A 56,951-nucleotide genomic window follows, 5' to 3' on the forward strand; every position below is an offset into this window, starting at 1 on the left:
AAACTGACGATTACGTTCATCGCAACGCCTGGAGCAGCATGGGTGTTGCCGCCCTCGCCGGGTTTGCCATTGGCTTCCTGGCCGGCCGTCGCTAACTTCCTTCACTGTCGGCCCCGTAGCGGCCGGCAGCCGAGTGTCGGCTGAATGAAACGGCCCCGCAATGCAGTTCATGCATCACGGGGCCGTTTCTGATTCGGTAGTCGATACCGCATGCCTGGTAGACGCAGGACAGCCTCTCAGGCTCAGGTCTGGTCCACTCCCAGACGACCGCCTCTTGCCCAATCTTCCTGCTCGGTTTCCTGAAAGAATATCTGCACCGAGTCGGGCGACTGACCGTATGCCTGCACGAAAGCATCGGTGATTCGCTCGGCAAGCTCGCGCTTCTGCTCGACGCTACGGGGGAACTGCTGGATTGTCACAATGGGCATGAAGGACTCCTTCAGGATGAGAAATCGGCACGTTCGATCTGTTCGGCCAAGGCTTCGCGCAAATGGCGTAACGAATCCACATCGCTGCTGTCAGGCCAGAGCCACACTCGTCGCCCCGAAAGATCGATAGCGGAGAGCAGCGGACCCAGCCGAATCAGGCGACACGTCTTCGTTTGCCAGGTACGGGCATCGACCGAGCTTTCCCAGACCGGTCGTTCCCGTTCGTATGCGCAGCGCAGGTACAGCTTCTGCGGCGCCTCGAGATGCTGGCGATACCCCGCCACAATGGCCACCATCGCAATGATGGCAGCAATCCGATAATCGACCCACCAGCTCGCATAGAGTGCCAGTCCCCCTCCCAGCAGGAGTTGAAAGCCCAGCGATAGCCTAGAGCGCTTGATGACGACTGCGGTCAGTGGTTTCGGCATGTTCGACGATCATCTGGACGAGGCGACGCATCTCCGGATCCTGCGGCCATTCGCGACGCATCAGCCAGGTAAAGAGATCCTGGTCTTCCTGGGCCAGCAGCTCACGATAGAGCTCCTTATCCCCGGCGGGCAGTCCGTCGTAGCAGGCCTCGAGAAACGGCATCAGCAGCAGGTCCAGCTCCCACATGCCGCGTCGGGAATGCCAGTAAAGCCGTCGACGCGTGACATCTTCGTTGTCTGACATGGACTATCCTCGATCCCGTGTACTGAATGAATGTGTCGCGCTGCATTATACCCAAGGGAATCCCCCACCACTATTCGGGAACGCGCGGTGACCGGCTAATGCGTTGTTTTCTCGAAAGTTGCGAAGTATGCTGAGACGACAATAACAGACGTCGGACGCCCATTGTGCGGTCTCCCACCGCCAGGCCGAGGCCTTACGGAGAATGTCGATGACCAAGTCTGAATTGATCGAGCAGATTGCCGCCCGCCGGTCGGAACTGTCGGCGAAGGAGGTCGAAGCCGCGGTGCGTGTCATCCTTGACGACATCACCAACGCCCTGGCAGAGGGCGGGCGCGTCGAAATTCGCGGATTCGGCAGTTTTTCCCTGCATTTTCGCGAGCCCCGCACCGGACGCAACCCAAAGACCGGCGACCCCGTCGATCTCGACGGAAAGTACGTCCCGCATTTCAAACCGGGAAAGGAACTACGCGAACAGGTCAATGCCAGCCGCGCGCTCGGCTATTGATCTTCCCAGTCACTGCAGCCGGCGCAGAGTCGGCGGCTGCCACCGCAATATGTAACGACGGCATGAGCCGTCGGCGGTGCGTCACCAGGAAAACCTATGCGCTGGCTCAAAGGCGTCATTCTCGCCATCATCTTGATCGTCGTGTTGCTGCTGGGCATTCTTTTTGCCGTCAATAACCAGCAGCCGCTGCCTCTGGATCTGATCTGGGTACAGCTGCCCCCGGCTTCGCTGTCGTTGTGGCTTCTGGTCGCTCTCGCCTGCGGCGTCATCCTCGGCATGCTCGCCATGACCGGCATGTATCTGCGGCTGCGAACCCTGCTGACTCGTGCACAACGTCACAACCAGCAACAACGCAAGGAACTCGATCGTCTCCGGACGCAGGAGTTCAAGGAAAGCCCCTGAATGAGCGATGTTCTGCTACTGGCGTTGCTGGTGGCAGCCATCGCCATCGGCTGGTTTCTGGGGCGATGGGAGTCCGGCCGGTTCCGGTCTCGTCCACAGCCGCCGCGCGGTTCGTTGCCGAGGGACTACTTCGTCGGCCTGAACTACCTGCTCAACGAGCAGCCCGATCGCGCGATAGAGACTTTCACCCAGGCCCTGGAAGTCAATAGCGACACGGTCGAAACGCACATCGCGCTAGGCAACCTCTACCGCTCACGGGGAGAAGCCGATCGGGCGGTGCGCATCCATCAGAATCTTCTCGCCCGCCCTGCCCTGACGCCCTCTCAGAGCGGGCAGGTACAGCTCGAACTCTCCCGCGACTTTCTCAATCTCGGCCTGCTGGACAGGGCGGAACGGCTGTTGCTGGCCCTGCAAAAAAGCCATGTCGACGACTCGCAGAAGCTCGCCGCCAAACGCCTGCTGGTCGATCTGTTCGAGCGAGAAAAGGAGTGGGCACAAGCTCTGGAGACCGCCCAGCCACAGCTGGTGCGCCAGGATGCCGATATCCGTCGAGCCGCCGCGCACTGGCATTGCGAACTGGCGAGCCAGCATCGCAACAACAGCAGCCCATCCTTGGCACGCAAGGCGTTGAAGCAGGCTCTGGGTATCGATGACCGCTGCGTTCGGGCCAACTGGATGCTGGGCCAGCTCGAATGGGACATCGGCCAGTATCGTGATGCAGCGCGGTTCTGGCAGCGCGTCCCCGAACAGGACGCCAGCTTCACCGCCATCGTGCTTGAGCCGTTGCGGGATACGTATCGCCTGCTCGACGACGACAACGGCTGGTGGCAGTTTCTGGAAAGGCAATTGCAGCACAACCCGCAGACCACGGTAGTCATGATGGCGGCGGACACACTGAGACAACGACAAGGCGCCGATATCGCCTGCGCCTTCGTCAGCGATCAGTTGCGCGAGCATCCCAGTCTGCGCGGGATCGACTACCTGATGGACCTCTATCTGGACGATAGCGATCCTGAAGAGCGCGATCGCCTAGAGCTACTCAAGCAACACACCCGCCAGTTGCTGAGCATCCGGCCTCGGCACCGCTGCCAACGCTGTGGTTTCGGTACCGAGCAATTGCATTGGCAGTGCCCACGCTGCCGCAGTTGGGGTACCACCAAACCGGTCACCGGTCTGGAAGGCGAGTAATCATATTACTGCCGGGAGAGTGAACACTCGATCTCCGCCAATGCCGACATCGGTTCTGCCGCCTGGGTGATTGCTCGACCGATGACCAGATGCGTACTGCCGGCAGCCATTGCGGCTTCCGGCGTCATCACGCGTCGCTGATCCCCCTGATCGGCCGTCGCTGGACGGATCCCCGGCGTCACCTTGAGGAACGCCTCGCCACAGAGTTCCGTCAGCCTCGCGCTTTCACGAGCCGAGCAGACAACGCCATCCAGCCCGCTCTCCTGTGTCAGCCTGGCCAGCCGTTCGACTTGGGCCAGAGCGTCGCCCGACACGCCTATCTCCTGCAACTCGTCGTCCGACATGCTGGTCAGCACGGTAACCGCGATGAGGTGGGTTTTCAGCCCTCGCTGCACCAGCCGCTCGGCACTCGCCTCCATCATTCTACGGCCACCGGAGGCATGGACGTTGACCATCCACACCCCCAGATCCGCCGCCGCCTCGACAGCGCCCGCCACGGTATTGGGAATATCGTGAAACTTGAGATCGAGAAAGACCTCGAACCCCCGTTGATGCATAGCCTCGACGGCCGCCGGCCCCGCCCGGGTGAACAGCTCCTTGCCAATCTTGACGCGGCAACGGGCCGGGTCAAGCGCGTCGACCAAGGGCAACGCTTGCGACAAATCGGAATAGTCGAGCGCAATGATGAGCGGCGAGTTCGGGGAAGGCATGAATCGTCTCCGGCATTCGAGTTCGAGCGGAGTATACCGAATGGAAGGCATCTGCGGGGCAGAAGCGAACCGAAGCGCCGCCTGGTACCGTCATGTAGCCATTGTCTTACAATAATCTGCGATATTTACCCATTAATTCCCGAGAACAGCCGTCGATACACAGAGTGAGGGCCGGCCAGAAGCATGACCGGCCTTCATTCATCTTCCTGTTCCGATCAAGGAAATCGATATGAAGACTTTGATTCACGCAGCACTCTTCTCGCTTCTCAGCTTCAGCGCCCTTCCCGCACTGGCGCAGGACGCCCCGGTCAATATCAACGAAGCGTCGGCAGAAGAACTGGCCACCCTCCCCGGCATCGGCGAAGTCAAGGCACAAGCCATCGTCGATGACCGGGAGGCCAACGGCGATTACAAGAGCCTCGAGGACCTGACTCGCGTCGACGGCATCGGTGAAACAACCGTCAGCAACCTGGCCGAAGAAGCGACGCTGTAATCAGCTCCGGGGTCGCCGACGGCCCCGGAACGTCAGTACTTGTAATCCTGTCGATCGTCTCCATCTTGGCTGAACAGGCAGCGTCAACGACGGAGACACCATGCCCCTGCTATTCCTACTGGCGCTTTTCGCTATTGCGGATTTCGCCTTGCTGTTCACCATTGGCGCCAAGATCGGTCTGCTGGCAAGTCTGGCATGGATCATCGTGAGTGCCGCCTTCGGTATTCATCTCATTCGCCGCGAGAGCCTGCTTACGCTTCAGAGAGCTCGTGAACGCATGGCCGCGGGCGAAATTCCCTCTGACGAACTGATGGCCGGCGCCTCGTTCCTGCTCGCCGGCATCCTGTTGATAGCGCCCGGTTTTCTTTCGGACATCGTGGGCCTACTATGCCTACTCCCCGGCAGCAGCCAGTTAATGCGCCGGTGGTCCGGACGCGGCACGCGACATGCTGGTGGAAGCGGACAGAAGATGCCCGGCGACTGGGACGTTCGCCGACACAAACCCGAGAGCGCTTCCCACCATGAGCAAGCTCCACATGGGAGCACGCCGATCGAAGGGGAGTATCTGGGCAAGGATCGCTGATCCGATCGTCTGCCACACAGACGACACCAGGCGAGAAAATTTTTGGCCCGCCCCTTGAAACCGACCGGCAAGGCCCAATCAAGGCAACAGCGATAGCTTTAGGCCATCAGGCCCATTAACCGGAAGGCTAAGCCTTCACCCCTTGAGCCTCGCTCATGTGGGAACGTGCATTTGCAACATGCAACCATCAGGAGAACGTGAGCAATGAAAATCCGTCCCTTGCACGATCGCGTCATCGTACGTCGCAAAGAAGAAGAGCAGAAAACTGCTGGCGGCATCGTGCTTCCGGGCAGTGCCCAGGAAAAGCCGACCCGCGGTGAAGTCTTGGCCGTGGGCAACGGTCGCATCCTCGAAAGCGGCGAAGTCCGCGCACTGGACGTCAAAGTTGGCGATACCGTGATTTTCAAGGAAGGTTTCGGCGTCGAGAAGCAGAAGGTCGACGGTGAAGAAGTCCTGATCATGAGCGAAAGCGACATTCTGGCCGTCGTCGAAGGCTAATCGTCGCATCGCTCGACGCTTCATTACGATTTCACGTATTACATATTTCACGTATTACATTAGGAAGATCGAACAATGGCAGCTAAACAAGTCAAGTTCTCTGATGATGCTCGCAAGCGCATGGCGCGTGGCGTCAACGTTCTCGCTGATGCCGTCAAGGCCACGCTGGGCCCGAAAGGCCGCAATGTCGTTCTGGAAAAATCCTTCGGCTCACCGACCGTGACCAAGGACGGCGTTTCTGTCGCCAAGGAAATCGAACTGAAGGACAAGTTCGAAAACATGGGCGCACAGATGGTCAAGGAAGTCGCTTCCAAGACCTCCGACGCTGCCGGTGATGGCACCACCACCGCAACCGTCCTGGCACAGGCCATCGTCAACGAAGGCCTGAAGGGCGTTGCTGCCGGCATGAACCCGATGGATCTGAAGCGCGGCATCGACAAGGCTGTCGTCGAGGCCGTCAAGCACATCCAGTCGCTCTCCGTACCGTGCACCGACTCCAAGGCTATCGCTCAGGTCGGCACGATCTCCGCCAACGGTGATGCTCGCATCGGCGAGATCATCGCGGAAGCGATGGAAAAAGTCGGCAAGGAAGGCGTCATCACCGTCGACGAAGGTCGCGGCTTCGAAGACGAGCTGGAAGTCGTCGAAGGCATGCAGTTCGATCGCGGCTACCTGTCTCCCTACTTCGTGACCAACCAGGACACGATGGCGGTCGAGCTCGAAGATCCGTACCTGCTGCTGGTCGACAAGAAGGTTTCCAACATTCGCGAGCTGCTGCCGGTGCTGGAAGCCGTCGCGAAGGCAGGCAAGCCGCTGGCCATCATCGCTGAAGATATCGAAGGCGAAGCGCTGGCAACACTGGTCGTCAACAACATGCGCGGCATCGTCAAGGTCGCTGCGGCCAAGGCGCCCGGCTTCGGCGATCGTCGCAAGGCCATGCTGCAGGACATCGCCATCCTGACCGGTGGCACCGTGATTTCCGAAGAAGTCGGTCTGAGCCTCGAGCAGGCCAACCTCGACCACCTGGGCAGCGCCAAGCGCATCACCATGTCCAAGGAAAACACCACCATCATCGATGGTGCTGGCGTCGAGTCCGACATCGAAGCCCGTGTCGCCCAGATTCGTGCCCAGATCGAAGAAACCTCTTCCGATTACGATCGCGAAAAGTTGCAAGAGCGTGTTGCCAAGCTGGCAGGCGGCGTTGCGGTCATCCGTGTCGGTGCTGCTACCGAGTTCGAGATGAAAGAGAAGAAGGCTCGCGTCGAAGACGCGCTGCACTCGACTCGTGCCGCTGTCGAAGAAGGTGTCGTGCCTGGTGGCGGTACCGCCATGGTTCGCGTCCTGACGCTGATCCAGGGTCTGACCGGCGACAACGAAGACCAGACTCACGGTATCGCCATTGCGCTGCGCGCCATGGAAGCGCCGCTGCGCCAGATCGTGACCAACGCTGGCGAAGAAGCTTCCGTCGTCGTCAATCGCGTCAAGGATGGCGAAGGCAACTTCGGCTACAACGCACAGACCGGCGAGTACGGCGACCTGTTCGAAATGGGCGTTCTCGATCCGGCCAAGGTCACGCGTACCGCACTGCAGTCCGCAGCTTCCGTCGCTGGCCTGATGATCACCACCGAAGCCATGGTGGCCGAAGATCCGGAAGACGCACCGGCAGGTGGCGGCGCACCGGACATGGGCGGTATGGGTGGCATGGGCGGCATGATGTAAATCATCGCCCCGCCATCACCTGATTTTTCAGACTGTTGAAAGGTTCAGGTATCATGGAAAGCCCCGCCATTGGCGGGGCTTTTTTTGTTCTCGAGCCAAGCGTTCGAGGCTACATGATCGTGCCTTTTCTCGCCCTTTTGCCTGCAGGAGTTTTCGCGCATGCTGAATCGCATCCGCATCGTTCTCGTCCAGACTTATCATCCTGGCAATATCGGTGCCAGCGCGCGCGCCATGAAGACCATGGGTTTGAGCGATCTGGTACTGGTCGCACCCCGCCAGTTTCCGGACGAGGAAGCCACTCGGCTCGCCGCTGGCGCTACCGACCTCCTCGACAGCTGTCGCGTCGTCGGTTCTCTCTCCGAGGCCGTCGGTGATTGCGTCCAGGTCATCGGCGCCAGCGCCCGCCTGCGCAGCCTGCCACTGCCCTGCTATCACGCCCCGGATCGAATGGCCGCCGAACTCTGGCAGCGACTGCCGGAAGGGCCGGTCGCCATCGTTTTCGGGCGGGAGCGCTACGGATTGACCAACGAGGAAATCGGCCACTGCACTCACCAGTTGAACATCCCCGCCAATCCGGACTATGGCGTGCTAAACCTCTCCCAGGCGGTACAGATCGTCGCTTACGAGACGTTCCGACAATCCCGAACCGCAGAGGCGGCACACCAGGCCCCCAAAGCCAATGGTCCCTACCCGACGGTGGAACAGCTGGAATACTTCTACGATCACCTGCATCGCGCCCTGGATAGCGCCGGGTTTCTGACCCAGCCTCATGCCAGGACCGAAGCGCATCTGCGCGCTCTGTTTACTCGCGCCGAGCCCAGCCGCAAGGAGTTGTCGATTCTCCGTGGGGTACTCAATGCCCTGGAAAGCCGTAACCAATCCGAATGAAACCCGGCGACAAAGTTCTTTGACAGCCACATCGCCCAGATAGAGAATGGGAATCAATCTCATCAAAATGGCGATGCAGACAATGAACTCCGAACGTTCTCAGCTTTACTACACCTGCGTCTTTCTACAGGTTTCATTCCAGGCCATCAGCCAATCCGTGATGGTCAGGACCGACACCAGCCGATGCTGGCTGGATGCACAGACGCTCGAGATGCTGCTGAACGAACTCGGACGCTGTCGCCAAAACGCCTCTCCGTTCAGAGAGATTCATTCGCTTCTGGATCAGGCAACCTACCACTGCGGGCTATTGATGACGCAATGTCCTGGCGCGCTCGATCGGCACCTTTGCCGCCACCACCTCGAGGCTGTCAGCGCACCACTCGGCCAGGCTGCTCGGCTGTTGGCCGCTTCTTCCCCTCCCCACTCCCCTGATTCCCTTCAGAAAGCTTCTCCGACTCGCCGCTTCAGAGACTGGTTTGGGCGCTGAGATCGTTCAGAATGAGAGAATCCGCCCCTTTCTCTTGCGTATGGCGATACCCGAGCAACAGGGATGTCCTATACGAAAGGGCCGAAGGCCGCCCATAAAAAAACAGCGCCCGGAGGCGCTGTTTTTCATGAGAGAGAACGGATTCGGAGAATCAGTCCTGGCCCATCTGCTGCTTGATCAGATCACCGATGGTAGTCGGGCCGTTCGGCTCAGCTTCCTGATCCCGCTTGCCACCAGTACTGCGACGCGGCTCGACCTGATCCTTCGCCTTGATGGACAGGTTGATGACGCGGCTCTTGCGATCGACGTTGACGATCTTGGCTTCGACGCTGTCGCCTTCGTTCAGCACGTTGCGAGCGTCTTCGACGCGGTCAGCGCTGATCTCGGAAGCCTTGAGCACGGCCACGACGTCAGTCGCCAGCTCGACATGGGCTTCCTTGGCGTCGACTTCGACGATGCGGCCCGTGACGATGGAGCCCTTGTCGTTGACGGCCAGGAACTCGGAGACCGGGTCGGACTCGAGCTGCTTGATGCCCAGCGAGATGCGCTCGCGCTCCGGATCGATCGAGAGGATGACCGCTTCCGCTTCATCGCCCTTCTTGAACTGACGAACGGCTTCTTCGCCGGTCTCGCTCCAGGAGATATCGGAGAGGTGAACCAGGCCGTCGATGCCGCCTTCCAGACCGATGAAGATACCGAAGTCGGTGATCGACTTGATGGTACCGGCAACGCGGTCGCCCTTGTTGTAACGAGCGCTGAAGTCTTCCCACGGGTTGGTGGTGCACTGCTTGATACCCAGGGAAATACGGCGACGCTCTTCGTCGATGTCCAGAACCATGACTTCGACTTCGTCACCGACCTGAACCACCTTGGACGGATGGATGTTCTTGTTGGTCCAGTCCATTTCGGAAACGTGAACCAGACCTTCGACACCCTCTTCCAGCTCGGCAAAGCAGCCGTAGTCGGTCAGATTGGTGACGCGGGCGTTGACTTTCATGCCTTCCGGATAGCGGTCGACGATGTTGACCCACGGATCTTCGCCCAGCTGCTTCAGACCCAGCGATACGCGGTTACGCTCGCGGTCGAACTTCAGCACCTTGACATTGATCTCGTCGCCAACGGCCACGATTTCGCTCGGATGCTTGATACGCTTCCAGGCCATGTCGGTGATGTGCAGCAGGCCGTCAACGCCACCGAGATCCACGAACGCGCCGTAGTCGGTCAGGTTCTTGACGATACCATTGATCTGCTGGCCTTCCTGCAGGGTGGCAAGCAGTGCTTCACGCTCGGCACTGTTCTCGGCTTCGAGAACGGCACGGCGGGAAACGACGACGTTGTTGCGCTTCGGATCGAGCTTGATGACCTTGAAGTCCAGCTCTTTGTGCTCCAGGTGCGCGGTATCGCGAACCGGACGCACGTCGACCAGTGAACCCGGCAGGAAGGCACGGATGGAGGCGACATCGACGGTGAAACCGCCCTTGACCTTACCGTTGATCACGCCCTTGACGATCTCGTCCTTCTCGAAGGCCGCTTCCAGTTCCTTCCACGCTTCGGCACGCTTGGCCTTCTCGCGTGACAGGCGGGTCTCACCGAAGCCATCTTCCACGGCTTCCAGCGCGACCTTGACTTCATCACCGATCGCGATGGTCATTTCACCATTGTCGTCGCGGAACTGCGCGACGGGGATCTGCCCTTCGGACTTCAACCCGGCGTTGACGGTGATCCAGTCGCCTTCGATGTCAACCACGGTTGCCATGACGATGGCACCGGGTTCCATGTTGATGTCCTGGAGAGACTGTTCAAACAACTCAGCAAAGCTTTCGCTCATGTGATTCCTACGTGATCAACGTTGATGACGGTCATACCGTCTTCCTCCGTACCACCAGCGAGCACGGGCCTTATCGACATATCCCTGGGGATGTTGGCGCTGGTTCGACCTGCAACGACTTGTCAGTCGGATCATTGCACGTCATGACATCTTGCCAGGGTCCCCGGTAGCGGAAGTGCGTCGTCGGCTTTTGCCACGAACCGGCAGTCAGACCAGAAAAGGCGCTAGACCAGGTTTCGTTCGGCGAGCAGCGTCTCGATACGCTCCACGACTTCCGGTATATCCAGCTGCGTCGTGTCCAGCTCTACCGCATCTGCGGCGGGTTTGAGCGGGGCCACGGCGCGCTGCATATCACGCGCGTCGCGCGCTTTGATTTCTTCCAAAAGGGTCGAGAGTCTAGCATCTTCACCCGCCTGCTGCAATTGCAGCAGGCGCCGCCTGGCACGCTCCTCGGCGGAGGCGGTGAGATAGATCTTGAGCGGCGCATCGGGAAAGACCACCGTCCCCATATCGCGGCCATCGGCCACCAGCCCCGGTGCCTGATGAAAATCGCGCTGACGCTGCAGCAACGCATTACGTACCGGCGGTAGCGCCGCGACCTGGGAGGCGGCGTTGCCGACTCCCTCGCTGCGAATCGCCGTGGTCACGTCGTCACCTTCCAGCAGGATCTGCATCGCGCCATTCTCGACCGCGAACACCACATCGAGATTCTGGGCCTGCTCGGAGAGCGCCTGCGCATCATCGACAGCGATCCCATGGCGCAATGCCGACAGCGCCGTCAAACGATAGAGCGCCCCGCTGTCCAGTAGATGCCATCCCATGTGCTCGGCGATCATCCGGCTGATCGTGCCCTTCCCGGCACCCCCCGGACCGTCGATGGTCAGAACCGGTGCCAGCTGGGTCATGTCGATGCCTCCGTCAGTTCCAGCCCCACCTTGTTGGCCAGCGCGACGAAACCCGGAAAGGATGTCGCTACGTTGGCACAATCATCGATCACTACCGGCTCGCTGGCGCGCAAGGCGGCGACGGTGAAAGCCATGGCGATACGGTGATCGCCCAGGCTATCCACCTGTCCGCCACCGTAGCTGGCACCATCGCCAGCCCGGCCGACGACATCGATGCCGTCTTCGTAGACCGTCGTGTCGACGCCGAGAACGGTAAGGCCGTCGGCCATCGCCTGGATCCGGTCGGACTCCTTGACGCGAAGCTCTTCGGCGCCACGCAGCCGCGTCGTGCCCTCGGCGTTGGCCGCCGCGACGAACAGCGCCGGAAACTCGTCGATTGCCAGCGGCACCTGATCGAGCGGGATATCGATACCCTTCAGCGGTGCGTAGCGGATGTGCAGGTCGGCGACCGGCTCGCCACCGACCTCGCGCGGATTCTCCAACCGCAGATCGGCGCCCATCGCCTTGAGGATGTTGATCACGCCGATACGCGTCGGATTGACCCCGACATGCTCGAGCAAGAGATCCGATCCCGGCGTAATGGCCGCTGCTACCAGGAAGAAGGTCGCCGAGGAAATATCCGACGGCACATCGATGGGCGCACTGGTCAGCTCGCCTCCGCCCTGCAGCGTCGCCAGGTCGCCGTCGCGGACGACCTTGTAGCCGAAGCCATTGAGCATGCGTTCGGTATGGTCACGCGTCGGCGCCGGCTCGCGCACGCGCGTTTCGCCCTCGGCATAGAGACCCGCCAGCAGCAGGCAGGATTTGACCTGCGCGCTGGCCATCGGCATGTCGTAATGGATGCCTTTCAGCGGCTGCCCACCGTGGATCCGGAGCGGGGGACGCCCCCCTTCCGCGGTATCGATCTTCGCCCCCATCAGGCGCAGCGGATCGGCCACCCGGGCCATCGGCCGCTTGGTCAACGAGGCATCGCCGGTCAGCTCGGTATCGAAGGCCTGGCCGGCCAGCAGACCGGCAAACAGACGCATGGCGGTACCGGAGTTGCCTACGTAGATCGGCCCGGCCGGCTTTTTCAGCCCGTGCAGACCCACGCCATGGATTGTCACTCTACCCTGATGCGGACCTTCGATGGCGACACCCATGTCGCGGAAGGCTTGCAGCGTTGCCAGGCTATCCTCGCCCTCGAGAAAACCCTTGACCTCGGTGACGCCACTGGCCAGTGCGCCGAGCATGATCGAGCGGTGAGAGATAGACTTGTCGCCGGGAACGCGAATCCGGCCATTGACCGAACCGCCGGGCGACACCCGGTACTGAACCTGTCGTGCTTCCATGGTCTGATAACTCGTCTGATTCAACAGCGTTTCAAAATAGTGTCTGGCGTGACTGGCACGGTCGAACGTACCCAGCATGGCGTCGCTGTCGCCCTGCTCCACCGCCGTTCGCAGCCGGGAGAGCCCGGCCTCGAAATCGTCCAGCGCCGCCAGCAACGCACTGCGATTGGCGGTGAAGATATCGCGCCACATGACCGGATCACTGCCGGCAATACGGGTAAAGTCGCGGAACCCGCCGGCGGCATAGCGAAAGATCTCCAGCCGTTCGTCCTGCCGTGCCAGCGTATCGACCAGCGAAAACGCCAACAGGTGCGGCAGGTGGCTGGTTCTCGCCAGGACCTGATCGTGCCGGTCCACCGGCATTTCCAGCACGTCGGCACCGCAGCGTTGCCACAGCGCACGCACCGCAGCAACGGCTGTCGGCGCCGTGCCAGCCTCCGGTGTCAGGATGACCTTGTGATGACGATAGAGCGCCGGATTGGCTGCGACCACGCCACTTTTCTCGGAGCCGGCGATGGGATGCCCGGGAACGAAATTGGCAGGCAGATAGCCGAAGGTCTCCCGCGCGGCATCGCAGACACGACGCTTGGTACTGCCGACATCGGTCAGGATCTGCTCGTCGACCAGCGGCACCAGTTGCGCGAACACCTGCCCCATGGCCAGCACCGGTACCGCCAGAACGATGATGTCGCTCCGAGCGACCAGTGGTGCCAGTTCGTTACCGCCTTCGTCGATCACCCCCAGTTCGAGCCCAGTCGTGATCTCGTCCCGATCCCGGTCACAAGCCAGGATGCGCCCGGCATAGCCGTTGGCCTTGAGCGCCGCGGCCAGCGAACCGCCGATCATGCCCAGCCCCACGATCAGCAGCGTCGCCTCTCCTGTTGGCGTATCTCCGGCCCGCACCTTACAGCACACCCACCGGGTAGGAGCCCAGCACTTTCATGTCCTGGGCGCAGTTGCGTACTTCATCCAGCACACGGGCGATCTCGGGCTGATCGACATGCCCCTTGAAGTCGATAAAGAATACGTAATTCCAGGCCCCGGTGCGGGACGGCCGTGTTTCCAGCCGTGTCATGTCGACACGGTGGCGATGGAACGGCTCGAGCAGATCGTGCAACGCGCCCGGCTCGTTACGCATGGCGACCACGATGGAAGTCTTGTCGGTGCCGGACGGCGGGACCGACTCATTGCCGATGATCAGGAATCGCGTGGAGTTGTCCGGCCGGTCTTCGATCTTCTCGGCGACGTGATCGAGCCCGTAGAGCTGGGCGGCCATATCGCCCGCGATGGCGGCACTGTGCCACTCGGTCTTGACCAGCCGCGCCGCTTCGGCATTCGACGATACCGCGACACGCTCGGCATGCGGGTAATGCGCATCCAGCCACTTGCGGCACTGGGCAAAGGATTGCGGATGCGAGTAGATGCGCGAGATCTTGTCCTGGCGCGTAATGCTCGATATCAACAGGTGATGATGGATACGCAACACGACCTCGCCGCTGATATGCAGACCGGAATCCATGAACGAATCCAGCGTGTTGTTGACCACGCCCTCGGTGGAGTTCTCCACCGGCACCACGCCATAGTTGACCGCGCCCGCCTCGACCTCGCGGAACACTTCGTCGATCGCGGCCATCGGCAGGCTGATCGCGCTATGCCCGAAATGCTTGAGCGCCGCCTGCTGGGTAAAGGTCCCCTCCGGGCCGAGATAAGCCACCTTGATCGGCTTCTCCAGCGCCAGGCAGGCCGACATGATCTCGCGGAACAGGCGTGCCATTTCCTCGCTGTGCAGTGGCCCGGGATTGCTTTCCATCACCCGGCGCAGGACCTGAGCCTCGCGCTCCGGCCGATAGAACACGGCGTCCGGATCATCCGCCGTCTTGACGTGGGCGACCTGCTGGGCGCAATCGGCGCGCTCGCTGATCAGCCGCAGCAGTTCGCTGTCGATGGTATCGATACGTTGCCGCAGGGCTGCAAGGTCCAGCGGCGAATTCGAGGAGTCACTCATGACCGTATCCTGAAGGAGGTGGGTGACGCCCCGCTTAACCGCGGCGGCGCTCGAAATCCTGCATGAACGTGGTCAGCGCCTGCACGTCGGCTTCGCTGACCGCATTGTAGAGGCTCGCACGCATGCCGCCGACGCTGCGGTGCCCCTTGAGATTCAGCAACCCTTCCGACTCGGCCTCACTGAGAAAGACCGAATTCAGCGACTCGTCCGCCAGCGTGAACGGCACGTTCATGATCGAGCGGTTGGTCGGGTCGATCGGGTTGGCATAGAAATCGCTGTTATCGATCATCGAATAGAGCGCCTCGCACTTGCGGCGGTTGATCGCCTCCATCTCGGCCAGGCCACCGATATCCTGCTTGAGCCAGTGAAATACCAGGCCGGCCAGATACCAGGCGTAGGTGGGCGGCGTGTTGATCATCGAGTCGTTTTCGGCGTAGACCTTCCACCCCAGCAGCGACGGCGTCTGCGGCAGAGCGCGCTCGAGCAGGTCGTCGCGGACGATAACCACGGTGATACCGGCAGGGCCGATGTTCTTCTGCGCGCCGGCATAGATGACGCCATAGCGGCTCACATCCAGCGGCGCCGACAGGATCGACGACGACATGTCGCACACCAACGGCACGGAAACCTCTGGCGTGTAGTCGTATGCCAACCCGCCGATGGTCTCGTTGTGACAGTAGTGCAGGTAGGCGGCATCGCTCGAGAGCGAAATGTCATCCGGGCGCGGCACGTGGACGTAACCGTTGTTGCGCGTCGACCCGGCGATATGGGAAGCGGCGAGGTGATCCGCCTCCTTGATCGCCTTGGACGACCAGATGCCGGTATCCAGATAGTTGGGCGTACCGCCCTGCCCGAGCAGGTTGAGCGGCACGCAGGCAAACTGCATGGTGGCGCCGCCCTGCATGAACAGCACGCGGTAGTTGTCAGGAATCGCCAGCAGATCGCGCAGGTCCTGCTCGGCCTGAGCAGCGACTGCTTCGAACGTCGGGCTGCGATGACTCATTTCCATCACCGATAGCCCCTGGCCCCGATAGTCGAGCAACTCTTCGCGGGCGCGTTCCAGAACGGCGGTCGGCATCGCCGCCGGGCCAGCACAGAAATTATGCAGACGTGTCATCGTCAAGGTTTCCCGATTCAAGCCTAAAAGCCACTTACACCACTACTCAGAAACACGCCCCGGAGACGCTCTCGGGGCACCAGCTGCCTACTCGCGTTCGTCACCGGGCTCGGCAGCGTCCGCATCGGCAGGCGGCGTCTCTTCCGCCAGATCCACGGCGACCTCGTCTTCCGCCAACTCCTCCTCGCTCGGTTCGTCTACGCGAACCGTCTTCACCAGACGCTCGTCGTCGCCGGTGCGAATCAGAGTGACACCCTGGGTGTTACGCGAGCTGATCGAGACTTCGGAGACACGGGTACGCACCAGCGTGCCTCGATCGGTGATCAGCATCATTTCGTCGCTGCTGCGAACCTGCATCGCCGCGACCAGCGCACCGTTGCGGGCCGTGGCCTGCATCGCGATCACGCCCTGACCGCCGCGTCCACGGATCGGGAACTCCTCGAGCCGGGTGCGCTTGCCATAGCCGTTTTCCGAAGCCGTCAGGATATAGATCTGCTCGTCATTGACGCTGCCGCCTTCACCGTCATTGGCGTCGGCCTCGTTATCCGCATCCGCATCGATGGTCTGGCTCTGCGGAATGATCAGACTGATCACCTCGGCCCCATCGAGCAGGCGCATGCCGCGCACGCCGCGAGCGGTACGGCCCATCGGACGAACATTGCCCTCTTCGAAGCGGATCGCCTTGCCATTGGAGGACAAGAGCATGACATGATCCGAACCGGAGGTGATCGCCGCACCGACCAGACGATCGCCCTCGTCGAGATCCAGCGCAATCAGGCCCACGCTACGCGGCCGGGAGAACTGATCCAGCGTTGTCCGCTTGACCGTGCCGCTGGCGGTGGCAAAGAAGATGTAGCTGTCCGGGTTGTATTCGCGCACCGGCAGGATCGCGCTGATCGACTCGCCGGCATCCAGCGGCAGCAGGTTGACCAGCGGCTTGCCACGCGATCCGCGGCTGGCATTGGGCATTTCGTAGGTCTTGAGCCAGTACACCTTGCCGCGACTGGAGAACAGCAGCATGGTGTCGTGCGTCGAGGCCACCACCAGATGCTCGATGACGTCTTCGTCCTTCATGCTGGTGGCCGACTTGCCGCGTCCGCCCCGCTTCTGTGCCTGATAATCGGAGATCGGCTGCGTCTTGGCATAACCGCCGCGGGACAGCGTGACCACCATGTCTTCCTCGGCGATCAGATCTTCCATGGATAGGTCGAGACGGCTGGTATGAATCTCGGTCCGGCGCGCGTCACCGTACTGGTCGCGGATCGCCTCCAGTTCCTCGCGGATCACCTCGAGCAGGCGATCCGGCGACGCCAGGATATGATTGAGTTCAGCGATGCGCTCGAGAATGCTCAGGTACTCGTCGAGCAGCTTCTCCGTTTCCAGACCGGTAAGGCGATGCAGACGCAGTTCGAGGATCGCCTGGGCCTGTGCCGGAGAGAGCCGATACATGGCACTGTCGTCACTCAGGCCATAGCCCTCTTCGAGATCTTCCGGCTTGCAGGAAGTCGCGCCGGCGCGCTCGAGCATGCCGGTGACCTGCCCCGGCTGCCAGTCGCGGGCAAGCAGTTTTTCCTTCGCTTCGGCGGCGTTCGGCGAGGCCTTGATCAGTTCGATCACCTCGTCGATATTGGAGATCGCGACGGTCAGGCCTTCGAGCAGATGCCCGCGTTCACGAGCCTTGCGGAGTTCGAACAGCGTGCGGCGAGTAACGACTTCACGCCGGTGCCGGACAAAGGCCTCGAGCAGTTGCTTGAGGTTCAGTGTCTTGGGCTGGCCGTCGTCGAGGGCGACGATATTGATCCCGAATACGTTCTCGAGCTGCGTGTGCGCGAACAGGTTGTTGACGACAACATCGCCGGATTCGCCACGCTTGATCTCGATCACCACGCGCAGCCCTTCCTTGTCGGACTCGTCGCGCAGCTCGGCGATACCCTCGATCCGCTTTTCCTTGACCAGCTCGGCGATCTTCTCGATCAGCCGCGCCTTGTTGACCTGGTAGGGAAGCTCGGTGATGACGATGTGGTCACGACCGCTCTTCTTGTCGAACTCGACGGTATGTTTGGCGCGCACGTAGATGCGTCCACGACCGGTCCGATACGCCTCGAGAATACCGGCACGGCCGTTGATGATACCGGCGGTGGGGAAATCGGGGCCGGGGATATACTCCATCAGGTCGTCAACCGTCAGCGTGTAATCCTCGATCAGCGCCAGACAACCGTTGATCACTTCCACCATGTTGTGCGGTGGAATATTGGTCGCCATGCCGACGGCGATACCGGAAGCACCGTTGATCAGCAGGTTCGGCACCTTGGTCGGCAGCACCTCGGGGATTCGCTCAGTGCCGTCGTAGTTGTCGACCCAGTCGACGGTGTCCTTCTCGAGATCGGCGAGCAGTTCATGCGACAGGCGCGACATGCGAACTTCGGTGTAACGCATTGCCGCCGCGTTATCGCCGTCGATGGACCCGAAGTTGCCCTGGCCGTCGATCAATACGTGGCGCATCGAGAAATGCTGCGCCATGCGCACGATGGTGTCATAGACCGCGCTGTCGCCGTGGGGATGATATTTACCGATCACATCGCCGACCACGCGCGCCGACTTCTTGTATGGCTTGTTCCAGTCGTTGCCGAGCTCGTGCATCGCGTAAAGCACACGACGGTGGACCGGCTTCAAGCCATCGCGGACGTCGGGCAGCGCGCGCCCGATGATGACGCTCATCGCGTAGTCCAGATAGGACTGCTTGAGTTCGTCCTCGATGTTGACTGGCAGAATTTCTCTGGCGATATCACCCATGGGTCGTCAAATCCTTTGCACCGCTGCCACACCCGGAGTCCGGCCGTGGCAGCGTTAATAAAGCCCTGGCTAGGCGGCCAAGTGGCTCAGCCACACAATCACGGGATCATACCATTTCAGGGGCTTCAAAGGCAGGCGTTGACGCGCTTGAACCCGGTTTTCTACTTCGTTTCGGCCATATCGACGACCAAGGGTCCCAATCGCTCCGTCCATTCCCCTTCCATCGGAATCACCTGGCCGCTTTGCTGGTCCAGCAACACGAAAGTCAGCGTCGCCGATGCGACCAGCTCACCGCTGCCGACATGGGTAATGCGATGCCCGACTACCCCGCTGCGCCCGCCAAGACGGGTCAGGCAGGTCTCGACCTCGAGATCGTCGCTCATGACGGCCGCGCGCCGGTAATCAATATTGAGATTGACCGCGACCAGCGCCACGCCTTTGGCCAAGCCTTCGGCAAACTCCGGGTGCGCGTCGACATAGGCCCAGCGCCCCTCCTCCAGAAACTCCAGATACCGGGCGTGATTGACGTGGCCGTAGCCATCGAGATGAAAGCCGCGAACGCGCACGGCAGTCACGGTAGTGCGTGAATCCATGGAATCTCTCCTGTTGATGCAAAGTCTTGTCGGTAGCCCGTAGCTCGTAGCTCGTAGCTCGTAGCTCGTAGCTCGTAGCTCGTAGCTCGTAGCTCGTAGCTCGTAGCTCGTAGCTCGTAGCTCGTAGCTCGTAGCTCGAAAACATACGCCCGTTTGAAACAGACGCGCAAATATCGACGCGCAACCTTGGTGGTAACACCTGGGTCGTTTCGCCATAATATGCCTCCTTTCAAACGGATCGGGCGCATGTGGTTCAAGCATTGTCATCTGTATCGCTGCCATGACACCGAGGTTCTCTCCGTCGAGGATCTGGAAACCGCGCTGGCAGAATTTGCGTTTCGCCCCGTCTCCCCGCGTGAAGCACGCCGGGTTGGCTGGAGCGCACCGGCCGGCCGCCGCAGCGAACAACGCGTACACGAAATTCAGGGGCATCGACTGCTGTCGATGCTGCGCCAGGAGCGTCTGCTGCCGGCCGCGGTCGTCAATGACGAAGTCAACGAGCGTAGCGAGGCACGCGAGCAGGCCGAAGGGCAGCCACTCTCGCGCCGGGAGCGCCAACTGCTCAAGGAGCAGGTGATGGAGGAACTGCTGCCGCAGGCCTTCACCCGCACACAGCGAGTGGAACTGTGGTGGGACACCCGCAAGCAGCTGATCGGCATCAACGCCTCCAGCCGCAAGCGTGCCGAGGAGGTGCTGGACCTGCTGCGCCAGACGCTCGGCTCGTTGAAGGTGACACCGCTGGCGACGAAAACGCCGCCCTCTCGCGGCATGACCCAGTGGTTGAGCGACCCCGCCAGTCGCCCCGCCAGCCTGCTGCTCGGCGATCAGGTCGAGCTGCGCGCCGCCGAGGACGAAGGCGTACTGCGTGCGCGCCAGGTCGATCTCGACAGCGAAGAGATCCAGTCGCTGCTCGAGAACGGGCGCCAGGCGAGCCAGCTCAGCCTGGGCAGCGAGGGCCAGCTCCGCGTGATGCTGCATGACGACCTGGCACTCAAGTCACTGCAGTTCGACGATGCCCTGCTGGACGAAGCCAGCCAGAGCGACGACGGCGACGACCCGATCGTCAGCCTGGAGACCGATTTCGCCTTGATGTCCCAAACCTTGGCTACCTTCGTCACCCAACTGATCGAATGGCTGGGTGGCGAAGCCGACCCGGCAGCCCCGACACCATGACGCTCCGTTTCGATACCGACAAAGGCGCAGCCCCCTCCCAGGGCACCGCGGCCGGCAATTCGCATGGCAACCCGCACAGCGCCGAAGCGGCCATCGATCTCGATCGCTTTGCCGATATCCGCCCCTATCACGACGAAGAGGTAGCGGCGGTACTGGCCCGGCTGGCGCACGACAGCGAACTGCTGGATGCGATCACCCGGTACCGGCTGCCACGGCTGTCGCGCTTCGCCCCGCCGCTGGCGCGCAAGCTGGCCAGCTTCCGGATCCAGCGCGAGGTCCGCAACGTCTCGACGGTGCGCGACTTCCAGTTGCGCATCGCCGAATACATGGCGCACATGATCGCCAGCACCACCCGAGGATTCGAAGTCAAAGGTCTGGATCGACTGTCGTCGGATCAGGCCTATCTGTTCATCGGCAACCATCGCGATATCGCCCTCGACCCGGCCTTCGTCAACTACGCGCTCTATACGGAAGGGCATGACACCGTCCGTATCGCCATTGGCGACAACCTGCTGCAGAAGCCGTTCGTGACCGACCTGATGCGGCTCAACAAGAGCTTCATCGTGCCGCGCTCGGTCAAGGGCAAACGGGCGATGCTGGCAGCGTATCAGTCACTATCCGGTTATATCCGTCTCTCGATCACCGACGACAATCACTCGGTCTGGCTGGCCCAGCGGGAAGGCCGGGCCAAGGATGGCGTCGACCGCACCGACAGCGCCATCGTCAAGATGCTGTCCATGGCACGGCGCCTGGAAGAAGGCGACAGCGATATCGGCGCCGCCGTGCGCGAGCTCAAGATCGTGCCGGTCTCGATCAGCTACGAGTACGACCCCTGCGCCATCAACAAGGCCCGCGAGCTGCATGCCAAGGAGACCGACGGCGCCTACAAGAAGGTGGAATTCGAGGACATCCTCTCCATCGTCGCCGGGATCACCGGCGACAAGGGACGCGTCAAGCTGGTGTTCGGCACGCCGCTCTCGGCGGATTTCGACAACGCCGATGACGTCGCCGCAGAGATCGACCGTCAGGTGCTGGAAAACTACCCGATCTTCCCCAGCCATCGGCTCGCGCTGGCCGAAACCGGACTGGCTCCGGATCTGGTCGACCTTTCCGGCGTGACAGCGGGCGATCGCGAGCGTTTCCAGGCGCAGCTATCCCAAGTGCCGGACGAACTCCGTCACTGGTGGCTGATGCAGTACGCCAACCCCATTCTGAACCGCGCCGGCCGAGCCCACGGCCGGGAAGCCCAGTCCTGACACCCGCATACCGTTGACCCAACCGCCATCGCTCCTTGCGATGGCGGTTTTTCCCGATGCCTCGCCCCTTCTCCGCGCCCGCTACCCTGCCTTTCTCTTCTATCGAATCGAATCGAACCAAACCGAATCGAAGCAAACCAAACCAAATCGAGCTGAGCCGCATCGCCCCAAACCGAACCGAATCGAGCCCGGCTCGGCCGAAAACAGCCCCCTCTGACCTGACTTTATCGCTATCCATCGATCCCGTGCTGGCGTGATCGCAGGAAGTTTCTTAAAATACGCTTAAATTTAGCCCGCTAATTAGCATATTTATCGTTTCCAGCCATGAATGCTCCTCTCGATTCCGCCACTCCCTCCCCGGCCGAGGCCAGAACGCTCGATGCCGCCAGCGCGCTCCCGGAAACCCAGCCGCCACATCCGGCACCGGCAAAGCCATCTCCCGAGATCCTGACGCCCCCGCTGATCACGCCAAGGACATTGCAACGCGGCGAAGGCCTGCTCAAGGCCGATGTCGTTCTCAAGACCCACGCGGGCCAGCCCGTGATCTGCAAGGACTACAGCCGATATGCCGGCAGCTGGCAGGCAATCCCTGCGCGCCTGCTGCTGCGTCACGAGGCTCGCATACTGGAGCGCCTGCGCCACTGGCCTCACGCACCCAAGGTGGTCGGCCAGATCGGCAAGCTCGCGTTATTGCTGGAGTACGTGCCCGGCGAGATGCTGAGCGAAGCGGCAGATCCCACGAGCCCGATCTACTTCGCCCAGCTGATGGCCGTGCTGACCTCCCTGCACCGCAGCTCGATCGTGCATAACGACATCCGGGGCTCCAACATCATCGTGAGCCGGGGTCGCGTGGTGCTGATCGATTTTGCCTCGGCGATCTATCTGCCCGGCGGACGACTGCTGCGCTTTCTGCTCCGCCCCCTGCGGCGCAGCGACCTCGCCGGCGGGCTCAAGCTCAAGGCCCGGCTGACCGGCGAAGCGCTCACGCCGGAGGAGGCCCGTCTGCGTCGCAAACCGGCCTGGATAAGAGGCCTCCAGCACACCTGGAAGCGCCACCTGCTACCCCGGCTCAAGCGCCAGTCGCAAGCGCAGCGCTACGATGAAACACGGTGAGGCCATCTTATCGTTGATACTCGGCGTCTCCCGGCTCACTTGCGCCAGAAGAACGGCATCAGCAGCACCAGCACGGTGAGGATTTCCAGACGCCCCATCAGCATGCCCAGGCAAAGCAACCATTTGGCGGCAGCCGGCAGGCTGGCGAAATTGCCGGCCGGGCCAATGGTATTGCCCAACCCTGGACCGACGTTGTTGAGCGCCGTGGCCGCGCCGGTGATCGCCGTGACCATGTCCAGCCCCAGCGCCGCCAGTGCCAGGGAAAGCACCGCCACGGTGAGAAAGAAGAAGAACGAAAAGGCAATGACGGCGCGCACCACCTCGTCGTTGAGCCGCCGGCCGTTGTAGCGCTGGGCGAACACGCCGCTCGGATGGACCAGATAGCGCAGCTGATTGACCAGCAGCAGACCGCCGATCTGGAAGCGGAATATCTTCATGCCACCGCTGGTCGAACCGCTACAACCGCCAATGAAGGTGATGAAGAAGAACGTGGTGACCGCCAGCGGCCCCCATAGCGAATAGTCCTCGCTGGCGTAGCCGGTGGTCGTCACCACCGAAATCACATTGAAAGCGACTGCCGTCAGCGCCTCGAAGGGCGCTTCGGAAAACGCCAGGACCCGATAGGTCGTCAGCGCCATGATCACGACGACCAGCAACCCGACCAGCCCTCGCACCTGCTGGTCCTGCCACAGCGCGCCACGACTATCGCGCAGCAGCCGGATGTAGAGCACGAACGGCAAGGCTCCGGCCAGCATGAACGCACAGCCCAGCCACAGGATCAGCGGCTGGTCATGATAGATACCGAACGAGGCGTCATAGTTGGCAAAGCCGCCAGTGGAGACCGAACTCATCGCATGGACGATGGCATCCAGCGTGCCCATGCCCGCCAGCCGGTAGCTCAGGATCGCTGCCAACGTGAAGCCTAGATAGATGAACGTCGAGGCCTTGGCAATCCCCCAGCCCGAGGCAGCACCTTGTCCGACCAGTCCGAAGACTCGGTCTGGAACAGCCGCATGCCGCCGACCTTCAGAAACGGCAGGATCGCGATCGCCATCACGATGATGCCGATACCGCCCAGCCACTGCATCAGCCCGCGCCACAACTTGAGCCCATCGGACAGATTCTCGATACCGACGAGCACGGTGGAACCCGTCGTGGTGATCGCCGAGACCGACTCGAACACCGCATCGGTGAACGACAGCTGCGGCGCACCCAGCACCAGCGGCAGGCTGGCGAAGGCGCTGATCGCCGCCCAGCTCGACGTGGTCAGGATGAACATGTGGCGCGTCTTCAACTCCACCGGCGTACGCCAGGTCCACGCCAGCAGCGATAGCGACACCACCAGCGCGAGCGCCATCGACTCGAGAAACGCCCACAGGTCCGGATCGTTCTCGAGCCCCAGCAGCACCACCGGTGGCACCATGAACAGCAATAGCACGGTCAACAGCAGCGCCAGAATCTTGAAAATTGGCTTGGCGTCTTGCAAGACTTCCTCCCGGTCTCCGTCACGCGAGTTCGACTGACGCTATCCGACCGCACCGCAGCCGAGTCCAACCCTATTGCATTCCCTATTGTCATTCGGCCAACGGCATCCCCGCCGAACGAACCGGAGCGATGATAGGCCATCCCGCCGTTCAAGACACGACTCGGCCTGCATTTCGCATCCGCCGTTCTCGCCCGGCCCATGAACCATGGTTCATCGACCGCACCGACTCTGGCCGCGCAGCGAGATGTGCTATGGTGGCGCCATCGCAACGCAGGCGCGCCGGCCCGTCGTTGAAAGCTACGACGAACATTCATCTCGGCGACGAGTCGACGCCGAGACAGGCCGAATATTACAAGCTAGTCACTGGAGGAAAGCCCCCATGAGTTCCGCCTCGGAAATGCAGAAGACCCGCGTCATTCAGGAACTTCGCGCCTTCATCAAGAAACTGCTGCAGGAGCCCGGTATTCTCGAGAATTCGCTGGCCATCGCCAAGCGCCACTCCGACGGCAGCAACGACGCCCAGGCCTGGGCGACCATCGCCAACGAGATTTCGGATACCACCAGCGTGCATATTCCGGAAGACCCGGCCGAGCACTCGGACGCGGATCGGCTGTTTCTGGAGGTGTTAAGGGAAGTGGTTGGGGAAGAGAAGGCGCTTTATTAGAGCTGGAAGCTGGAAGCTGGAAGACGAAAGAGAGAAGAAGACAGAGGGAAGAAGGAAGAGTCGAAAGGGCCGGCGAATGCCGGCCCGATATTACTTTATGCGTCAGCTTGAGAAGTCAGTACGGCAGGAAGAGGGCAGATATTCAAAAATGGTCGTATCGTCCGTACCACACTCCCATGTCAGGTTTCCGTCCGCATCACTCGTCGCCTGGAGAATCACATTTTTGCCTGCCAAAGTGGAGTTGATCGTCTGCCCGTCATCGATATCCCCTCCACTATTCAGGAGGTAAGTCAACGTGGCAGTCGCGGGGGTCGATGTATCTCCACTGCCGGAGGCAGCCGTCGAATCATACTCAACGCCCGTTATATAATTTCCTCTTTCCTCATCCACCACACCGGATGTTGACTGTGAATCCGGGAATTTCCCTTGAGATACGAAGTACTCGGACACAGCGGTTTTATCCGGCCCCATCATGGTAATGACTTCGGACATCTTGGCCCTGGCGGTATAGTTCTGATACTGCGGGATCGCGACGGCGGCGAGGATGCCGATGATCGCGACGACGATCATGAGTTCGATCAGGGTGAAGCCGCCCTGCCGGTGTGAAACGGGTTTGTGTTGCTGTTGCATCGTGGTTCCCTGCCTTGCCGATATTGAAGCCGTTGTTGAGCCGGTTGACGTGATGTCTTCCATCGTGCCGCCGGTCGTTTCTCTCTTTATGCTCATGCTATCGTTACGCTCACGCTGTTTTTACGTTCACGCTATCGTTACATTCGTTCTATCCTTGCATTCCTTTCGCTTGCTTTTCGCTTGCTTCCCGAGCGCTACGTCGGGTGTTCGGACGGTGCCGAAGCCTGTCGAACCCTGCCGAACCGCTCGCAAGCTCACGCCTGCAAAGATACACAAATTTACCATGGATGACATTCGACTGCTTTATCGGCAGATTGCCAAGAATACTTAAAGAAAAAAAGGCGTCAGCCGATAACGGATTCGTCGATCGAACCATTCGTGCCGGTGAACGCGGGGCTTCCGGGGCCGCTCCCCCGCCATCCGTTCGCCAGCCAGCTAGCCGGGGCTCTCATCTCCATGTCGGATGTCACCACATCGCGTACGCAAAGCAGTCTTGCCCAGCGCTTCATCGAACACGGCCTGATCAGCGCGGAGGCGTGCGAGCAGGCGATCCGCGACGCGGCGGAGAAGCAGTTGACGCTGCTGGAGCTGGTGGTCCGTGAAGGCAGGGTCGATCCCCGCGAAGCCGGCGTGCTGGCAGCGCGCGAGTATGGCCTGCCGTTCATGGATCTGGAGCATGTCGACTGGGACAAGCTGCCGATCATCGAGCCGGTGGCGGACAAGGTCATCCGCCGCTTTCAGGTGCTGCCGCTGGCCCGCGACGATCGCCGCCTCACCGTGGCGATCGCCTTCCCGGCCACGCTGGCACAGCTGGATGAGCTGCAGTTCACCACCGGGCTTGCGATCGAGGGTGTCCTGGTGCCGTTCGATCAACTGGAGCGGGCGCTGGCCAAGCGTTACCAGCGCCATGAAACCTCCGGCATGCTGGAAGCGCTGGGGGAAGCCAGCGAGGCGCTGACGCTGGACACCAGCGAGGCCGACCTGGCCAGCGAAGCGGCCGCGCTCGACCAGATCGGGGAAGACGACGAGCCCGTGGTGCGCTTCGTCAACAAGATCCTGCACGACGCGATCCAGCGCGGCGCCTCCGATATCCACTTCGAGCCCTACGAGTCGAGCTACCGGATTCGCTTTCGCATCGACGGGCTGCTGCTCGAGATCGCGCGACCGCCGCTGAGCTTGCGCACCCGCCTCGCCGCCCGGCTCAAGGTCATGGCGCGACTGGATATCTCGGAGCGCCGCCTGCCCCAGGACGGCTCGATGAAGATTCGGCTCGATAGTGAGCGTGCCATCGATTTCCGCGTCAACACGCTGCCCACCGTGTTCGGCGAGAAAATCGTCCTGCGACTGCTGGATGCCCGAACGGCCAGCTTCGGCATCGATGCGCTGGGCTTCACCCCGGAGCAGCGTCAACTGTTCGAGGCCGCGCTGGCCGAGCCCCAGGGAATGATTCTGGCCACCGGCCCCACCGGTAGCGGCAAGACGGTAACGCTCTATACCGGCATCAATCTGCTCAATACCGAGGAGCGCAATATCTCGACCGCGGAAGATCCGGTGGAACTCAAGGTGCCCGGCGTCAACCAGGTCAACGTGCAGCCACGCATCGGCCTCGACTTCGCCAGCGCGCTGCGCGCCTTTCTGCGCCAGGATCCGGACGTGGTGATGGTCGGCGAAATCCGGGATCTGGAGACCGCCGAAATCGCGGTCAAGGCAGCCCAGACCGGCCACCTGGTGCTATCGACGCTGCATACCAACTCCGCCGCCGAAACCCTGACCCGCCTGCGCAACATGGGCGTTGCCAGCTTCAATATCGCCAGTTCGGTCTCGCTGATCATTGCCCAGCGGCTGGCGCGCATGCTCTGCCCGCGCTGCAAGGCACCGGCGGAGATTCCCGAGGACGTGCTGCGCCACGAAGGCGTCTCGCCGGAGAGACTGGCAAGCGCCACTCTCTACCGCGCCGTGGGCTGCGATCGATGCACGCTGGGCTACAAGGGGCGCATCGGGATCTACGAGGTGGTGCCGGTGGACGATGCCATGAGCCGGCTGATCATGGCCGACAGTCACGCGCTGGAACTGGCCCGCGCGGCACGCGATGCCGGCTTCCCGGGGCTGCGCCAGAGCGGTATCGACAAGGTACTCCAAGGCGTGACCAGCCTCGAGGAGATCAACCGCGTGACGATCGACTGACGGCGGCCCATCCGTTTTCGCCCGGACTCTGGCACAATCCGTGGTTCGCGGTTCGGGCTAATCTTCGATCTCACTCACGCTCGGCGCCTCGTCGAGTCATTGTCAGGAAAGCGATCATGGCGACCAGCCGGAAGTCAGCCAAGTCACTGAAGTCATCCAAGCCGCCTCGGCGGGTAGTCATGCACCGCTGGCAGTGGCGCGGCAAGAACCTGCGTGGCGAAGTCGTCTCCGGGGAACTCGTCGCCAGCGAGATCGACGAGGTGCGCAAGGAGCTGACGCGCCAGAAGATCATCGTCAAACGCATCACGCGCAAGACCGGCATCTTCGGCCTGGGCCGGGTCAAGTCGCGGGACATCACCCTGTTCTCGCGTCAGCTGGCCACCATGCTCCGGGCCGGCGTTCCGCTACTTCAAGCCTGCAAGGTCGTCGCCGAAACGCTCAAGAATCCTGCCATGCGCAACCTGGTCGAGACACTGGCCAACGACATCAGCGCCGGCTCCAGCTTCTCGGAAGCGTTGGCCAGGCACCCTGCGCGGTTCGACCGCATGTTCGTCAACATGGTCGCCGCCGGCGAGCAGGCCGGCGCGCTGGACAAGATGCTCGAGCGAATCGCCAGCTACCGCGAGAAGGTCGACACCCTGAAGGGGCGCGTCAAGAAAGCGCTCTACTATCCCACGGCGGTGGTTCTGGTCGGGATCGGCGTCACCGCCCTGCTGCTGGTCAAGGTCGTGCCCCAGTTCGAGAGTCTGTTTCAGGGGTTCGGCGCGGAGTTGCCGGTCTTCACCCAGTTCACCGTGCATATGTCCCAGTTGACCCAAGCCTACTGGTGGCAGGCCGTGCTGGCGCTCGTGGTGATGATCCTCGGCGTGCGCCAGGCCATGAAGCGCTCGCCGGCATTTGCCTATCGTGCCCATCAGCTGGCGCTCAAGCTGCCGGTGATCGGCAATATCATCGACAAGGGCTCGATTGCCCGCTTCTCGCGCACCCTCGCGACCACGTTCAATGCCGGCATTCCGCTGGTCGAAGCGCTCGATACCGCCGCCGGCGCCACCGGCAACCAGGTTCATCAGCGCGCCATCGCCGAGATTCGCGAAGACGTCGCCACGGGGCAGCAGCTCAACTTCGCCATGCGCCGCACCAAGGTCTTCCCGGTGATGGCCGTGCAGATGGTCAGCATCGGCGAGGAAGCTGGCGAACTGGACACTATGCTGGACAAGGTGGCGGAATTCTACGAGGAAGAAGTCGATAATCAGGTCGACACGCTGACCTCGCTGCTGGAGCCGTTCATTCTGGTGGTGCTCGGCACCATGGTCGGCGGATTGGTGGTGTCGATGTATTTGCCTATCTTTCAGATGGGTTCCGCCATATAGATGTTATTCATGGCTGCGCGCGTCTGCCGCGTTGTTGTCCGCCACCTCGAAATCCTCACGGACAACCACGTCCGCTCCGGGTTCTCGGTGGCGGGCGCCTAGCGGCAAAAGCGCTCGCCGATGAATCGACGTCAGCGCACTCAAAAACCAGCTTTTATGTGCGTTACCCTTGGCGCTATCTTTCTATCCGATGTTCGTGGAGCTTCCGTTGTCCGATCTTCCCCCTTTGCTTGCCTGGCCGCTGGCGTTCCTGTTCGGCGCGGCACTGGGCAGCTTCCTCAATGTGGTCATCGTGCGGCTGCCGGTGATGCTGATGCAGCGCTGGCGAGCCGAGGCGCTGGAAGCGCTGGAGCAGCCGGTGGAAGCCAGCCCTGCCTACAATCTGGCAACGCCACGTTCGCACTGCCCCGGCTGCGGGCACTTCATCGCCTGGCATGACAATCTGCCGCTGGTCGGCTGGCTCAAGCGTCGCGGCCGCTGTGCCGCATGCGGTACGGCGATCAGTGTCCAGTATCCGCTGATCGAGCTGGTTTCGGCATTGCTGACGGTGGCGATCATGGCGCTGCATGGCGTGAGCTGGCAAAGCCTGTGGCTGGTCGGCGCCTGCCTCTGCCTGCTGGCGCTGGCGGTGATCGACTGGCGTACCCAGTTGCTGCCGGATGCGCTGACCCTGCCGCTACTCTGGGCCGGCCTGCTCTATCAGTGGCTGTTCACGCCATTGATGCTGGAAAGCGCCGTGCTGGGCGCCGTCGCCGGGTATCTGTCACTGTGGTCGGTCTACTGGCTCTTCAAGCTGGCGACCGGCAAGGAAGGCATGGGTTACGGGGATTTCAAGCTGATGGCGGCACTCGGCGCCTGGCTCGGCTGGCAGAGCCTGCCGCTGCTATTGTTGCTCTCGGCAGGCGTGGGCGCCGTGGTCGGCCTGATACTGATCGCCCTGCGCCAGCAGGATCGCAACCAGGCAATGCCCTTCGGCCCCTATATCGCCCTGGCCGGATGGATCGCCCTACTGATCGGCGCCCCGCTGCTGGCCGGCTATCAGGCACTGTTACTGGGAGGCTGGGGATGAACACGAACGTCACCAAGACGGAAGGCGAGCGCGGCACCTTGGTCGTGGGCGTCACCGGCGGGATCGGCTCGGGCAAGAGCGCGGTGGCGGATGCCTTCGGTGCCCTGGGCATCGGCTGGGTCGATGCCGATCACGTGGCGCGGGAAGTCGTGATGCCCGGCGAGCCGGCGCTGGCGGCCATTGTCGAGCGCTACGGCCCGGAGATACTCGACGACGACGGGACACTCGACCGGCGCGCGCTCCGGGCGCGGATCTTCGACGACGAAACCGAACGCCGGTGGCTGGAACGAGAGACGCACCCGCGTATTCGCCAACGGCTGCTGATGCATCTGGAGCGACTGCGCAACGCCGACGCCCCCTACTGTCTGCTGGTGTCACCGCTGTTGATCGAGTCGGGGCAGCTCGAGCTGGTCGATCGCGTTCTGGTGGTCGATGTGCCGCCGGAGATCCAGATTCAGCGCACCCTCGCGCGGGACGGGGTCGACCGGCGTCAGGTGGAGTCGATACTGGCGGCCCAGCTTCCCCGGGAACGTCGCCTTGCAGCCGCCGACGACGTCATCGACAATAGTCGCGACCGACAACACCTACTCGACCAGGTTGCCCGGCTGGACGCCCGGTATCGCCAACGGTCTTCTGACCCTCGCGCCTGATGCAACGATCACCGACACGATACCCCTCGCCATGACTCGACGTAACGACCCGAACCGTCCTCCGGACGCTGGCGCCGACAGCGGTGCCAGCCAGGATGCGAACAAACCCGGCTTGACCGTGCCCTGCCCCCAGTGCAGAAAATCCGTCGCCTGGACACCCGAGAATCCCTACCGCCCCTTCTGCTCGAAGCGCTGCAAACTGCTGGACCTGGGCGCTTGGGCCGACGGCTCCCACCGTATTGCCGGCGAACCCCACATGGACGAAACCGAACTCGACGAACTGATCGACCGGCTCGAGCGCGGTCAGGAATAGCGGGAGCCACGAGCCGTAAGCCGTAAGCCGTAAGCCGTAAGCCGTAAGCCGTAAGCCGTAAGCCGTAAGCCGTAAGCCGTAAGCCGTAAGCCAAGAAACAACCGCTTTTACTGCCAAATCAAATGATTTTTGCCTTTTGATTTTTCTTACAGCTTAAAGCTTATGGCTTACAGCTCCGGGCGAAGCCCGGTGGCTCAGGAATCGTTACGCCAGAAATCCCGAATCGACGCGATTCCCTGGGCACCGACACCACGCGCCTGATTGGCATGATGCCGGGTCATGCCACCCAGCGCGAAGACCGGCATCGCGGCCGTTTCTACCATCTGCTGGAAATCGTGCCAGCCGATGGTCACCGCATCCGGATGCGACGGCGTCGGCGCCAGCGGCGACAGCGTAACGAAATCACAGTCGATCTGACCGGCCTGAGCGAGCTGCTCATCACCGTGAGTCGACGCTCCCAGCCACTTGTCGGCGGGAATGGGCCGGTGCTTGAGCTCCATGAGCCGCGCGCTGGTCAGATGGATGCCATCAGCATCGACGCGCTGCAGCCACTCGGGGTCCGCATTGAGCAGCAGCCGGGCGCTATAGCGTCGGCACAGCGCCAGAGTCTTCTCCGCCCGCGCCTGGTAGGCGGCGTCATCCAGCTCCTTGGCACGCAACTGTACCAGGCGGACGCCGTCCTCCTTCAACGCCCGCTCGAGCCGCGCCAGGAAAACATCGTCGTCCGCTTCGGCGGTGATCAGATACTCCTGAGGCAGCGCTACCGCACGGAGAATCGGCATATTGGCTGCCGGGAACGGGTAATTGGGCAGATCGTCGACCTCGACCCAACGTACCGGCTGACCTTCCCGGCCGTACGGATCACCGTCGTATTCCCGCACCTGCCAGACGTCCAGCAGAATGTGCTTGTCGGCATATTCGTGATGAACGCGGATCAGCGGCTGAGCGCGCACGATCTGGATACCGAGCTCCTCGTTCAGCTCCCGCTTGAGCGCCTCGAGCCCGGTTTCGTAGGGTGCCAGCTTGCCCCCCGGGAATTCCCACAGACCGCCCTGGTCGACAGTCGCCGGGCGTCTGGCGATCAGCACTCGGCCGTCGCCGCGAATGACGGCGGCTGCCGCTACGTGGACCCGTCTTTTGATCATCTTGCTAAGTCTCTCGTACCACTGCAGTGTTTAACCTTGACGCGCGAGGTCGAGATAGCGCGCGACGTCTGGATAGCGTTCAACGTCTGAATTTCGTTAACTACGATAATCCGCGTTGATCGATACGTAATCGTGGGACAGATCCGATGTCCAGACCGTGGCGCTGGCGTCGCCACGACCGAGCTGAATGCGGATGACGATCTCTTCCTGAGCCATCACCCGGGCGCCAGCCTCTTCCGTGTAGCCGTCTGCGCGCCCGCCGTGCTCGACCAGACGCACGTCGCCGAGATCGATGACGATGCGCTCGACATCGAGCTCGTCGACCGGTGCGCGGCCCACGGCGGCCAGAATGCGCCCCCAGTTGGCATCGCTGGCGTAGAGCGCCGTCTTGACCAGCGGCGAATGGGCCACCGTGAACGCCACCGCCCGCGCTTCGTCGACGCTGGTCGCCTGCTCGACCTGCAGCGTGACGAACTTGGTCGCTCCTTCGCCATCGCGAATGATCGCCTGGGCCAGGTCGGTCAGCACCGTCGTCAGCGCCTCGCGAAACCGCTGCTCGTCCTCGGGCGACTCGACCTTCGGCCCGCGTCCGGTGGCGATCAGGGTGCAGGCGTCATTGGTGGAGGTGTCGGAATCCACGGTAATGGCATTGAACGACACCCGCACAGCGTCGCGTAGCCATTGCTGAAGCCGGGCTGCGTCGATTGCCGCATCGCAGGCGACGAAGCCGAGCATGGTCGCCATGTTGGGCTGGATCATGCCCGAGCCCTTGCTGATGCCGTTGATGGTAACGGTACCGTCGCTCAGTTCGACCTGCATCGAGGCACCCTTGATACGGGTGTCGGTGGTCAGGATACCCTCGGCGGCCATCTCCCAGCCCGCTTCGCTCAACGACTCCAGCGCTGCCGGCAGGCCGGCGGCAATGCGCTCTACCGGCAGCGGTTCGCCGATCACGCCGGTCGAGAACGGCAGCACCTGATGTGCATCGACGCCAGCGAGGTCCGCCAGCGAGTTGCAGCAGCTCTCGGCATCCTGGCGGCCACGGGCACCGGTACCGGCATTGGCGTTACCGGTATTGATCAACAGATACCGGGGCGCCGTGTGCTGCAGGTGATCCCGGGCGACATGCACCGGGGCGGCGCAAAAGGCATTGCGGGTGAACGTTGCCGCGACCGTGGCGCCTTCCGACACTTCGATCACCACCAGATCACGCCGATCGGGTTTCTTGATCCCTGCCATCGCCGTGCCCAGACGCACGCCACCAATGGCCGGCATCTCCGGAAATACTGACTTACCTACCGCCATCTCGATTCTCCTTGGCGGACTCGAGCCCGGCCCGAGTCCGACGCCAACTCAACTCAGCGTGCCGTGGCACTGCTTGTATTTCTTGCCGGAACCGCAGGGACACGGGTCGTTGCGCCCGACCTTGGGGCCCTCGCGTCGAACCGGTTGCGCATTGTCATCACCGGACTCGGGGGCGGGTTCTTCCCCTTCGGCGGTCTGCTGCGCGGCGGCCACGGCATCTTCATGGACCGACTGACTGGCAGCCTTCTCGCGCTCCAGCGCCTCGCGACGCTGGCGTTCCAGATCCTCGACCTCTTCCTGGCGACGCACCTGAACGTGGCTGAGGATACGCGTGACATCATGCTTGATGTTGTAGAGTAGCGACTGGAACAGTTCGAAGGCTTCGCGCTTGTACTCCTGCTTCGGGTTCTTCTGCGCGTAGCCCCGCAGGTGAATGCCGCGACGCAGATGGTCCATCGACTGCAGATGTTCCTTCCAGCGGGTATCCAGCACCTGGAGCATCACCTGCTTCTCGAAGCGACGCATCATGTCGGCGCCGATCGCTTCGACCTTGGCCAGATACTGTCCACGATGCTGGTCCAGCAGACGCTGACGCAGCACTTCTTCGTTGAAGTTGTCGTCTTCTTCCGCCCACTGCACCAGCGGCAGATCGAGATTGAACTCCTGCTTGAGCTGATCCTGAAGCCCGGCGAGCTCCCACTGTTCCGGCAGGCTCTGCGGCGGTACGTAGTCGGAAATCGTCTGCTCGAGAACCTCGTCGCGAATGCTGGCGATATTATCGGAGATCTCGTCGGCCGCGAGAATATCGTCGCGCTGTTCGTAGATGACCCGACGCTGGTCGTTGGAGACGTCGTCGTACTCCAGCAATTGCTTGCGAATGTCGAAGTTGCGCCCTTCGACCTTCTTCTGCGCCCGCTCGACCGCATTCGAGACCATCTTGTGCTCGATCGCTTCACCCTCTTCGAGGCCCAGCGCGCCCATCAGACGCTGGACGCGATCCGAACCGAACAGCCGCATCAGGCTGTCTTCCAGAGACAGGAAGAAGCGCGTCGAGCCGGGATCGCCCTGACGCCCCGCGCGACCGCGCAGCTGGTTGTCGATACGACGAGACTCATGACGCTCGGAGCCGATCACGTGCAGACCGCCGGCTTCGAGCACCGCATCATGACGCTGTTGCCACTCGGCCTTGATGGCCGCGATCTGCTCCTCGCTCGGGTTCTCGAGCTTGGCGGCCTCGGCTTCCCAGTTGCCGCCGAGCACGATGTCGGTACCACGGCCGGCCATGTTGGTGGCTAGCGTCACAGCGCCGGGACGACCGGCCTGAGCGATGATCTCGGCCTCCCTGTCGTGCTGCTTGGCGTTGAGCACGTTGTGCGGGATGTTCTTCGCCTGCATCAGCTTGGAGAGATATTCCGAGGTCTCGATCGACGCGGTACCGACCAGCACCGGACGGTTGGCCTCTCGCTGGGTGTTGACGTCCTCGATGATCGCGTTGAATTTCTCCTTGGCACTGAGATAGACCAGATCGTTCAAGTCTTGACGCGCCAGCGGCCGATTGGTCGGGATGACCAGCACGTCGAGTCCGTAGATGTGGTTGAACTCGAAGGCCTCGGTATCGGCGGTACCGGTCATCCCCGCCAGTTTCTCGTAAAGACGGAAATAGTTCTGGAAGGTGGTAGAAGCCAGCGTCTGGCTCTCGCGCTGGATCGGCACGCCTTCCTTGGCCTCGACCGCCTGGTGCAGGCCCTCCGACCAGCGCCGCCCCGGCATGGTACGGCCGGTGTGCTCGTCGACGATGACGACATTGCCGTCGGAGACGATGTAGTCGACGTCACGGTGATAGAGGCAGCGAGCGCGCAGCGCGGAATGGATATGCTGCAACAGGCCCAGATTCTGCACCGCGTAGAGCGAGTCCTCCGCCTTCAGCAATCCCGCTTCGCGCATCAGCTGCTCGACCTGCTGGTGCCCTTCTTCCGTCAGTTCGACCTGCTTCTGCTTCTCGTCGATCAGGAAGTCGCCGGTAGAGGGATCCTCCTCGTCGGTGCACTGCTTGAGCTGCTTCGAGAGCGCGTGAATCGTGCGGTAGAGTTCGACGTTCTCTTCGACGGGGCCGGAAATGATCAGTGGCGTACGCGCCTCGTCGATCAGGATCGAATCGACCTCATCGATGATCGCGTAGTACAGCGGCCGCTGAACCTTGTCCTGCAGCGAGAACGCCATGTTGTCGCGCAGGTAATCGAAGCCGTACTCGTTGTTGGTGCCGTAGGTGATGTCGCAGGCGTAGGCCCGACGCTTCTCTTCGTTGGGCTGCCCGGAGGCGATGACGCCGACGCTCAGACCGAGGAATTCGTAGAGCGGGCGCATCCAGTTGGCGTCGCGGCCGGCCAGATAGTCGTTGACCGTGACGACATGAACCCCCTTTCCGGGCAACGCATTGAAGTACACCGCGAGGGTGCCGACCAGGGTCTTGCCCTCGCCGGTCTTCATCTCCGCGATCCGGCCTTCATGCAGCGCCATGCCGCCGACCATCTGGACGTCGAAGTGTCGCATGCCCAAAACGCGCTTGCTCGCCTCGCGAACCGTGGCGAAAGCCTCCGGCAGCAGCGCATCGAGTTTCTCGCCATCGGCAAGGCGCTGGCGAAACTCGACCGTCTTGGCCTGGAGCGACGCGTCATCGAGCGCTTCGAAACTGGCTTCCAGGTCATTGATCGCCGCCACCTGCTTGCGCAGGCGCTTGACGTCACGATCGTTCTTGGAGCCGACCAATTTGTGTAGCAATCCGTTCAACATGATCCGTTTCCTGCCTGACTCTGTTCCTGCGTAGTACCAAGGCGAAGATGCGACAAAAAGCCGGCATCGACCACCGATAAACTGAGCTTCTGACGATGATCAGGCAGGAACGGGAGGACCACGACGGGAAATGACATCCAGCGCGGCACTGGCGGCGATAAGAGGCGGGGAATAACCCGGCGACTGGATAAAGGCAGCTGCCGCTTGCGGGTATACGGGACGCTTGGCAGCGACTCGAGCGACGCGTCGGGACTCGGCACGAATGGCCTCCGGGGCCATCAGGTAGACCTGGGTGAGCCGCTCGGCCAGCCGCATGGCCTCAGCATGCATCAGGCCCGCAGGCAGCAGGCAACCGACCAGCACACTGGCCAGCCACCAATGGGCTCGCTGCCGGGGGCGCCATACGGCACCGCGCGGACCGGACTGCGCTTTGGCCGAAGTCATGCTGTCGACGAACTCCGCGTCGTGATAGGTTTAGCGGGTCTATCCCCACTGCGTGCAAGCCGATGAGTATAAAGGCTAAGCGTTTGCGAGCCCAGCCCGTTTCCCGACTCCTGGAACAACCAGGAGGGCTGGGTGACGTCATGCGCATGGCAACGCTGATCGAACGTGCCCAGAATCACCTGAGACGCCAGCTACCGCCGGACGTGGCCGAACATCTTTATGTCGGTGGCTACCGCAACGGCGTGTTGACGCTGATCACCGATCGCGCCGCCTGGCTGACCTGGCTGCGCTACGAGCAGCCGCGCCTGCTCAAGCTGCTGCATCAACTGCCGGGATTCGAGGCAGTCATGAAATTCTCGTTGAAGGTACGCCCGATCCGGCCGGTAAAGGCGATTCCGCGACAGACGCGGCGCCTGTCGCCGGCCGGCGCCGAGGCACTCACCCATTGCGCGGAAGGCCTGGAGGATTCGCCGCTCAAGCGTTCACTGAATCGGCTGGCATCACACGCCGATGCTACCGCAGAGCCCTGCGACGCCCCCTCCAGCGACGGCCCCGCCTGACGATAACGGCCAATCCCGTCTCGACGACGCGCGCTCCGACCGCGGTAGCGCGGCCATTGGCATCGTTCAGACACGAAAACGCCGATCACAAGATCGGCGTTTTCTCCATCTAATCTCTCACGATCATCAGATCATCACGACATCAATCGATGCTGGTCCATCTCAGGCCATTGCAGGCGCCGCATAGGAGATCGGTGCAGGCTGAGTCGCTTCTTCGAAGGTCACGATTTCGTATGCCTCCGGATGAGCGAGCAGCTCGCGGCAAAGCTGGTTATTGAGGCCGTGACCGGACTTGTAACCTTTGAACTCGCCGATCAAGCTGTGACCCAACTGGTACAGATCGCCGATGGCGTCCAGCATCTTGTGCTTCACGAACTCATCGTCGTAGCGCAAGCCATCCTGGTTCACGATGCGATAATCGTCGACGACGATGGCGTTATCGAGGCTACCGCCCAATGCCAGATTCTGCGACCGCAGAAATTCCAGATCGCGCATGAAACCGAAGGTGCGAGCACGAGAGACTTCCTTGACGAAGGAAGTGGTCGAAAAATCGACGCTGGCCGTCTGCTTCTGCTGCTCGAAGACGGGGTGGTCGAAATCGATCGCGAAGCTGACCTTGAAGCCGTTATGCGGCAGAAACGTCGCCTGCTTGCCGTTATCATTGACGGTGACTTCGCGCTTGATACGAATGAACTGCTTCGGCGCGGCCTGCTCGGCGATACCTGCCGATTGGATCAGGAACACGAACGGGCCTGCGCTACCGTCCATGATCGGCACTTCGGGCGCGCTCAACTCGACATAAGCGTTGTCGATCCCCAGGCCAGCGAACGCCGACATTAGATGCTCGACCGTGGCGACCTTGACGCCATCCTTGGATAGCGCGGTGCATAGATTGGTATCGGTCACGCTCTCTGCGTGCGCCGGGATATGCACTACCGGGTCGAGATCGGTACGCACGAACACGATGCCCGTATTGGGCGCCGCGGGCCGCAGCGTCAGATACACTTTTTCTCCGGAGTGGAGTCCCACGCCTGTTGCGCGGATCGTGTTCTGCAACGTTCGTTGTTTGATCATGAGCATCGACCTGACAGTCAAATAGTTTGGAAACGGTGTTCACTATAACACCAAACCACCGTTTCACCAATCATATTGACGTTACAGAATGATGATGGGCAGTTTAAAGCGCTATCAGTCAGCCTGACGACGCAGGAACGCCGGGATGTCCAGATAGTCATCCATGTCGGAGGTCTTGCGCTTCTCCTGCTGCGACTTCTTCGCTGCAGCTTCCTGCTCAGCGCGCGCCGCCTGCTGACGCATGACCGCCGGCTGCTGCAGTTTGCGATAATCGGTCGTTTCCGGACGGGCAGCCACGGTTTCACGCGGGATCGCCTTCTCTTTCTGCGCATCCAGCCCCGCAGCAACCACGGTCACGCGCAGTTCGTCGGACATTTCCATGTCGATGGCGGTACCCACCACGATGGTCGCATCCTGGGAAGCGAACTCCTGAACCGTCGCACCGACATCATTGAACTCGCCGATGGAGAGATCCGGACCTGCAGTGATGTTGACCAGGATGCCCCGGGCGCCATGCAGATCGATATCCTCGAGCAGCGGGCTGCGAATGGCCTTCTCGGCAGCTTCGCGAGCGCGGTTCTCGCCAGTCGCGGCGCCGGTACCCATCATCGCCATGCCCATCTCCGACATCACCGTGCGCACGTCGGCAAAGTCGACGTTGATGATGCCCGGACTGGTGATCAGTTCGGCGATCCCCTGAACGGCGCCCAACAGCACGTCGTTCGCGGCACTGAACGCCGTCAGCAGACTGGCGTTCTTGCCCAGTACCGACAGCAGCTTTTCGTTGGGAATGGTGATCAGGGAGTCGACGTATTCGGAAAGCTCCTTCATCCCCTCTTCCGCTGCGCGCATGCGCTTCGGTCCCTCGAACGGGAACGGGCGCGTCACGACCGCGACGGTCAGGATACCGAGTTCCTTGGCGACCTGCGCGACGACAGGTGCTCCCCCCGTACCGGTGCCACCGCCCATGCCGGCGGTGATGAAGACCATGTCCGCGCCTTGCAGCATGTCTGCGATGCGATCGCGATCTTCCATCGCGGCCTGACGCCCCACGTCCGGGTTCGCCCCCGCTCCCAGCCCTTTGGTGATCTCGCCACCCAGCTGGAGAACGGTCTTGGCCGCCACGCGCTTGAGCGCCTGGGCATCGGTGTTGGCGCAGATGAACTCGACGCCTTCGATGTTACTCTCGACCATGTGATTGACGGCGTTGCCGCCGCCGCCGCCGACACCGATGACTTTGATGATTGCACTACTAGAAGGTGCATTATCTACTAGTTCGAACATTGCCCCGTCTCCAAGACCGCTTGCGGCCTGTCAGAAATTTCCTTTAAACCAGCCTTTGAGTCGCTCCAGCGCCGAAACCTCATCCCTGGTTGCGCGCCGGGGAAGTGAGTCTTCCCGTTGAGGCTGGGCTGATACTGCGCGAGAGTGCTTGGCGTCTTTCATACCGTAGAGTAGCAAACCTACCCCGGTCGAATAAATCGGGTTGCGCACCACGTCCGCCAAGCCGCGGACATTGTACGGACAAGCGATGCGAACCGGCATGTGGAATATCTCCTCGGCCAGTTCCACGACCCCCTCCATCCGGGACGTGCCCCCTGTCAGCACGATCCCGGCTGCTACCAGATCCTCGTAACCGCTGCGGCGCAATTCCTCGCGTACCAGCGTGAAGAGCTCCTCGTAACGGGGCTCGACGACTTCCGCCAACGCCTGACGAGAGAGATCCCGCGCCGGCCGATCGCCGACGCTGGGAACCTTGATCATCTCGTCGCTGCTCGCCAGCTGCGTCAGCGCACAGGCATATTTGACCTTGATGTCTTCGGCGTACTGAGTCGGCGTACGCAGCGCCATGGCGATATCGTTGGTCACCTGATCGCCGGCGATCGGGATCACCGCGGTATGACGAATGGCGCCTTCGGTGAACACGGCGATGTCCGTCGTCCCGCCACCGATATCGACCATGCAGACGCCGAGCTCACGCTCGTCTTCAGTCAGCACCGCGTGACTGGAGGCCAGCTGCTCGAGAATGATGTCGTCGACTTCCAGACCACAGCGTCGCACGCACTTCTCGATGTTCTGAACGGCATTCATCGCCGCCGTCACCAGGTGCACGCGGGCTTCGAGACGCACGCCGGACATGCCCAGAGGCTCGCGGATGCCCTCCTGGGTGTCGATCGCGAACTCCTGGGGAATGACGTGAAGTACCCGCTGGCCTTCGGAGATGGCTCGGGCGCGGGCGGAATCGATGACGCGGTCGATATCTGCGGGCGCGACTTCGCGCTCCTTGATCGCCACGACACCGTCGGAATTCATGGAGCTGATATGGCTGCCGGCGATGCCGACATAGACAGAGTGGATATCGCAGCCTGCCATCAGTTCGGCTTCTTCGACGGCGCGCTGAATCGACTGAACGGTTGATTCGATATTGATCACGACACCCTTCTTCATGCCACGAGAAGGATGCGAGCCGATCCCGGCGATTTCCAACCCGCCATCATCAGTGGGCTGCCCCACGATGGCAACCACCTTGGATGTTCCGATATCCAGCCCGACCACCATATTGGAAGCGTTGGATTGTCCTGCCATAGGTCGGGGTCGCTCCTCAAACTTCACCGATAAATCGGATAAAAATGGGTCAATAAAGATTCGGGCTTATTATAGGAACAAGACGACCTTTTTCACCAGCCCATCGTGAAAACAAAAGCCACAGTAAGCCCTTTTTCTTTAAAAAGGAAATAGGAAGGAAGCCTTACCGCTATTTAAGTAACGCTGGCATAACAGAATGCGCCGATAGTCGAGGCCAAGAACGGCGGTCAGCGAGCAAATGCCATCCGTCGTCGGTCGGACTTCTTGCCGGATGAGCCGCACCGAGATGCCGCCAACCGCGGGACTCAGGCTTGTTTAACTGCCAATGAGTTTCAGACTAATCACTGGAGACCGCGGCCGTTTCACCATGCCTTGCCACCGAAACACCATTGGGATAACGAAGATCGATGTAGCGAATCTGCGACGCCTCTTCACCCAACTGTCGCTTCCACGCGGCAATAAAGCGAGCCAATCGCGCATCCAGGTCTGCACGCCCGAGAATGACCCAGACTCCGTCATTGACCTGAAAGCGCCAGGCACCGCGAGGCTCCAATCTCAATTGCGTGATGGAAAGCCCCAGCCCTGACAGCGCGCGACGCAGTGAATCATAGTAACCGAGCACTTCTCGTCCCGACCCGGCAGGGCCGCCAAGGTCAGGCAAGCGACGACCGAAATCGGTCACCGGTCCAGGCGAAAAAGGCTGTCCCCGAGTATTGAGCAGAAATTCATCGTTCCAGCGCGCGACCGGATCCTGTTCGTAAAGCACGAATCGTAGGGTATTGGGCCATTCCCGAGAAACGGTGACCTCTCGCAGCCACCCGATCTCGCGCGCCTCGTTACGCAGGTCGGACAACGACAAGGAAAGCCAGGTGTGACCGCGAACCAGGGGCGCCAATTCCTTCTGCAGGTAATTCGCACTCACGTAGTTCAAGTCGCCACTAATCGACACGCGAGCGATGGGCTTGTCCAGCCACAGCCACAGCGCTCTGCCGCCGGCGCCGAGGAGCACCACGATCATGAGTATACCGAGCAGCGTCCCCCGCGCGTTGGAATTCATGACGTCTGCCCTGCCTTCGAACTGCCATGAGACCACCCGGTGTCTCCAGACCGCTTCGTCGAGCGCGCGCCTCCAGACATGATCGCCACACTCAAAGGGCCACCTCGTCGAGTCTCAGCGCACTGTGTGCCAGCGCCTGCGCAATGCCGCCGATATCGCCGGCGCCCTGGGTAATCAGGATATCTCCGGGGCGCAGCACCCGCGCGAGAATATCCGGCAGGGCCGATTTTTTCTCGATGAACAGTGGGTCGACCTGGCCGCGCTGGCGAATCGACCCTGCCAGCATCTTGCCTTCGGCACCCGGAATCGGTGCTTCACCAGCGCTATACACATCGAGCAGCAATAACGTATCGACCCCGGAAAGCACCCTGACGAAATCTTCATAAAGATCCCGGGTCCGGGTATAGCGGTGCGGCTGATAGACCATCACCAGGCGTCGTTGCGGCCAGCCGGCGCGCACCGCACGGATGACCATCTCCACCTCCCGCGGATGATGGCCGTAGTCGTCGACGAGCATCACCTCGCCACCCTGCGGAAGCGAGTAGTTTCCATGAACCTGAAACCGTCGACCAACGCCCCCGAACGACGCAAGACCCTTGATGATATCGTCATCGCTGACACCGGCATCCGTAGCGACGGCAATCGCGGCGAGAGCGTTCAAGGCATTGTGAGTGCCGGGCATGGCCAGCGTGATGGTCAGCGGCTCGAATCCCTCGGGCCGTTCGGCGACGAACCGGATGACCCCCGCCGTCTGCTGGAAATCCCGCACGCGAAAGTCGGCCTCTTCACTGAAGCCGTAGGTCACGAACTGGCGCTGGACCTGGGGCAGCAATTCACGTACATGATCGTCGTCGAGGCACAGCACGGCGCGGCCGTAGAAAGGCAAATTGTGCAGGAATTCGACGAAGGTCGTCTTCAATCGCGTGAAGTCGCCATCGTAGGTCGCCATGTGGTCGGCGTCGATATTCGTGACGATCGCCGTCATCGGTTGCAGGTGCAGAAAGGACGCATCCGATTCATCGGCCTCGGCAACCAGAAAGTCCCCGGACCCCAGCCGTGCATTGGTACCCGCGCTGGTCAGCTTGCCGCCGATCACGAAGGTGGGGTCGAGTCCCGCCTCGGCGAACAGCGTCGACAGCAGGCTCGTAGTCGTGGTCTTGCCGTGGGTACCGGCAACCGCGATACCGTGACGAAAGCGCATCAACTCGGCCAGCATTTCGGCTCGCCGCACCACCGGCACGCGATGCTCGCGCGCCCACTGGATTTCCGGATTGGTCAGATCCACCGCCGTCGACACCACGATGACATCGGCCCCTTCGGCATTGACCGCCGCGTGACCGATGGCGACCCGAATGCCGCACTCGCGCAGATGATGAGTGACGGTCGACTCACGCAGGTCACTGCCGCTGACCTCGTAGCCTTCGTTGGCCAGGACTTCGGCAATGCCGCACATGCCGGCACCGCCGATCCCGACGAAATGAATGCCTCGAATGCGTCGCATGCCGAGATGCGAGCGCGCGGGACGCGTCTGAATGCTATCGCTCAAAACCGATCTCCATGCAGCCGTCGACCAGGCGTTCGACGGCATCGAGGTGAGCCACCCGGCGTGCCTGACTTGCCATCCGCGCCAGCACGTCCGGCTGCAAAAGTGACTCGAGCGCCGCCTGCAAACGTTCAGGGGTGAGCTCGACCTGCTGTATCAATTGCGCGCCGCCGGCCTCGACCAGATGACGCGCATTGTGTGTCTGATGATCATCCACCGCGTGGGGGAAAGGCACCAGCAAGGAAGGCTTGGCGGCCGCCGAAAGCTCGGCGATGGTGAGCGCGCCGGCCCGGCACACGATGATATCCGCCCAGTCGTAGGCGGCAGCCATATCATCGATGAAAGCGCTGACCTCCGCCTCGACACCCGCCGAGCGATAGCCTTCCCGCGTGACCTCGTCCTTGTCGCGCCCGGCCTGATGGCGAACCTGCGGGCGGCTCGAGGCGTCCAGCGCCGAAAGCGCGACCGGCAGCTTTTGATTGAGCGACTGCGCGCCCAGCGACCCCCCAAGCACCAGCAGCCGCAGGGCGCGATCGTTCATCTGGTTCGCCGTTCTGGGATGCTCGCCCAGTGCGGCGATATCCGCACGCACCGGATTGCCGACCACCTCGGCCTTGCCGCCGGGGAAAGCACCGGGAAACGCCGCGTAGACCTTGGTCGCCAGACGCGCCAGCGACCGGTTGGTCAACCCCGCAATGGCGTTCTGCTCGTGAACGACCAGCGGCTTGCCGGCCAGGCGTGCCGCCAGCCCGCCGGGGCCGCTGGCGAACCCGCCCAGACCGACCACCAGTTGAGGGTCGAAGCGACGAATCACCTGACGCGACTGCCGGATGGCTCGCGTCAGCCGCCAAGGAATCGACAGCCAGCCGGCCAGGCCGTTGCCCCGCAGACCAGCCACGTCGATCCGGTTCAGCGCGATACCAGCCTCGGGAACGAGACGATTTTCGATTCCCCTCGGGCTACCCAGCCATTCCACCGCCACGCCGCGCTCGATCAGCGCCTTGGCCAGCGACAGCGCCGGCACGACATGCCCTCCCGTGCCGCCGGCCATGATCAGTACACGTTTCAGTTCGCTCATAAAGTCGACTCCACCGCTTCGCTCGTGGGCTTGGCCTCGCCGCTTTCCGGCGCGGGCTTCGGCCGACGCTGCAGCCGCCTGACCTCCACATCGACGCGGAACAGAATCGCCATCATGGTCCCGCTGATGATGAGGCTCGAGCCGCCGTAACTCAGCAGGGGCAGCGTCAGCCCCTTGGTCGGCAGCATGCCGGAACTGACCGAGATGTTGATGAAGGCTTGCGCGCCGATGACGAGCGCGATTCCGTAGCAGAGATAGGCCGCGAACGGAATGCCGGCCAGCTCCGCCTTGCGCCCGATGCGAAAGGCGCGGAATACCAGCAGCGCGAACAGCAGGATCACCCCCACGGCGCCGAACAACCCCAGTTCCTCGGCCAGCACGGCGAATACGAAGTCGGTATGCGCCTCGGGCAGGTAGAACAGCTTCTGGACACTGTTACCCAGCCCCAGGCCGAACCAGTGGCCGCGGCCGAAGGCAATCAGCGCCTGCGTCAGCTGGTAACCGGTGTTGTATTGGTCCGCCCAGGGGTTGGCGAAGCTGGTGATACGCTGCAGGCGATAGGGTTCCGCCACCGCCAGCATGACCGCACCCGACCCGACGATGATCAGGATCAGCAGGAACCGCCACAGCGGCGCCCCCGACAGCAGCAGCATCCCCATGACGCAGCCGGTCAACACCACGACGGCACCGTAGTCGGGCTCGAGAATCAGCAGAAAGCCGATCAGCGCCATTACCGCCAGCGGGCGCATGAACGCCCCCCAGCTTCGGCGCACCTCGGGCAGGTAGCGCTCCAGATAGCCGGCGATATAGACGATCAGGCACAGCTTGGCGACTTCCGACGCCTGGACATTGATGATGCCGAGCGAAATCCAGCGCCGACTACCGTTGATCTCGCGACCGACGACCAGGACCACGAACAGCAGCAGCAGCGCCACGATCAACATCAACGGCCCTTTCTGGCGCCACCAGTCCAATGGCAAACGCACGGCAAACAGCCCCACCCCGATCGACGCGAGCACGAAAATGCCGTGCCGGATGCTGAAGTAGTAAGGGTTGCCGGTCAGGCTCGCGGCGATTTCGGTGGAAGCGGAAGTCACCATCACCCAGCCGATCAACATCAACGAAAGCGTCGCCAGCAGCAGCCAGCCATCGAACGCCTGATGCCGCGTGGTCAGTCGCTCCTGCGAGGTCTTCAACATCGCCTTCAGCATGCGGCTTCCTGCCCTTGTTCGAGCGGTCCTTGATCAAGAAAGGCGCGGAACGCCTCGCCACGCGCCAGATAATTGGGAAATTGATCGAGACTGGCACAGGCCGGCGACAGCAGCACGCAGTCTCCTGCCTCGGCGATCGAGGCCGCCCGCTGCATGGCCTCGGCCAGGGTATCGACGCGATGTGTCGCCACATGTGGGGCCAATGCCGCCACCAGCTGCGGCGCATCCTGGCCGAAGACGATCGCCTCGCGAGCGTATCGGGCCAGCGGCGCGGCCAGCGGCGTAAAATCCGCCCCCTTGCCGATGCCGCCCCCCAGCCAGATCAGTTTTCCAGCCAAGGTCTCGCCCAGTCCGGCGATGGCCGCCAGCGTCGCGCCCACGTTAGTGCCTTTGGAATCGTTGATCCAGCGAACGCCGCCGCGCTCGGCCACTATCTCGCCGCGATGCGGCAGCCCGGCAAAGTACCCCAGTACCTGACGCATGACCGCCAGCGGCAGCCCGATAACATGCCCGATCGCCATCGCGGCCAGTGCATTGGCCTGATTGTGACGTCCCGCCAGCCGCAGCTCGCTGACCGGCATCAACGGCTGCTCGCCGTGGCACAACCACTCGCCTGACTCGAGAGATGATATGCCCCACATCCCGTCCGCGGGCGCCTTCGTGGTGAAGCGCTCGCAGGGTATCGACGCATCCTCCGGCCAGGTCGCCTCGTCTTCGGCATTGACCACGACGTGCCTGGCCTTGTCGAAGATTCGCGACTTGGCTTGCCGGTAACCGGCCATGTCGCCATGCCGGTCGAGGTGATCGGCGGAGAGATTGAGGAAGGCAGCGCACACGGCACCCAGCCCCTCGAGCGTCTCGAGCTGGAAACTCGACAGCTCCAGCACGAACAGTTCGGCATCGGGATGATCGATCAGCAGATCGAGCGCCGCGTCGCCCAGGTTGCCTCCCACGGCGACCCGTTTGCCGGTCTGCCGCGCCATGTCGCCGACCAGCGTGGTCACCGTGGACTTGGCGTTCGATCCGGTAATGGCGACTATTGGCGCTTCGCAGTGGCGAGCGAATAGCGCGATCTCGCCGATGACGCGCTCCCTCACCGCGGCCAGCCCGGACTTCTGCAGATCCACGCCGGGGCTGACGACGATCTCGGAGAACGCCTGCAGATCCAGCGCCTCGAGATCGCCCAGATGGATATCTACCGTCGGGAATGCCTCGCGGAAGGCCTCGATCCCCGGCGGAGCGGTGCGGGTATCGGCCACCACGAAGCGCTCCCCCCGGTGCTGCAGAAAGCGGGCGATCGCGCGGCCGGAGATCCCCAGCCCGACGACCAGCCACGGAGCCCCATCTCGACGATGAGGCTCCGGCGGGCGATGCATTGACGGGGTGGAATGCACGGAATCGCTCATGGCATCAACGCAGCTTCAAGGTTGCCAGGCCCAGCAGGACCAGCATGACGGTAACGATCCAGAAGCGCACGATCACTCGCGGCTCCGGCCAGCCTTTGAGCTCGAAGTGGTGATGCAGGGGCGCCATGCGGAAGATGCGACGCCCGGTCAGCTTGTAGGAGCCGACCTGGAGAATGACGGAGACCGTTTCCATGACGAAGACGCCACCCATGATGAACAGCACGATCTCCTGGCGCACGATGACCGCGACGATACCCAGCGCCGCGCCGAGCGCCAGCGCGCCGACATCCCCCATGAAGACCTGGGCGGGATAGGTATTGAACCAGAGGAATCCGAGCCCCGCGCCGGCGATGGTGCCGCAGAATACCGCCAGTTCGCCGGCGCCCGGCACCTCGGGAATATGCAGGTACTCGGCGAAAACGGCGTTACCGCTGGCATAGGCGAAGACCGCCAGCCCCATCGCAACGAGCACGGTCGGCATGATCGCCAGGCCATCGAGGCCATCGGTCAGATTGACCGCGTTGGAGCTGCCGACGATGACCAGGTAGCTCAGCACGATGTAGAACAGGCCCAGCGGAATCACCACGTCCTTGAACAGTGGCACGATCAGGCTGGTCTCGACCGGGCTCGCCGCGGTGAAATAGAGAACCAGCGAGGCGCCGAGGCCGATCACCGACTGCCAGAAGTATTTCCAGCGCGCCGGCAGCCCGCGAGGATTCTTTTCCACTACCTTGCGGAAGTCGTCGACCCAGCCGATGGCACCGAACCCCAGCGTGACCGCCAGCACCACCCAGACGTAGTGGTTGGTCAGGTCGCCCCAGAGCAGCGTGCTGACGGCGATGGAGATCAGGATCATGGCGCCGCCCATGGTCGGCGTGCCTGCCTTGGACAGGTGTGATTGGGGGCCGTCGTCGCGCACTGCCTGGCCGATCTGGCGTTCGACCAGACGGCGAATCATCTGCGGTCCCATCCACAGACTCAGGAACAGCGCGGTCAGCGTCCCCAGAATCATGCGCAGGGTCAGATACCCGAATACGTTGAAAGCACTATGGAAATGGGTCAGCAGTTCAGCCAGAAAAAGCAGCATGAGTCGGATTCACCTTGAGGCATCATCACGCAGTGCGGCGACGAGTCGTTCCATGCCGGCGCTGCGCGATCCCTTGACCAGCACGCTGGCCCGGGAAGGAAGCTGATCCTGGGCAAAGCGCACGAGCGCTTCCCAGTCATCGAAATGATGACCTTCGTCACCGAAGGCCGCGGATGCGGCACGCGCGGGCTCGCCGTACGTGCCCAGAAAATCGAGTCCGAGGTCGCGGGCCGAACGGCCGACCTCAGCGTGCAGACGCTCGCTGGCCTCGCCCAGTTCCCCCATCGCGCCGAGGAAACACCAGCGCGGCGACGGCAGCGACGACAACGCCTCGAGCGCCGCTCGCATCGCGCCGGGGTTGGCATTGTAGGTATCGTCGATCAAGCAACTGCCGCGAATGCCGCCGACCACCTGCATTCGCCCCGCCATGCTGCGGCAGGCTTCGAGTCCGGTCGCGATTTCCGCCGCGCCGAAACCCAGCGCATGCGTGGCCGCCGCCGCCGCCAGCGCATTGCGTACGTTGTGACGCCCCATCAGCGACAGCCCGACGCGTACCGATGCCTCGCCCGGCAGGCAAAGCGTAAAAGCATAACGCCCGGCCGAGTCGCAGACCAGATCACGGGCGGTGACACTGGCACCGTCATCGATGCCGTAGTCGACGACCCGGGCGCGCCCGGCCAGCGCCCGCCAGACGGAAAAATAGGCTTCGTCCCGATCGAGAACGGCATAGCCATCGCTGGAGAGACCCGCCAGGATTTCTCCCTTGGCCTGGGCTATCTGTCCCATGCCGCCGAACTCGCCGACATGCGCCCCCGTGACGTTGGTGATGATCGCCACCTGCGGTTTGGCCAGCGCCGTCGTCCAGGCGATCTCTCCCAGATGGTTGGCCCCCAGCTCGATCGCCGCATAGCGATGCTCGGCGGCGAGTTCGAGCAACGTGAGTGGCGCGCCGATGTCATTGTTCAGATTGCCCCGCGTGGCCAGCGTCGGCGCCCGCCGGCTCAGTATCGAAGCCAGCATCTCCTTGACCGAGGTCTTGCCACTGTTGCCGGTCACCGCGATCAGTTGTCCGTCCCAGTCGAGCCGATGCGCGCGGGCCAGCAGACCCAGCGCCAGGCGTGTGTCGGGCACGACGATCTGTGCCAGCGAATCGGTTACCGGATGATCGACGACGGCGCCGACCGCGCCTTTTTCCCGCGCCTGGGCCAGGAATTCATGGGCATCGAACCGCTCCCCCCGCAGCGCGACCAGCAGATCGCCGGGGCGGAGCGCTCGCGTATCGGTGACGATTCGCGAGACCGCGGTATCCGACCCTTCGAAAGACGCACCGAGCCGCGCAGCAACGGTGCTCAACCCCTCGCTCATGCGGTTTTTCCCTTTGCCCGGCATAGCGCCGTCGCGATGTCGATGTCACTGAACGGGTGGCGCACGCCGTCGATCTCCTGATAATCCTCGTGGCCCTTACCGGCAATCAATATGATGTCGTCGGCGCCGGCAGCCTCGATGACGCGCTCGATCGCCTGCCGTCGGCCATCGACGGACCAGGCCGTCTCTTTTGCCGAAAGCGACAAGCCGGCCACGATCTGGTCACGAATGCGGCTCTGATCTTCGCTGCGCGGGTTGTCGTCGGTGACGACGATTCGATCGGCGAGCGTTTCGGCCACGGCAGCCATTAGCGGGCGCTTGCCGCTGTCGCGATCACCGCCGCAGCCGAACACGCACCAGAGCTGGCCGCCTTTCCGGCTCGGAAGATGTGCGCGCAGTGCCGAGAGCGCATTCTCCAGGGCATCAGGGGTATGAGCGTAATCGACCACCACGACAGGCCCATCGCCATCGGCCGCCCCCGGCAGCCGCTGCATGCGCCCCGGCACCGGCTGGAGCCGGGACGCGGCTTGCCATAGCGAGTCCAGCGAATAGCCCAGCCCATAGAGCGTGGCGATCGCCGACAGCGCATTGTCGAGATTGAAACGCCCCATCAACGGCAATTCGAGGACGCCTTCGTTCTCCGGCGTCGCGACGATGGCGCGCAGTCCATCGGGCAACGCCTCGCAATCGACGACCCGCAAGGTCGTCGCCTCGCTGCTGCCGGTGGCCAATACCCGGACGCCGTCCGGTAGCCCCGCCAGCATCAGCCGCGCGAGCGGGTCGTCGCCATTGACGATCGCCAGCTTCAGCCCGTCGCGCTTGAACAGCCTGGCCTTCGCCGCCGCGTAAGCCGCCATGCTGCCGTGGTAATCGAGATGATCGCGGCTCAGGTTGGTAAAGACCGCCGTATCGATTCGCGTATCGCCCAGCCGCTCCTGCACCAAGGCATGCGACGACACCTCCATCGCCACGACTTCGACGCCCTCGCTCGCCAGTTCGCCGAGCATCTGCTGCAGCGCCAACGGCCCCGGCGTGGTCTGCAGCGCGGAACGCACAGCACCGGGCCGGCCATACCCCAGCGTACCGATGACGCCGGCCGGCGTACCCAGCGCCTCCAGCAACGCGGCGATATAGTGAGTCACCGAACTCTTGCCGTTGGTGCCGGTGACGCCGATCACCGTCAACGATGCCGGCACGTCGAACAATCGACGGCCCAGCGCAGCCAACTGTCGTGTCAAACCCGGCAGCGCGAGGATTCGTTCGTCACCCTGCCATTGCGGATCGAGCCCGTCGGCCTCGCACAACACGCCCGCGGCACCGGCCCCGAGCGCATCGGCGATGAATTGTCGCCCGTCCGCGCTGACGCCCGGCACCGCCAGGAACAGATCGCCCTCCTGCAGTTGCCGGCTGTCGAGGCACAGGGTCGAATCGGCAGCGGCAGGAAGCCAGGACGCCGACCGCTCGGGGCGAGCGATCTCCGGCCATAGCGAGGTCAGCGCGTCGGCCAGTCTTGCGGTATCGATCTTCATGGCGAGGACTCCTGTTCCGCCGCCTTGGGCGGCGCATCGGGAGGCACGTCCAGCAGGCGCAGGGCACTACCGACGACGCGACTGAACACGGGGGCGGCGACCAGGCCACCGTAGTAATCCCCCTTCTTGGGGTTGTCGATCATCACCACCGTGACGATACGCGGATTGGAAGCCGGGGCAATACCGGCGAACAACCCGCGATATTCGACTTCCTGATAGCCCGTGCTGGTCACCTTGCGTACCGTGCCGGTCTTGCCCGCGATCTGGTAGCCCGGCACCATCGCCAGATGCCCACCAGCGTTGGGCTGGACGATCTTTTCCAACATCGCCAGCAATTCATGGGCGATACGCGGCGACATGACCTGCTCGCTATCCGGCTCGCCATTGAGCTTGAGCAGCGACGGAGACAGGCGCTTGCCATCGTTAGCGATGGCCGTGTAGGCGCTCACCAGTTGCAACGGAGTAACGGCGACACCGTAGCCGTAGGCCATGGCCGCCTGGGCGCTACGCGGAAGATTGATCATGGAAGGCAGGCTGCCGCTGTTTTCACCGGGGAAGCCGGTTCCGGGCGACTGTCCCAGACCCAGTTCGCGGTAGCGATTCCAGATGGCATCCTGGGGCAGCGACAACGCGATATGCGACATGCCGATATTCGATGAGTGAAGCAGGATGCCTCCCGGCGTCAGCTTGCCGTAGTTGCGGAAGTCCCGAATGGTATAGCCATCCACGACCATCCAGCCCGGCGAGGTGTCGATGATGCTCTCCGGCGAGAACTGGTCGGACGCCAGGGCCGCCGACATGGCCAGCGGCTTCATCACCGAACCGGGCTCGATGGCGTCGGTAATCGCCTGGTTGCGTAACCCGCGCACGTCGACGTCGCTACGGTTGTTGGGGTTGTAGGATGGCAAATTCGCCATCGCCAGCACCTCGCCGGTCCGCGCATCCAGCATCACCAGCGAACCGCCGTCGGCATCGTTCTTGCGAATTCCCGCTGCCAGTTCGCGGTACGCCATGTACTGCAGACGCAGATCGATCGACAACGTCAGATCGCCGCCCGGCTTGGCTTCCTCGATCAAGTGCAGGTCCCGAACCAGCCGCCCTTTTCGATCCTTGAGCACACGCCGTTTGCCGGGCTGGCCGGTGAGATAGCGGTTGTAGGCGAGCTCGAGCCCTTCCTGCCCCTTATCGTCGACATTGGTCACGCCGACGAGCTGCGCCGCCACTTCCCCCGCCGGATAGTAGCGCTTGTATTCATCGCGGGCGTAGACGCCGGGCATCTGCAGATCGAGCACCGGCTTGGCCGCGGCTGGCGTGAGCTGACGCCGCAGATACATGAATTCGTGATCCGAGTAACGCGCTATGCGTGCTTCCAGTTGCTGAGGGTCGACCTTCAGCGCCTTTGCCAGCAACGTCTGCTGGATGGGATCCTGGGGAAGTTCCTGCGGATTGGCCCACAACGTGATTACCGGCGTCGAGATCGCCAGGGGATCGCCGTTGCGATCGCTGATCATTCCGCGATGAGCGCCAATGGACTCGACACGCAGCGTGCGGGCGTCACCCTGATTCTGGAGGAAACTGCGGTCGATCACCTGAAGATAGACAACCCGTCCCACGAGGGCGGATAGCGCCACCAGGATGATGAACAACATGAACCAGTAGCGTCCCGCCCCCAGTGGTGCATTCGGCCGGCGTCTCCTGTCCGTGGCAGCGCGTCTCGCCGCACTCATGGATGGATCACCTTGACTTCATCGACGCTCGGTACGCGCATGTTCAGACGCTTGCTGGCCAACGACTCGATCCGTGCCGGCGACGACCAGGTACTCTCCTCGAGCAGCAGGCGCCCCCACTCCGTCTGCAGGGAATCCCGCTGATTCTCCAGCTTCTGCAACCGTGCATACTGTACCCGGGTCAAGTGAGACGTGCTGATGATGGCCAGCGCCGTCACCAGCACGGCGATGGTCACGATGCCGAGCAGTGTGGCGCGGAACCCCGGACGCCGGGCGAACGGCCAGTCACCGGTCTCCAACAGGCTGCGTCGTCGTCCTTGAACGGCCATGTTGCTCCTTATCTCAACTTCTCGACGGCAGGTCCCAGCTTCTCGGCGATGCGCATGACTGCGCTGCGCGCGCGCGGGTTCGCATCGACCTCGCTCTCACTGGCACGCATTGCCTTGCCTACCGGTTTGAGCCGCTTGTTGAGTTGATCCTCGCGAATGGGCATGCCACGAGGCAAATGCGTATCCCCGCGAGACTGATCGCGAATGAAACGCTTGGCCAGTCGGTCTTCCAGCGAGTGAAAACTGATCACTACCAGGCGTCCTCCCGGCTCCAGCGCATCCAGAGCGACCGACAGGGCACGTTCCAGCTGGCCCAGCTCGTCATTGAGATGGATACGAATGGCCTGGAAGACCCGCGTGGCGGGGTGCTTACCCTTTTCCCAGGCGGGATGCGCCGCCTTGACGACCTCGGCGAGTTGATGGGTCCGTTCGATCGGAGCCTCACGACGGGCCGCGACGATGGCCCGCGCGATTCGCTTGGCGAAACGCTCTTCTCCGTAGGTCTTGAAGATCCGCGCCATTTCCTGGTCGTCGGTGCGCGCGACCCATTCGGCAGCGCCAATGCCCGAGGTCGGATCCATGCGCATGTCCAGCGGACCATCCCGCAGAAAGCTGAATCCGCGTTCGGGGTCGTCCAACTGCGGGGAAGAAACACCGACATCAAGAAGAATGCCGTTCAAACGGCCATGGACACCGCACGCCTCGGCATGGCGGTCCAGTTCGCCAAATACGCCACGGCATACCGTCAGTCGCGAGTCGTCGATCTCGGCGGCAACTGCCAGCGCGGCAGGATCGCGGTCGATCGCGATCAGGCGCCCATCCTCGTCGAGACGGGAGAGAATCGCTCGAGAGTGACCACCACGGCCAAAGGTGCCATCGAGATAGACACCGGAGGGGGACTGCACCAACGCCTCCACGGCTCCGTCGAGCAGCACGCTGGTATGGCGAAAATCGGCGCGATTCGCCGCACCGCCTTGGGGTGCTTCTGGAGCGTTGTCGCGGTGCTGCATGAAGATCTCGGTGTCGAACGGCGGAAATCGAAAGAAAGAGGGAGCCGGCCGATAAGCCGGGTTCTGTCTAAGACAGTCATTCATCTAGGAAACGCGTCGCCACGTTTCTCAAGCAACCTACCCGGATCCAGCGCGGGCCGCGCCAAAGGATCCCTATTTGGTCTTGCTCCAGGTGGGGTTTACCGTGCCACGCACTGTTACCAGGCGCGCGGTGCGCTCTTACCGCACCCTTTCACCCTTACCGGCAGCGAATCGCTGCTTAGGCGGTCTACTCTCTGCTGCACTAGCCGTCGGCTTGCGCCGCCCAGGCGTTACCTGGCACCTTGCCCTATGGAGCCCGGACTTTCCTCCCCCGGCAATGCCGGCGGCGACTGTCTGGCCGACTCCCAAGCGCGCAAGAATAGCAGCCCCCCGTGACCCTCTCAAGACAGCATTGCCGCGTTGAGCAAAAGCCGTTGTCATCGGCACGAAAACGTCGCGTAATGCCGACAGTTTCAGACCCGCGGCAGCCCGAAACTCATCTGTGGAAACGTGGCAGATCGACCGTCGATCTAGGCGCCGGGCTTCTGAGTCAGCGCCATCTGATACCAGTGCTTGCGACGCCCGCCCAACAGGCGCACGACGACCGCCGCCGCGCTCTTGACCGCCACGCCCTCGGCCAGCATCGCCCGGAGCAGCGCTTCGCCCTCGGCGTCGTCGGCGGCTTCTTCCCGGCGCGGCGCACCGGCCAGCATGACCACGAACTCCCCCCTCGCCTGATCGGGATCTTCGTCCATGATGCTCAGCAGTTCGGCCGCGGAACCGTCGAGCAGAGTCTCGAAGGTCTTGGTCAGCTCCCGTGCGAGCACCACCTGGCGCTCGCCGACCACGGCGGCCAGATCCGCCAGCAGATCGCGAATCCGGTGAGGCGACTCGTAGAACACCCGCGTTTCTTCCCGCGATGCGCCGGCCTCCAGCTGCTTCCGGCGCGCGCCGGACTTGGCCGGCAGGAACCCTTCGAAAGTGAAGCGATCCGTCGGCAACCCGGCAGCGCTCAGCGCCGCGATCAGTGCGCAAGGCCCCGGGATCGGCACCACGCGACACCCGGCTCGACGCAGCTCTCGCACCAGGACGAAGCCAGGGTCGGAGATCAATGGCGTACCGGCATCGCTGACCAGCGCCAGCTGCGCGCCATCGGCCAACCGTCGGCGCAGCTGCTCGACGCGCGCCGTTTCATTGTGTTCGTGCAATGAAATCAGCGGCCGCTCGATACCCAGGTGCCGAAGCAGACGCTGCGTATGCCGCGTGTCCTCGGCAGCGATCGCATCGACCTCCGAGAGAACCCGACCCGCCCGGGCACTCAGGTCCTCAAGATTCCCAATCGGCGTAGCGACCACGTACAATACGCCTTCCTTTGTCTCGCTCATTCGGTACCATCCGGATTGACATGCATTCACATCGACGACCACCACTGGCAGACTCGATGTTCAGTTCGGCAAGGAAGCCTCCGCAAGGCCGCGATGGACGACCACAGGCCATCGATCGACAGACGCCTTCTAGCGGAACGGGTAAGGGTCAATGCTTCGGGCTACGATTTATCGCGGCGGTTTCATCGGCGATTCGTGTCCCGGGCGCAAGACCTCTCAACAAGTAAAGGGAAAGACACTATGTGCAACGCGCTGCGGCGACTCCTCCTGCCATTGGTGGCAACTCTGACACTGGCAGGCTGTGCGGGCCAGAGCATGATGCAGGGCATCAGTGGCCCGAGCGCCCAGGAGTTACTCCAGCAGGCCAATACCCAGAGCGGCCAACAGGCTGCCACTTCCCGCCTCGAGGCGGCGGATATCCTAGCACGCCAGGGCGACACGGCGCAGGCACTCCAGGTCGCTAGCCAGATCGACAGCACCCAGCTCGACGGCACCCAACGAATCCGCTGGGCCATGGTGCTATCCGACAGCGCGCTAGCCGAGGAAGATGGTCAGAGCGTGATTCGCGCCACCGACATTCTCGATAGCACGACCGAGCTCTCGACCGGCGATCGACAGACATTGCGCTATCGCCGCGGCCTTGCCCTGAACATGATCGGTGAACCGGAGGCGGCTGCCCGCCTGCTGATCGGCCTGCAGCGCGACAATGCCCCTTACGAGCTGAACGACGATATCTGGAAGCCGCTGTCGAGCCTCAGTCCCACCGCGCTGAATGCCCTGGCTGCGACGGATGGCGACCCGGTCACGCAGGGCTGGGTGGATCTCGCCCGCCTTTACCGTACCAGCGGCGGTGATATCTCCAACCTGTTCGATCGCCTGGATCAGTGGCGTAGCCGCTATCCGAACCACCCGGCCAATCGACGACTCCCGCAAGACCTGTCGACGCTACGTCAGCTCGAAGGCAATGAGGTCGACCAGATCGCCGTACTCCTGCCCGACAGCGGCCCGCTGGCCAACATTGCCTCGGCTATCCGCCAGGGTCTCGAAGCCCGCGCCAGCGACGCCGAAAGCCAGGGGGAACGCATCCCTCGACTGACCTTCATCGATTCCAGCCAGCAAAATCTCGACGCCCTCTACGCCCAGGCGACGATGAACGGCGCCCAGGCGGTGATCGGCCCGCTCGACAAGGACAAGGTCAGCGAACTGGAAACCCGCGGCAGCGTGCCTCTGCCCACGCTCGCGCTGA

General features: G+C 62.4%; 51 protein-coding genes, 1 other RNA gene and 2 pseudogenes (2 of these 54 cut by a window edge). 21 read left to right on the forward strand and 33 right to left on the reverse strand.

Features of this window, described 5'->3' with window-relative positions; translation table 11 throughout:
• Positions 1–95, forward strand: partial view of a DUF883 family protein gene (locus R3F72_RS02550; protein ID WP_332778844.1) — the end only. 142 nt of this gene lie to the left of the window's left edge; only the last 95 of its 237 coding nucleotides appear in the window; its start codon lies beyond the left edge, outside the window; it ends in the stop codon at positions 93–95.
• A gap of 147 nt (positions 96–242) precedes the next feature.
• Here R3F72_RS02550 and R3F72_RS02555 read toward each other — a convergent pair whose 3' ends face one another.
• The 3 genes from R3F72_RS02555 to R3F72_RS02565 are packed head-to-tail and all read right to left on the reverse strand — an operon-like array spanning position 243 to position 1,100.
• Complete coding sequence (locus tag R3F72_RS02555; protein WP_332778845.1) at positions 243–428, reverse strand: tautomerase family protein; 186 nt, start codon at positions 426–428, stop codon at positions 243–245.
• Positions 429–439: 11 nt separating this feature from the next.
• On the reverse strand, positions 440–856 hold the full coding sequence (locus R3F72_RS02560; protein WP_087717881.1) for a hypothetical protein: 417 nt from the start codon (positions 854–856) through the stop codon (positions 440–442).
• Positions 816–1,100: an FAD assembly factor SdhE gene (locus tag R3F72_RS02565; protein ID WP_087717882.1), complete on the reverse strand. Its 285-nt coding sequence runs from the start codon at positions 1,098–1,100 to the stop codon at positions 816–818. The genes R3F72_RS02560 and R3F72_RS02565 overlap by 41 nt, the downstream gene beginning before the upstream one ends.
• A 193-nt stretch (positions 1,101–1,293) precedes the next feature.
• On the opposite strand from R3F72_RS02565, the pseudogene R3F72_RS02570 reads away from it, so the two are divergent.
• The 3 genes and pseudogenes from R3F72_RS02570 to lapB form a co-directional block, all read left to right on the forward strand.
• Positions 1,294–1,605 (forward strand): annotated as a pseudogene (locus R3F72_RS02570) (integration host factor subunit beta); the annotation flags it as partial.
• 96 nt (positions 1,606–1,701) lie between these two features.
• Positions 1,702–2,007: a LapA family protein gene (locus R3F72_RS02575; protein WP_071232838.1), complete on the forward strand. Its 306-nt coding sequence runs from the start codon at positions 1,702–1,704 to the stop codon at positions 2,005–2,007.
• Positions 2,008–3,195: a lipopolysaccharide assembly protein LapB gene (lapB, locus tag R3F72_RS02580; protein ID WP_303853079.1), complete on the forward strand. Its 1,188-nt coding sequence runs from the start codon at positions 2,008–2,010 to the stop codon at positions 3,193–3,195.
• 5 nt (positions 3,196–3,200) lie between these two features.
• Here the strand turns inward: lapB and pyrF are convergent, their stop codons facing one another.
• Positions 3,201–3,905, reverse strand: coding sequence for an orotidine-5'-phosphate decarboxylase (gene pyrF / locus R3F72_RS02585; RefSeq protein WP_303853077.1), 705 nt, complete (start codon positions 3,903–3,905; stop codon positions 3,201–3,203).
• Positions 3,906–4,134: 229 nt separating this feature from the next.
• Here pyrF and R3F72_RS02590 point away from each other — a divergent pair, with 229 nt between their 5' ends.
• The 6 genes from R3F72_RS02590 (at position 4,135) to R3F72_RS02615 (ending at position 8,573) form a co-directional block, all read left to right on the forward strand.
• A complete protein-coding gene (locus R3F72_RS02590) occupies positions 4,135–4,398 on the forward strand; it encodes a ComEA family DNA-binding protein (RefSeq protein WP_087717885.1) in 264 nt (87 codons plus the stop codon).
• Between the two features lie 100 nt (positions 4,399–4,498).
• On the forward strand, positions 4,499–4,981 hold the full coding sequence (locus R3F72_RS02595) for an FxsA family protein (RefSeq protein WP_087717886.1): 483 nt from the start codon (positions 4,499–4,501) through the stop codon (positions 4,979–4,981).
• A gap of 204 nt (positions 4,982–5,185) precedes the next feature.
• Positions 5,186–5,479, forward strand: a complete 294-nt coding sequence (locus R3F72_RS02600) for a co-chaperone GroES (protein WP_071232843.1) — start codon at positions 5,186–5,188, stop codon at positions 5,477–5,479.
• Positions 5,480–5,554: 75 nt separating this feature from the next.
• Positions 5,555–7,198: a chaperonin GroEL gene (gene groL / locus R3F72_RS02605; RefSeq protein WP_332778846.1), complete on the forward strand. Its 1,644-nt coding sequence runs from the start codon at positions 5,555–5,557 to the stop codon at positions 7,196–7,198.
• Between the two features lie 159 nt (positions 7,199–7,357).
• On the forward strand, positions 7,358–8,086 hold the full coding sequence (locus tag R3F72_RS02610) for an RNA methyltransferase (RefSeq protein ID WP_332778847.1): 729 nt from the start codon (positions 7,358–7,360) through the stop codon (positions 8,084–8,086).
• Positions 8,087–8,132: 46 nt separating this feature from the next.
• Complete coding sequence (locus R3F72_RS02615; RefSeq protein ID WP_332778848.1) at positions 8,133–8,573, forward strand: hypothetical protein; 441 nt, start codon at positions 8,133–8,135, stop codon at positions 8,571–8,573.
• Positions 8,574–8,724: 151 nt separating this feature from the next.
• Here the strand turns inward: R3F72_RS02615 and rpsA are convergent, their stop codons facing one another.
• From rpsA to R3F72_RS02650, 7 genes are all read right to left on the reverse strand, one after another.
• Positions 8,725–10,401 carry a 30S ribosomal protein S1 gene (gene rpsA, locus R3F72_RS02620; protein WP_071232846.1) on the reverse strand — a complete coding sequence of 559 codons (1,677 nt, stop codon included), beginning with the start codon at positions 10,399–10,401 and terminating at the stop codon, positions 8,725–8,727.
• 224 nt (positions 10,402–10,625) lie between these two features.
• Positions 10,626–11,306, reverse strand: coding sequence for a (d)CMP kinase (gene cmk, locus R3F72_RS02625; RefSeq protein ID WP_332778849.1), 681 nt, complete (start codon positions 11,304–11,306; stop codon positions 10,626–10,628).
• Positions 11,303–13,540 carry a bifunctional prephenate dehydrogenase/3-phosphoshikimate 1-carboxyvinyltransferase gene (locus R3F72_RS02630; RefSeq protein WP_332778850.1) on the reverse strand — a complete coding sequence of 746 codons (2,238 nt, stop codon included), beginning with the start codon at positions 13,538–13,540 and terminating at the stop codon, positions 11,303–11,305. The genes cmk and R3F72_RS02630 overlap by 4 nt, the downstream gene beginning before the upstream one ends.
• A 1-nt stretch (position 13,541) precedes the next feature.
• Positions 13,542–14,642, reverse strand: a complete 1,101-nt coding sequence (gene pheA, locus R3F72_RS02635; protein WP_332778851.1) for a prephenate dehydratase — start codon at positions 14,640–14,642, stop codon at positions 13,542–13,544.
• A 34-nt stretch (positions 14,643–14,676) separates the two neighbouring features.
• Positions 14,677–15,759 (reverse strand): 3-phosphoserine/phosphohydroxythreonine transaminase, encoded by a 1,083-nt coding sequence (gene serC, locus R3F72_RS02640; protein WP_087717892.1) that lies wholly within the window; start codon positions 15,757–15,759, stop codon positions 14,677–14,679.
• Between the two features lie 87 nt (positions 15,760–15,846).
• Positions 15,847–18,552 carry a DNA gyrase subunit A gene (gyrA, locus tag R3F72_RS02645; protein WP_332778852.1) on the reverse strand — a complete coding sequence of 902 codons (2,706 nt, stop codon included), beginning with the start codon at positions 18,550–18,552 and terminating at the stop codon, positions 15,847–15,849.
• Between the two features lie 161 nt (positions 18,553–18,713).
• On the reverse strand, positions 18,714–19,145 hold the full coding sequence (locus R3F72_RS02650; RefSeq protein WP_332778853.1) for an acyl-CoA thioesterase: 432 nt from the start codon (positions 19,143–19,145) through the stop codon (positions 18,714–18,716).
• Between the two features lie 246 nt (positions 19,146–19,391).
• Between R3F72_RS02650 and R3F72_RS02655 the strand changes: the two genes are divergently transcribed.
• The 3 genes from R3F72_RS02655 (at position 19,392) to R3F72_RS02665 (ending at position 22,687) form a co-directional block, all read left to right on the forward strand.
• Positions 19,392–20,318 (forward strand): recombination-associated protein RdgC, encoded by a 927-nt coding sequence (locus R3F72_RS02655; protein ID WP_332778854.1) that lies wholly within the window; start codon positions 19,392–19,394, stop codon positions 20,316–20,318.
• On the forward strand, positions 20,315–21,574 hold the full coding sequence (locus R3F72_RS02660; RefSeq protein ID WP_332778855.1) for a 1-acyl-sn-glycerol-3-phosphate acyltransferase: 1,260 nt from the start codon (positions 20,315–20,317) through the stop codon (positions 21,572–21,574). The genes R3F72_RS02655 and R3F72_RS02660 overlap by 4 nt, the downstream gene beginning before the upstream one ends.
• Positions 21,575–21,898: 324 nt before the next feature.
• Positions 21,899–22,687: an RIO1 family regulatory kinase/ATPase domain-containing protein gene (locus R3F72_RS02665; RefSeq protein ID WP_332778856.1), complete on the forward strand. Its 789-nt coding sequence runs from the start codon at positions 21,899–21,901 to the stop codon at positions 22,685–22,687.
• 35 nt (positions 22,688–22,722) lie between these two features.
• Here R3F72_RS02665 and R3F72_RS18615 read toward each other — a convergent pair.
• Positions 22,723–24,173: pseudogene (locus tag R3F72_RS18615) on the reverse strand (TrkH family potassium uptake protein).
• Between the two features lie 379 nt (positions 24,174–24,552).
• On the opposite strand from R3F72_RS18615, the gene R3F72_RS02680 reads away from it, so the two are divergent.
• Complete coding sequence (locus R3F72_RS02680; RefSeq protein WP_332778859.1) at positions 24,553–24,837, forward strand: hypothetical protein; 285 nt, start codon at positions 24,553–24,555, stop codon at positions 24,835–24,837.
• A gap of 102 nt (positions 24,838–24,939) precedes the next feature.
• On the opposite strand, the gene R3F72_RS02685 is transcribed toward R3F72_RS02680, so the two are convergent.
• Positions 24,940–25,467 (reverse strand): pilin, encoded by a 528-nt coding sequence (locus R3F72_RS02685; protein ID WP_332778860.1) that lies wholly within the window; start codon positions 25,465–25,467, stop codon positions 24,940–24,942.
• A 456-nt stretch (positions 25,468–25,923) separates the two neighbouring features.
• Between R3F72_RS02685 and pilB the strand changes: the two genes are divergently transcribed.
• The 5 genes from pilB (at position 25,924) to yacG (ending at position 31,053) form a co-directional block, all read left to right on the forward strand.
• Complete coding sequence (pilB, locus tag R3F72_RS02690) at positions 25,924–27,651, forward strand: type IV-A pilus assembly ATPase PilB (RefSeq protein ID WP_332778861.1); 1,728 nt, start codon at positions 25,924–25,926, stop codon at positions 27,649–27,651.
• 116 nt (positions 27,652–27,767) lie between these two features.
• The gene (locus R3F72_RS02695; protein ID WP_332778862.1) at positions 27,768–29,021 is read left to right on the forward strand and encodes a type II secretion system F family protein; all 1,254 of its coding nucleotides are present in this window, start codon (positions 27,768–27,770) and stop codon (positions 29,019–29,021) included.
• A gap of 208 nt (positions 29,022–29,229) precedes the next feature.
• Positions 29,230–30,090 (forward strand): prepilin peptidase, encoded by an 861-nt coding sequence (locus R3F72_RS02700; protein WP_442978321.1) that lies wholly within the window; start codon positions 29,230–29,232, stop codon positions 30,088–30,090.
• Positions 30,087–30,740 (forward strand): dephospho-CoA kinase, encoded by a 654-nt coding sequence (gene coaE / locus R3F72_RS02705; protein WP_332778863.1) that lies wholly within the window; start codon positions 30,087–30,089, stop codon positions 30,738–30,740. Before R3F72_RS02700 ends, coaE begins: the two co-directional genes overlap by 4 nt.
• Before the next feature lie 31 nt (positions 30,741–30,771).
• Positions 30,772–31,053: a DNA gyrase inhibitor YacG gene (gene yacG / locus R3F72_RS02710; RefSeq protein WP_332778864.1), complete on the forward strand. Its 282-nt coding sequence runs from the start codon at positions 30,772–30,774 to the stop codon at positions 31,051–31,053.
• Between the two features lie 194 nt (positions 31,054–31,247).
• Here yacG and R3F72_RS02715 read toward each other — a convergent pair whose 3' ends face one another.
• The 4 genes from R3F72_RS02715 to R3F72_RS02730 form a co-directional block, all read right to left on the reverse strand.
• Complete coding sequence (locus tag R3F72_RS02715) at positions 31,248–32,198, reverse strand: Nudix family hydrolase (protein WP_332778865.1); 951 nt, start codon at positions 32,196–32,198, stop codon at positions 31,248–31,250.
• A gap of 96 nt (positions 32,199–32,294) precedes the next feature.
• Complete coding sequence (argJ, locus tag R3F72_RS02720; protein WP_332778866.1) at positions 32,295–33,503, reverse strand: bifunctional glutamate N-acetyltransferase/amino-acid acetyltransferase ArgJ; 1,209 nt, start codon at positions 33,501–33,503, stop codon at positions 32,295–32,297.
• A gap of 48 nt (positions 33,504–33,551) precedes the next feature.
• Positions 33,552–36,293, reverse strand: a complete 2,742-nt coding sequence (secA, locus tag R3F72_RS02725) for a preprotein translocase subunit SecA (protein ID WP_332778867.1) — start codon at positions 36,291–36,293, stop codon at positions 33,552–33,554.
• A 99-nt stretch (positions 36,294–36,392) separates the two neighbouring features.
• Positions 36,393–36,737: a hypothetical protein gene (locus R3F72_RS02730; RefSeq protein WP_332778868.1), complete on the reverse strand. Its 345-nt coding sequence runs from the start codon at positions 36,735–36,737 to the stop codon at positions 36,393–36,395.
• 140 nt (positions 36,738–36,877) lie between these two features.
• Here R3F72_RS02730 and R3F72_RS02735 point away from each other — a divergent pair, with 140 nt between their 5' ends.
• On the forward strand, positions 36,878–37,297 hold the full coding sequence (locus R3F72_RS02735; RefSeq protein WP_332778869.1) for a DUF721 domain-containing protein: 420 nt from the start codon (positions 36,878–36,880) through the stop codon (positions 37,295–37,297).
• Positions 37,298–37,459: 162 nt separating this feature from the next.
• Here the strand turns inward: R3F72_RS02735 and lpxC are convergent, their stop codons facing one another.
• The 16 genes from lpxC to rsmI all read right to left on the reverse strand — a co-directional run bounded on the left by lpxC (position 37,460) and on the right by rsmI (position 55,705).
• Positions 37,460–38,371: a UDP-3-O-acyl-N-acetylglucosamine deacetylase gene (gene lpxC / locus R3F72_RS02740; protein ID WP_087718107.1), complete on the reverse strand. Its 912-nt coding sequence runs from the start codon at positions 38,369–38,371 to the stop codon at positions 37,460–37,462.
• Between the two features lie 114 nt (positions 38,372–38,485).
• Positions 38,486–39,655, reverse strand: a complete 1,170-nt coding sequence (ftsZ, locus tag R3F72_RS02745) for a cell division protein FtsZ (protein ID WP_087717905.1) — start codon at positions 39,653–39,655, stop codon at positions 38,486–38,488.
• A gap of 30 nt (positions 39,656–39,685) precedes the next feature.
• Positions 39,686–40,957, reverse strand: a complete 1,272-nt coding sequence (ftsA, locus tag R3F72_RS02750; RefSeq protein WP_303854233.1) for a cell division protein FtsA — start codon at positions 40,955–40,957, stop codon at positions 39,686–39,688.
• 337 nt (positions 40,958–41,294) lie between these two features.
• Positions 41,295–42,014, reverse strand: a complete 720-nt coding sequence (locus tag R3F72_RS02755; protein WP_332778870.1) for a cell division protein FtsQ/DivIB — start codon at positions 42,012–42,014, stop codon at positions 41,295–41,297.
• 91 nt (positions 42,015–42,105) lie between these two features.
• Positions 42,106–43,515: a UDP-N-acetylmuramate--L-alanine ligase gene (murC, locus tag R3F72_RS02760; RefSeq protein ID WP_332778929.1), complete on the reverse strand. Its 1,410-nt coding sequence runs from the start codon at positions 43,513–43,515 to the stop codon at positions 42,106–42,108.
• A 34-nt stretch (positions 43,516–43,549) separates the two neighbouring features.
• Entirely contained in the window at positions 43,550–44,635 is a 1,086-nt protein-coding gene (gene murG, locus R3F72_RS02765; protein WP_332778871.1) for an undecaprenyldiphospho-muramoylpentapeptide beta-N-acetylglucosaminyltransferase, read from the reverse strand.
• Complete coding sequence (gene ftsW / locus R3F72_RS02770; protein WP_332778872.1) at positions 44,632–45,846, reverse strand: putative lipid II flippase FtsW; 1,215 nt, start codon at positions 45,844–45,846, stop codon at positions 44,632–44,634. Before ftsW ends, murG begins: the two co-directional genes overlap by 4 nt.
• Complete coding sequence (gene murD, locus R3F72_RS02775; RefSeq protein WP_332778930.1) at positions 45,840–47,222, reverse strand: UDP-N-acetylmuramoyl-L-alanine--D-glutamate ligase; 1,383 nt, start codon at positions 47,220–47,222, stop codon at positions 45,840–45,842. The genes ftsW and murD overlap by 7 nt, the downstream gene beginning before the upstream one ends.
• A gap of 34 nt (positions 47,223–47,256) precedes the next feature.
• Positions 47,257–48,339 (reverse strand): phospho-N-acetylmuramoyl-pentapeptide-transferase, encoded by a 1,083-nt coding sequence (gene mraY / locus R3F72_RS02780; RefSeq protein ID WP_087717911.1) that lies wholly within the window; start codon positions 48,337–48,339, stop codon positions 47,257–47,259.
• A 9-nt stretch (positions 48,340–48,348) separates the two neighbouring features.
• Complete coding sequence (locus tag R3F72_RS02785; protein WP_179208817.1) at positions 48,349–49,704, reverse strand: UDP-N-acetylmuramoyl-tripeptide--D-alanyl-D-alanine ligase; 1,356 nt, start codon at positions 49,702–49,704, stop codon at positions 48,349–48,351.
• Complete coding sequence (locus tag R3F72_RS02790; RefSeq protein WP_332778873.1) at positions 49,701–51,233, reverse strand: UDP-N-acetylmuramoyl-L-alanyl-D-glutamate--2,6-diaminopimelate ligase; 1,533 nt, start codon at positions 51,231–51,233, stop codon at positions 49,701–49,703. The genes R3F72_RS02785 and R3F72_RS02790 overlap by 4 nt, the downstream gene beginning before the upstream one ends.
• Positions 51,230–52,960, reverse strand: coding sequence for a peptidoglycan D,D-transpeptidase FtsI family protein (locus R3F72_RS02795; protein WP_332778874.1), 1,731 nt, complete (start codon positions 52,958–52,960; stop codon positions 51,230–51,232). The genes R3F72_RS02790 and R3F72_RS02795 overlap by 4 nt, the downstream gene beginning before the upstream one ends.
• Positions 52,957–53,289, reverse strand: a complete 333-nt coding sequence (gene ftsL, locus R3F72_RS02800; RefSeq protein WP_087717915.1) for a cell division protein FtsL — start codon at positions 53,287–53,289, stop codon at positions 52,957–52,959. Before ftsL ends, R3F72_RS02795 begins: the two co-directional genes overlap by 4 nt.
• An 8-nt stretch (positions 53,290–53,297) precedes the next feature.
• Entirely contained in the window at positions 53,298–54,299 is a 1,002-nt protein-coding gene (rsmH, locus tag R3F72_RS02805) for a 16S rRNA (cytosine(1402)-N(4))-methyltransferase RsmH (protein WP_087718109.1), read from the reverse strand.
• Positions 54,300–54,335: 36 nt separating this feature from the next.
• Positions 54,336–54,686, reverse strand: an RNA gene (rnpB, locus tag R3F72_RS02810) — RNase P RNA component class A.
• Positions 54,687–54,850: 164 nt separating this feature from the next.
• On the reverse strand, positions 54,851–55,705 hold the full coding sequence (rsmI, locus tag R3F72_RS02815) for a 16S rRNA (cytidine(1402)-2'-O)-methyltransferase (protein ID WP_087717916.1): 855 nt from the start codon (positions 55,703–55,705) through the stop codon (positions 54,851–54,853).
• A 240-nt stretch (positions 55,706–55,945) separates the two neighbouring features.
• On the opposite strand from rsmI, the gene R3F72_RS02820 reads away from it, so the two are divergent.
• A protein-coding gene (locus tag R3F72_RS02820) for a penicillin-binding protein activator (protein ID WP_087717917.1) crosses the window boundary here: on the forward strand, positions 55,946–56,951 show its 5' portion. Its footprint extends 875 nt past the window's final position; the window shows 1,006 of its 1,881 coding nt (coding positions 1–1,006); its start codon is at positions 55,946–55,948; its stop codon lies off the right edge, out of view.

Source organism: Salinicola sp. 4072, from assembly GCF_036663415.1.
GTDB classification, from domain to species: Bacteria; Pseudomonadota; Gammaproteobacteria; order Pseudomonadales; family Halomonadaceae; genus Salinicola; species Salinicola salarius_A.

What these genes read in the sequence shown, in the direction of transcription:
- R3F72_RS02555 (WP_332778845.1), bottom strand. Translation starts at nt 428, where the DNA reads ATGCCCATTGTGACAATCCAGCAGTTCCCCCGTAGCGTCGAGCAGAAG.
- R3F72_RS02560 (WP_087717881.1), bottom strand. Translation starts at nt 856, where the DNA reads ATGCCGAAACCACTGACCGCAGTCGTCATCAAGCGCTCTAGGCTATCG.
- R3F72_RS02565 (WP_087717882.1), bottom strand. Translation starts at nt 1,100, where the DNA reads ATGTCAGACAACGAAGATGTCACGCGTCGACGGCTTTACTGGCATTCC.
- R3F72_RS02575 (WP_071232838.1), top strand. Translation starts at nt 1,702, where the DNA reads ATGCGCTGGCTCAAAGGCGTCATTCTCGCCATCATCTTGATCGTCGTG.
- lapB (WP_303853079.1), top strand. Translation starts at nt 2,008, where the DNA reads ATGAGCGATGTTCTGCTACTGGCGTTGCTGGTGGCAGCCATCGCCATC.
- pyrF (WP_303853077.1), bottom strand. Translation starts at nt 3,905, where the DNA reads ATGCCTTCCCCGAACTCGCCGCTCATCATTGCGCTCGACTATTCCGAT.
- R3F72_RS02590 (WP_087717885.1), top strand. Translation starts at nt 4,135, where the DNA reads ATGAAGACTTTGATTCACGCAGCACTCTTCTCGCTTCTCAGCTTCAGC.
- R3F72_RS02595 (WP_087717886.1), top strand. Translation starts at nt 4,499, where the DNA reads ATGCCCCTGCTATTCCTACTGGCGCTTTTCGCTATTGCGGATTTCGCC.
- R3F72_RS02600 (WP_071232843.1), top strand. Translation starts at nt 5,186, where the DNA reads ATGAAAATCCGTCCCTTGCACGATCGCGTCATCGTACGTCGCAAAGAA.
- groL (WP_332778846.1), top strand. Translation starts at nt 5,555, where the DNA reads ATGGCAGCTAAACAAGTCAAGTTCTCTGATGATGCTCGCAAGCGCATG.
- R3F72_RS02610 (WP_332778847.1), top strand. Translation starts at nt 7,358, where the DNA reads ATGCTGAATCGCATCCGCATCGTTCTCGTCCAGACTTATCATCCTGGC.
- R3F72_RS02615 (WP_332778848.1), top strand. Translation starts at nt 8,133, where the DNA reads ATGGGAATCAATCTCATCAAAATGGCGATGCAGACAATGAACTCCGAA.
- rpsA (WP_071232846.1), bottom strand. Translation starts at nt 10,401, where the DNA reads ATGAGCGAAAGCTTTGCTGAGTTGTTTGAACAGTCTCTCCAGGACATC.
- cmk (WP_332778849.1), bottom strand. Translation starts at nt 11,306, where the DNA reads ATGACCCAGCTGGCACCGGTTCTGACCATCGACGGTCCGGGGGGTGCC.
- pheA (WP_332778851.1), bottom strand. Translation starts at nt 14,642, where the DNA reads ATGAGTGACTCCTCGAATTCGCCGCTGGACCTTGCAGCCCTGCGGCAA.
- serC (WP_087717892.1), bottom strand. Translation starts at nt 15,759, where the DNA reads ATGACACGTCTGCATAATTTCTGTGCTGGCCCGGCGGCGATGCCGACC.
- gyrA (WP_332778852.1), bottom strand. Translation starts at nt 18,552, where the DNA reads ATGGGTGATATCGCCAGAGAAATTCTGCCAGTCAACATCGAGGACGAA.
- R3F72_RS02650 (WP_332778853.1), bottom strand. Translation starts at nt 19,145, where the DNA reads ATGGATTCACGCACTACCGTGACTGCCGTGCGCGTTCGCGGCTTTCAT.
- R3F72_RS02655 (WP_332778854.1), top strand. Translation starts at nt 19,392, where the DNA reads ATGTGGTTCAAGCATTGTCATCTGTATCGCTGCCATGACACCGAGGTT.
- R3F72_RS02660 (WP_332778855.1), top strand. Translation starts at nt 20,315, where the DNA reads ATGACGCTCCGTTTCGATACCGACAAAGGCGCAGCCCCCTCCCAGGGC.
- R3F72_RS02665 (WP_332778856.1), top strand. Translation starts at nt 21,899, where the DNA reads ATGAATGCTCCTCTCGATTCCGCCACTCCCTCCCCGGCCGAGGCCAGA.
- R3F72_RS02680 (WP_332778859.1), top strand. Translation starts at nt 24,553, where the DNA reads ATGAGTTCCGCCTCGGAAATGCAGAAGACCCGCGTCATTCAGGAACTT.
- R3F72_RS02685 (WP_332778860.1), bottom strand. Translation starts at nt 25,467, where the DNA reads ATGCAACAGCAACACAAACCCGTTTCACACCGGCAGGGCGGCTTCACC.
- pilB (WP_332778861.1), top strand. Translation starts at nt 25,924, where the DNA reads ATGTCGGATGTCACCACATCGCGTACGCAAAGCAGTCTTGCCCAGCGC.
- R3F72_RS02695 (WP_332778862.1), top strand. Translation starts at nt 27,768, where the DNA reads ATGGCGACCAGCCGGAAGTCAGCCAAGTCACTGAAGTCATCCAAGCCG.
- coaE (WP_332778863.1), top strand. Translation starts at nt 30,087, where the DNA reads ATGAACACGAACGTCACCAAGACGGAAGGCGAGCGCGGCACCTTGGTC.
- yacG (WP_332778864.1), top strand. Translation starts at nt 30,772, where the DNA reads ATGACTCGACGTAACGACCCGAACCGTCCTCCGGACGCTGGCGCCGAC.
- R3F72_RS02715 (WP_332778865.1), bottom strand. Translation starts at nt 32,198, where the DNA reads ATGATCAAAAGACGGGTCCACGTAGCGGCAGCCGCCGTCATTCGCGGC.
- argJ (WP_332778866.1), bottom strand. Translation starts at nt 33,503, where the DNA reads ATGGCGGTAGGTAAGTCAGTATTTCCGGAGATGCCGGCCATTGGTGGC.
- secA (WP_332778867.1), bottom strand. Translation starts at nt 36,293, where the DNA reads ATGTTGAACGGATTGCTACACAAATTGGTCGGCTCCAAGAACGATCGT.
- R3F72_RS02730 (WP_332778868.1), bottom strand. Translation starts at nt 36,737, where the DNA reads ATGACTTCGGCCAAAGCGCAGTCCGGTCCGCGCGGTGCCGTATGGCGC.
- R3F72_RS02735 (WP_332778869.1), top strand. Translation starts at nt 36,878, where the DNA reads ATGCGCATGGCAACGCTGATCGAACGTGCCCAGAATCACCTGAGACGC.
- lpxC (WP_087718107.1), bottom strand. Translation starts at nt 38,371, where the DNA reads ATGATCAAACAACGAACGTTGCAGAACACGATCCGCGCAACAGGCGTG.
- ftsZ (WP_087717905.1), bottom strand. Translation starts at nt 39,655, where the DNA reads ATGTTCGAACTAGTAGATAATGCACCTTCTAGTAGTGCAATCATCAAA.
- ftsA (WP_303854233.1), bottom strand. Translation starts at nt 40,957, where the DNA reads ATGGCAGGACAATCCAACGCTTCCAATATGGTGGTCGGGCTGGATATC.
- R3F72_RS02755 (WP_332778870.1), bottom strand. Translation starts at nt 42,014, where the DNA reads ATGAATTCCAACGCGCGGGGGACGCTGCTCGGTATACTCATGATCGTG.
- murC (WP_332778929.1), bottom strand. Translation starts at nt 43,515, where the DNA reads ATGCGACGCATTCGAGGCATTCATTTCGTCGGGATCGGCGGTGCCGGC.
- murG (WP_332778871.1), bottom strand. Translation starts at nt 44,635, where the DNA reads ATGAGCGAACTGAAACGTGTACTGATCATGGCCGGCGGCACGGGAGGG.
- ftsW (WP_332778872.1), bottom strand. Translation starts at nt 45,846, where the DNA reads ATGCTGAAGGCGATGTTGAAGACCTCGCAGGAGCGACTGACCACGCGG.
- murD (WP_332778930.1), bottom strand. Translation starts at nt 47,222, where the DNA reads ATGCATCGCCCGCCGGAGCCTCATCGTCGAGATGGGGCTCCGTGGCTG.
- mraY (WP_087717911.1), bottom strand. Translation starts at nt 48,339, where the DNA reads ATGCTGCTTTTTCTGGCTGAACTGCTGACCCATTTCCATAGTGCTTTC.
- R3F72_RS02785 (WP_179208817.1), bottom strand. Translation starts at nt 49,704, where the DNA reads ATGAGCGAGGGGTTGAGCACCGTTGCTGCGCGGCTCGGTGCGTCTTTC.
- R3F72_RS02790 (WP_332778873.1), bottom strand. Translation starts at nt 51,233, where the DNA reads ATGAAGATCGATACCGCAAGACTGGCCGACGCGCTGACCTCGCTATGG.
- R3F72_RS02795 (WP_332778874.1), bottom strand. Translation starts at nt 52,960, where the DNA reads ATGAGTGCGGCGAGACGCGCTGCCACGGACAGGAGACGCCGGCCGAAT.
- ftsL (WP_087717915.1), bottom strand. Translation starts at nt 53,289, where the DNA reads ATGGCCGTTCAAGGACGACGACGCAGCCTGTTGGAGACCGGTGACTGG.
- rsmH (WP_087718109.1), bottom strand. Translation starts at nt 54,299, where the DNA reads ATGCAGCACCGCGACAACGCTCCAGAAGCACCCCAAGGCGGTGCGGCG.
- rsmI (WP_087717916.1), bottom strand. Translation starts at nt 55,705, where the DNA reads ATGAGCGAGACAAAGGAAGGCGTATTGTACGTGGTCGCTACGCCGATT.